This window comes from Verrucomicrobiia bacterium (assembly GCA_035765895.1).
Taxonomy (GTDB): Bacteria; Verrucomicrobiota; Verrucomicrobiia; order Limisphaerales; family DSYF01; genus DSYF01.
Genome location: DASTWL010000055.1, coordinates 1 through 50,886, shown reverse-complemented (window position 1 = coordinate 50,886; position 50,886 = coordinate 1). Strand labels below are relative to the sequence as shown.

Annotated in this window: 42 protein-coding genes, 1 tRNA gene and 1 pseudogene; 23 read left to right on the top strand and 21 right to left on the bottom strand. The window is 61.5% G+C overall.

Translation table 11 applies throughout. The features are described 5' to 3' along the window. Nucleotides 1-320: 320 nt before the first annotated feature. Nucleotides 321-1,097, bottom strand: a complete 777-nt coding sequence (locus tag VFV96_11570) for a TIGR00282 family metallophosphoesterase (GenBank protein HEU5071033.1) — start codon at nt 1,095-1,097, stop codon at nt 321-323. Between the two features lie 93 nt (nt 1,098-1,190). Here VFV96_11570 and VFV96_11565 point away from each other — a divergent pair, with 93 nt between their 5' ends. From VFV96_11565 to VFV96_11550, 4 genes are read left to right on the top strand one after another with little or no spacing between them, the layout of a single operon-like run. Beyond that, nucleotides 1,191-2,330, top strand: coding sequence for a class I SAM-dependent RNA methyltransferase (locus VFV96_11565; GenBank protein HEU5071032.1), 1,140 nt, complete (start codon nt 1,191-1,193; stop codon nt 2,328-2,330). 44 nt (nt 2,331-2,374) lie between these two features. Then, nucleotides 2,375-5,287, top strand: coding sequence for a tetratricopeptide repeat protein (locus tag VFV96_11560; protein ID HEU5071031.1), 2,913 nt, complete (start codon nt 2,375-2,377; stop codon nt 5,285-5,287). Nucleotides 5,288-5,298: 11 nt separating this feature from the next. After that, nucleotides 5,299-6,465 carry a glycosyltransferase family 4 protein gene (locus VFV96_11555; protein HEU5071030.1) on the top strand — a complete coding sequence of 389 codons (1,167 nt, stop codon included), beginning with the start codon at nt 5,299-5,301 and terminating at the stop codon, nt 6,463-6,465. Next, nucleotides 6,462-7,445 (top strand): MraY family glycosyltransferase, encoded by a 984-nt coding sequence (locus VFV96_11550; protein HEU5071029.1) that lies wholly within the window; start codon nt 6,462-6,464, stop codon nt 7,443-7,445. The genes VFV96_11555 and VFV96_11550 overlap by 4 nt, the downstream gene beginning before the upstream one ends. Here the strand turns inward: VFV96_11550 and VFV96_11545 are convergent. Beyond that, on the bottom strand, nt 7,435-9,306 hold the full coding sequence (locus VFV96_11545) for a ClcB-like voltage-gated chloride channel protein (GenBank protein ID HEU5071028.1): 1,872 nt from the start codon (nt 9,304-9,306) through the stop codon (nt 7,435-7,437). The two genes, VFV96_11550 and VFV96_11545, sit on opposite strands and share 11 nt — an antisense overlap. A gap of 196 nt (nt 9,307-9,502) precedes the next feature. Between VFV96_11545 and msrB the strand changes: the two genes are divergently transcribed. From msrB to VFV96_11525, 4 genes are all read left to right on the top strand, one after another. Continuing rightward, a complete protein-coding gene (gene msrB / locus VFV96_11540) occupies nt 9,503-10,129 on the top strand; it encodes a peptide-methionine (R)-S-oxide reductase MsrB (GenBank protein HEU5071027.1) in 627 nt (208 codons plus the stop codon). A 305-nt stretch (nt 10,130-10,434) separates the two neighbouring features. Beyond that, nucleotides 10,435-11,289: a mechanosensitive ion channel domain-containing protein gene (locus tag VFV96_11535; GenBank protein ID HEU5071026.1), complete on the top strand. Its 855-nt coding sequence runs from the start codon at nt 10,435-10,437 to the stop codon at nt 11,287-11,289. Nucleotides 11,290-11,422: 133 nt separating this feature from the next. Continuing rightward, nucleotides 11,423-11,728, top strand: coding sequence for a putative quinol monooxygenase (locus VFV96_11530; GenBank protein ID HEU5071025.1), 306 nt, complete (start codon nt 11,423-11,425; stop codon nt 11,726-11,728). A 1-nt stretch (nt 11,729) separates the two neighbouring features. After that, nucleotides 11,730-12,884: an iron-containing alcohol dehydrogenase gene (locus VFV96_11525; protein ID HEU5071024.1), complete on the top strand. Its 1,155-nt coding sequence runs from the start codon at nt 11,730-11,732 to the stop codon at nt 12,882-12,884. A 6-nt stretch (nt 12,885-12,890) separates the two neighbouring features. On the opposite strand, the gene recA is transcribed toward VFV96_11525, so the two are convergent. Beyond that, complete coding sequence (gene recA, locus VFV96_11520; protein HEU5071023.1) at nt 12,891-13,964, bottom strand: recombinase RecA; 1,074 nt, start codon at nt 13,962-13,964, stop codon at nt 12,891-12,893. A gap of 141 nt (nt 13,965-14,105) precedes the next feature. Here recA and VFV96_11515 point away from each other — a divergent pair. Next, nucleotides 14,106-14,195, top strand: a tRNA-Ser gene (locus tag VFV96_11515). Nucleotides 14,196-14,199: 4 nt separating this feature from the next. Here the strand turns inward: VFV96_11515 and VFV96_11510 are convergent. Together VFV96_11510 and VFV96_11505 are read right to left on the bottom strand one after the other, a co-directional pair. Continuing rightward, nucleotides 14,200-15,267 carry a winged helix DNA-binding domain-containing protein gene (locus tag VFV96_11510; protein ID HEU5071022.1) on the bottom strand — a complete coding sequence of 356 codons (1,068 nt, stop codon included), beginning with the start codon at nt 15,265-15,267 and terminating at the stop codon, nt 14,200-14,202. 116 nt (nt 15,268-15,383) lie between these two features. Continuing rightward, a complete protein-coding gene (locus VFV96_11505; GenBank protein HEU5071021.1) occupies nt 15,384-15,845 on the bottom strand; it encodes a DUF5069 domain-containing protein in 462 nt (153 codons plus the stop codon). A gap of 121 nt (nt 15,846-15,966) precedes the next feature. On the opposite strand from VFV96_11505, the gene VFV96_11500 reads away from it, so the two are divergent. Continuing rightward, nucleotides 15,967-16,428, top strand: coding sequence for an SRPBCC family protein (locus tag VFV96_11500; GenBank protein HEU5071020.1), 462 nt, complete (start codon nt 15,967-15,969; stop codon nt 16,426-16,428). A 636-nt stretch (nt 16,429-17,064) separates the two neighbouring features. On the opposite strand, the gene VFV96_11495 is transcribed toward VFV96_11500, so the two are convergent. Further along, entirely contained in the window at nt 17,065-17,634 is a 570-nt protein-coding gene (locus tag VFV96_11495; protein HEU5071019.1) for a hypothetical protein, read from the bottom strand. A gap of 147 nt (nt 17,635-17,781) precedes the next feature. On the opposite strand from VFV96_11495, the gene VFV96_11490 reads away from it, so the two are divergent. Both VFV96_11490 and VFV96_11485 read left to right on the top strand, forming a co-directional pair. Then, the gene (locus VFV96_11490) at nt 17,782-18,075 is read left to right on the top strand and encodes a hypothetical protein (GenBank protein ID HEU5071018.1); all 294 of its coding nucleotides are present in this window, start codon (nt 17,782-17,784) and stop codon (nt 18,073-18,075) included. Between the two features lie 36 nt (nt 18,076-18,111). Next, nucleotides 18,112-18,387, top strand: coding sequence for a hypothetical protein (locus tag VFV96_11485; GenBank protein ID HEU5071017.1), 276 nt, complete (start codon nt 18,112-18,114; stop codon nt 18,385-18,387). An 18-nt stretch (nt 18,388-18,405) separates the two neighbouring features. Here the strand turns inward: VFV96_11485 and VFV96_11480 are convergent, their stop codons facing one another. The 12 genes and pseudogenes from VFV96_11480 to VFV96_11425 form a co-directional block, all read right to left on the bottom strand. Beyond that, complete coding sequence (locus VFV96_11480; GenBank protein HEU5071016.1) at nt 18,406-19,365, bottom strand: GNAT family N-acetyltransferase; 960 nt, start codon at nt 19,363-19,365, stop codon at nt 18,406-18,408. A gap of 218 nt (nt 19,366-19,583) precedes the next feature. Then, nucleotides 19,584-20,402, bottom strand: a complete 819-nt coding sequence (locus VFV96_11475) for an isocitrate lyase/phosphoenolpyruvate mutase family protein (GenBank protein ID HEU5071015.1) — start codon at nt 20,400-20,402, stop codon at nt 19,584-19,586. A 3-nt stretch (nt 20,403-20,405) separates the two neighbouring features. After that, nucleotides 20,406-21,272: an RNA polymerase sigma-70 factor gene (locus VFV96_11470; protein HEU5071014.1), complete on the bottom strand. Its 867-nt coding sequence runs from the start codon at nt 21,270-21,272 to the stop codon at nt 20,406-20,408. Nucleotides 21,273-21,276: 4 nt separating this feature from the next. Continuing rightward, on the bottom strand, nt 21,277-21,747 hold the full coding sequence (locus VFV96_11465) for a carboxymuconolactone decarboxylase family protein (protein ID HEU5071013.1): 471 nt from the start codon (nt 21,745-21,747) through the stop codon (nt 21,277-21,279). 81 nt (nt 21,748-21,828) lie between these two features. Continuing rightward, a complete protein-coding gene (locus VFV96_11460) occupies nt 21,829-22,293 on the bottom strand; it encodes a cupin domain-containing protein (protein ID HEU5071012.1) in 465 nt (154 codons plus the stop codon). A gap of 89 nt (nt 22,294-22,382) precedes the next feature. Continuing rightward, nucleotides 22,383-22,580: pseudogene (locus VFV96_11455) on the bottom strand (integrase core domain-containing protein). Nucleotides 22,581-22,662: 82 nt separating this feature from the next. Continuing rightward, nucleotides 22,663-23,073, bottom strand: coding sequence for a YciI family protein (locus VFV96_11450; GenBank protein ID HEU5071011.1), 411 nt, complete (start codon nt 23,071-23,073; stop codon nt 22,663-22,665). Between the two features lie 38 nt (nt 23,074-23,111). Continuing rightward, nucleotides 23,112-23,555, bottom strand: a complete 444-nt coding sequence (locus VFV96_11445) for a YciI family protein (GenBank protein HEU5071010.1) — start codon at nt 23,553-23,555, stop codon at nt 23,112-23,114. 102 nt (nt 23,556-23,657) lie between these two features. After that, a complete protein-coding gene (locus VFV96_11440) occupies nt 23,658-24,917 on the bottom strand; it encodes an RNA polymerase sigma factor (protein ID HEU5071009.1) in 1,260 nt (419 codons plus the stop codon). A gap of 446 nt (nt 24,918-25,363) precedes the next feature. Then, nucleotides 25,364-27,838, bottom strand: a complete 2,475-nt coding sequence (locus VFV96_11435) for a TIM-barrel domain-containing protein (GenBank protein HEU5071008.1) — start codon at nt 27,836-27,838, stop codon at nt 25,364-25,366. Between the two features lie 23 nt (nt 27,839-27,861). Further along, nucleotides 27,862-28,818, bottom strand: coding sequence for a YncE family protein (locus VFV96_11430; GenBank protein HEU5071007.1), 957 nt, complete (start codon nt 28,816-28,818; stop codon nt 27,862-27,864). A 440-nt stretch (nt 28,819-29,258) separates the two neighbouring features. Continuing rightward, on the bottom strand, nt 29,259-30,647 hold the full coding sequence (locus VFV96_11425; protein HEU5071006.1) for a DEAD/DEAH box helicase: 1,389 nt from the start codon (nt 30,645-30,647) through the stop codon (nt 29,259-29,261). Between the two features lie 87 nt (nt 30,648-30,734). On the opposite strand from VFV96_11425, the gene VFV96_11420 reads away from it, so the two are divergent. Both VFV96_11420 and VFV96_11415 read left to right on the top strand, forming a co-directional pair. Further along, nucleotides 30,735-31,454: a DnaJ domain-containing protein gene (locus VFV96_11420; protein ID HEU5071005.1), complete on the top strand. Its 720-nt coding sequence runs from the start codon at nt 30,735-30,737 to the stop codon at nt 31,452-31,454. A gap of 383 nt (nt 31,455-31,837) precedes the next feature. Then, the gene (locus VFV96_11415; GenBank protein HEU5071004.1) at nt 31,838-33,508 is read left to right on the top strand and encodes a hypothetical protein; all 1,671 of its coding nucleotides are present in this window, start codon (nt 31,838-31,840) and stop codon (nt 33,506-33,508) included. A gap of 128 nt (nt 33,509-33,636) precedes the next feature. Here VFV96_11415 and purD read toward each other — a convergent pair whose 3' ends face one another. Next, the gene (purD, locus tag VFV96_11410; GenBank protein HEU5071003.1) at nt 33,637-34,926 is read right to left on the bottom strand and encodes a phosphoribosylamine--glycine ligase; all 1,290 of its coding nucleotides are present in this window, start codon (nt 34,924-34,926) and stop codon (nt 33,637-33,639) included. A 151-nt stretch (nt 34,927-35,077) separates the two neighbouring features. Between purD and VFV96_11405 the strand changes: the two genes are divergently transcribed. Beyond that, on the top strand, nt 35,078-35,926 hold the full coding sequence (locus VFV96_11405) for an FKBP-type peptidyl-prolyl cis-trans isomerase (GenBank protein ID HEU5071002.1): 849 nt from the start codon (nt 35,078-35,080) through the stop codon (nt 35,924-35,926). Between the two features lie 76 nt (nt 35,927-36,002). On the opposite strand, the gene VFV96_11400 is transcribed toward VFV96_11405, so the two are convergent. Both VFV96_11400 and VFV96_11395 read right to left on the bottom strand, forming a co-directional pair. Next, nucleotides 36,003-37,067, bottom strand: coding sequence for a methyltransferase (locus VFV96_11400; GenBank protein HEU5071001.1), 1,065 nt, complete (start codon nt 37,065-37,067; stop codon nt 36,003-36,005). Nucleotides 37,068-37,105: 38 nt separating this feature from the next. Then, on the bottom strand, nt 37,106-39,880 hold the full coding sequence (locus tag VFV96_11395) for a hypothetical protein (protein ID HEU5071000.1): 2,775 nt from the start codon (nt 39,878-39,880) through the stop codon (nt 37,106-37,108). Nucleotides 39,881-39,910: 30 nt separating this feature from the next. Here VFV96_11395 and VFV96_11390 point away from each other — a divergent pair, with 30 nt between their 5' ends. From VFV96_11390 to VFV96_11355, 8 genes are all read left to right on the top strand, one after another. Beyond that, a complete protein-coding gene (locus tag VFV96_11390; protein HEU5070999.1) occupies nt 39,911-43,213 on the top strand; it encodes a PAS domain S-box protein in 3,303 nt (1,100 codons plus the stop codon). Further along, nucleotides 43,210-43,854 carry a response regulator transcription factor gene (locus VFV96_11385; protein ID HEU5070998.1) on the top strand — a complete coding sequence of 215 codons (645 nt, stop codon included), beginning with the start codon at nt 43,210-43,212 and terminating at the stop codon, nt 43,852-43,854. The genes VFV96_11390 and VFV96_11385 overlap by 4 nt, the downstream gene beginning before the upstream one ends. Nucleotides 43,855-43,930: 76 nt before the next feature. Continuing rightward, nucleotides 43,931-45,217 carry a glutamate-1-semialdehyde 2,1-aminomutase gene (gene hemL, locus VFV96_11380; protein ID HEU5070997.1) on the top strand — a complete coding sequence of 429 codons (1,287 nt, stop codon included), beginning with the start codon at nt 43,931-43,933 and terminating at the stop codon, nt 45,215-45,217. Between the two features lie 4 nt (nt 45,218-45,221). Beyond that, complete coding sequence (gene ruvX / locus VFV96_11375) at nt 45,222-45,635, top strand: Holliday junction resolvase RuvX (protein ID HEU5070996.1); 414 nt, start codon at nt 45,222-45,224, stop codon at nt 45,633-45,635. A 41-nt stretch (nt 45,636-45,676) separates the two neighbouring features. Continuing rightward, a complete protein-coding gene (gene truA / locus VFV96_11370) occupies nt 45,677-46,456 on the top strand; it encodes a tRNA pseudouridine(38-40) synthase TruA (GenBank protein HEU5070995.1) in 780 nt (259 codons plus the stop codon). Nucleotides 46,457-46,511: 55 nt separating this feature from the next. Beyond that, complete coding sequence (locus VFV96_11365) at nt 46,512-46,976, top strand: tRNA (cytidine(34)-2'-O)-methyltransferase (GenBank protein ID HEU5070994.1); 465 nt, start codon at nt 46,512-46,514, stop codon at nt 46,974-46,976. Between the two features lie 110 nt (nt 46,977-47,086). Further along, nucleotides 47,087-50,080, top strand: a complete 2,994-nt coding sequence (locus tag VFV96_11360; protein ID HEU5070993.1) for an AsmA family protein — start codon at nt 47,087-47,089, stop codon at nt 50,078-50,080. A 73-nt stretch (nt 50,081-50,153) separates the two neighbouring features. Continuing rightward, nucleotides 50,154-50,886 (top strand): M20/M25/M40 family metallo-hydrolase (locus tag VFV96_11355; GenBank protein ID HEU5070992.1); only part of this gene is annotated, 733 nt, incomplete at its 3' end.

The following is a 50,886-nucleotide window of genomic DNA, read 5'->3' as shown; positions in this document are numbered from 1 at the left end:
GACGAACTCATTGCGGCCATTGACGATTACATCGCGGCCAACAACCAGAAGCCAAAGCCCTTTGTTTGGACCGCCACCGCCGAACTCATTCTCGATCGCGTCGCCACACTTTGTAAGCGAACTAATCGCTCACCACACTAGGGATTTAATTACATATGCACAATGTTTGTTATATTTACTTGCGTTAGTGGTTGAGGCGCTGCGGGATGCTTGGCCTTTTTGGCCCCCGGGGCGCGACGGCGCCCCGGGAACCCCATCCCGCTGCGCCAAGCATGACGCAAACCATCGAAGCGGAGGCCCGCCCACCTGGTTAAGTGAGTTTAAATTGGAACGCTCAGGCGTTGGATGCCGAGCGCTTTCCCGCTGGCTTCGGCTTCAATAATGGCGCCGTGCAGGATGATCCGATCCTTGGCCACGCCAAAGCGTTGCGGCATGCCGGTCAGGAAGCGTTTGATGATCGGATCGATTTCGCGCCCCAGGATGCTTTCCTGTGGGCCGGTGAAGCCGGCATCGCACAGGAAGGCGGTGCCACCGGGGAAAATTTGTTCGTCGGCAGTTTGCACGTGCGTATGCGTGCCGACGACCGCCGTCACCAAGCCGTCAAGCATGCGCGCGAGCGCTATTTTCTCCGACGTGGCCTCGGCATGCATATCCACAAAAATGACCGGCGCCAGCGACCGCAGCCGTTCGATCTCGGCCCGGACGGCCAGAAAGGGATTTTCGAGGTCGGGCATGAAGGTGCGTCCCTGGACGTTGATAACCGCCACGGTTGGCAGACCGTCGCGATGGAGCAGGGCGCTCCCCTGCCCTGGCGTGCCCGGCGGATAATTCAACGGCCGGACAAAACGCGGCTCGTTCGCGAGCAGTTCGGTGACTTCCTTCTGGTCCCACAAATGGTCTCCGCTCGTGATGATGTCCACGCCCGCCTCAAAGATTTCCCTGGCCGTGCCGACGGTGATGCCGGAACCGCCGGCTGAATTTTCTCCATTGGCAATCACCACGTCCAGCCCGTGACGTTCCCGCAACCCCGGCACCAGTTGTTTGACTGCGCGCCGGCCGGGTTCGCCCACGATGTCGCCAATGAAAAGGATTTTCACCGACCCAACCGTAAGCAGCCACCGCGGCGTTGTCGAGCCGGTCGCGGCAAAAATGGCTTTTTTAGGAGCATGACAACTGCCTAATTTGGCGCCGTGCAATTCAAAGTTGGAGACCAGCTTGCCCTGGACATTCAGGACATCGCGTTCGGCGGCGAAGGCGTCGGGCGCGTGGATGATTTCGTGGTGTTCGTGCCGTTTGTGGCCGTCGGTGAAACGGTGGCGGCGGAATTGACCGAGGTGAAAAAGAATTTTGCGCGAGGCCGGCTCCTCCGCGTGGTCACGCCTTCGCCGCACCGCGTGGAACCGGCGTGCGCCCATTTCGCGGCCTGCGGCGGTTGTCAGTATCAGCATCTGGCCTACACCGAACAGTTGCGCATCAAACACAAGCAGGTGGCGGACCTGTTCCAACGCATCGGCGGCATCAATCCGGACGTGGTGGCGCCGGTCGTCCCCTGCCCCCAGCCTTATGGCTACCGCAACCGCCTCATGATCCGGAGCCAGTGGAACAAGCCCGAGCAGCGCCTGAATATTGGCTTTGTCCGGCACGACTGCGGCCTGGTGGAGGATGTCTTCGAATGTAAAATCGCCGAGCCGGCGCTGAACCAGCAAATTGCGCAGGTGCGCCAGCATCCGCCGCCGAAGGGCGGCATCAAGATTGTGCTGCGCATTCCGCCCGAGAACTGGGAAGTGCCGCGCGATTCGTTTTTTCAAAACAATTTTTTCCTGTTGCCCAAAATGGTCGAGACGGTGCGGCAATGCCTGAAGGATTCCGGCTCGGCGCACCTGGTGGATGTCTATTGCGGCGTCGGCTTCTTTGCCATCGAACTGGCCGGCGATGTCACATCCTTCGCGGGCGTGGAATATGACCGGCTGGCCATTGCGGCGGCCAACCAGAATGCGGTGGCGCACGGGGTGAAGAACGGCGAATTCGTCTCGGGCACGGCCGAAGAGCAGTTGCCCGCATTGTTACGGCGCTTTTCGCCGGCGGCGACCACGGTGGTCCTTGATCCGCCGCGCAAGGGATGTCAGCTGCAAACAATCGAACTGCTGCGCCACATCCGGCCGGCGCAGGTCATTTACGTCTCCTGCCATCCGGCCACGATGGCGCGGGACTTGAACGCTTTCACCCACGACAGTGTCTTTGAACTGAAACGAGTGGTGCCGCTGGACATGTTTCCCCAAACCCAGCACGTCGAATGCGTGGCGGATCTCCGCGCACGGGCTGCAACTTGAAATCTTGCCAAGCCGGCACCCATCGGCTCAACTGGACTTACTGCATGACCTTTGAACAAAACTCGGCGCTGCCCAGACGCTTCGTGACGGCCGTGCTTCCCTGGTTGATTGGGCTGGGCGCGCTGCTGCTGTATCTGGCGACGCTGAACACCTGGGCCAATCTCGGCAGTGTGGGCGTGGTAACCCAGGCCGCGGGCTGGAACTGGCGGCCCGATTTCCAGCAACCCCTGCTGAAGCTGGTGCTCCTGCCGCTTCACGTGCTGCCCGCGTCGTGGCTGCCGCTGGCCCTGAACGTCTTCAACGCCGTGCTGGCCGCGCTGGTGCTCACGCTGCTGGCGCGCACGGTCGCGTTGCTGCCGCGCGACCGCACGCCCGCGCAGCGGGAGCTCGAGCAGGACGACCACGCGATTCTCTCGCTGCGGTCCGCCTGGTTGCCGCCCCTGCTGGCCGCCGCGGTGCTGGGCCTGCAAATTTCCTTCTGGGAGAATGCGACGGCCATCACCGGCGAAATGCTGGACACCTTCGTCGTTGCCTACGTGATCCGCTGCCTGCTCGAGTTCCGCATCGACGAACGGCAGTCATGGCTGACGCGCGCGGCCTTTCTTTACGCCCTGGGCATGACCAACAACTGGGCGCTCATCGGCCTGTTGCCCGCGTTTGTCATCGCCGTGCTCTGGATCAAGGGACTGGGCTTTTTCAATCTGGGCTTCCTGGGGCGCATGATGCTTTGGGGCTTTCTCGGGCTGCTGCTTTATCTGTTCCTGCCCATCGTCCACAGTCTGAGTGCGACCACCCCGGTGCCTTTCGGGTCCGGGTTGCTGGGTGAACTTAAGTCGCAATGGGCGACGTTGCGTGGCGTGTTTGCGTATCTGCGGGAGAATTACCGCATCCTCGTGCTGGCAGCCACTTCAATCCTGCCGCTGGCCTTTCTCGGGCTGCGCTGGAGTTCCTCCTTTGGCGACAACAGCCCGCTGGGCATCTTTATCGCGCGTTCGGTGTTTCACGTGGTGTATGCGGCCTTCTTCGCGATTTGCCTGCTCGTCATGCTCAGTCCGCCGTTCAGTCCGCGGGTGATGTTTCCAGGCGTGCCCTTCCTGACGCACTACTATCTGGCGGCCATCACCGTGGGATATTGCGCGGGTTATTTTTTGCTGATCTGCCGGCCCGCATTCCGGCACCGCACGCGCATGAATCCCCTGCTCCGTCTGGCCGGGCGCGCGACGTGGGTTGCCGTGGTTTTGATGCTCTTTATCGTGCCGGCCGCGTTGATCGGGCGCAACCTGGGGGCGATTCGCCTCACGAACCATCAACTCGTGGGCGGCTTCGTGGCCGCCGCGGAGCAAAGCCTGCCAGCCGGCCCGGCGTCCATTGTCAGCGACGATCCCACCCAACTGGCGTTGCTCCGCACACACTTGTTGAGCCAGGGCAAGGCCGGCAATTACCTGTTCTACGACACCCAGTCAGCGGACGTGAGCGATTACCATGCGTTTGAAAAGCGTGTTCAGGCGGCCTGGCCGGATACGTTTGCCCACCTGACGAACCACGCGAAGATTGCGCCGGTTGGGCTGATCTATTTTTTGAACGGTCTCGCCGCGAAAGGACCGGTGTGCTACCTGCAACCGAGCTTCGGCTATTACTTTGAACGCTTCGATCTAAATCCCGAGGGCGTTGTTTATCCCCTCAGCGCTTTCCCGACCAATGTCCTTTTCCCTGCGGCACTCGACGCGGCAACCGTGCAGAGCAACGAACAATTCTGGGCGACGTTCGACGACACCATGCTGCCGGCAATCAAGGAGTGCCTCGCTTCGGATGACAGCCCCCGCACGGTCACCTGGCTGACCAAGCTTTCGTCCAAGCTGCATCTGGCGCGCGAACACGTGCTGACCGCCGACTGGCTGGCGGTGTTCTACTCACGCGCGGCCACGTATTGGGCGGTGGAACTTCAGAAGCTCGATCGGTGGGACGAGGCCGCAAAGGGTTTCGAGCGGGCACTGGCCTTGAACCCCTACAACATCGTGGCCCGGATCAACTTGGACTTCAACAAGGCCCACCGTGCCGGCCAGCCCGCGCCGCCGGTGTCGGCCTCGATCGAAGAACGGCTGGCCAAATACGATGACTGGAATCAGCTGGCGCGCGAGTGCGGTCCGTTCGACGAACCGCGCTTCACATTTGAGCAGGGGCGCATCTTTTTGCGCGGCGGACTTTACCGTCAGGCCATCGAAGCCATCAGGCGGGTGACCGATTTGCAGCCCACCAACGTGATGGCGCAAATCTGGCTGGCCGACCTCTTCAATACGCTTGGACATCCGGCCGAGGCCCAAACCACCGTTCAATACCTGCGCGACCACGCCGCCAGCTTCAATTTGACCGCCACAAATCAACTGGATTTGGCGCGCATTGATGCCGCGGCGTGGCTGCGCCTGGGGGACAAGGAGAAAGCCAAGACGTTGCTTGCGGGCGCGCTGGAAAGTCCGGCGGCCAATGACCAGTTCCGTTCCATTGCGGCGCAAATCTATCTTCGCGCCGGACTCAACGCCGAGGCCCTGCCCGTGCTCAACCGGATTGTTACGGATCACCCGGCCGACGTGAATGCGCTGGCCAATCGGGGCTTTGCCTGCCTGCAACTGGGCCAGTATGACGAGGCGAACGAATCGTTGACCCGCGCCCTGGAACTCGCGCCCACCAACGGCGTCATTCGCCTCAATCGCGCAATTACACTTCTGCGGGCGAAGAAATACGCCGCGGCGGCGGAGGATTACCAGGTGCTCGCCAAGGAATTTCCGAATGCCTATCAGGTGGAATTCGGTTTTGCGGAACTGGCTGCGGCCAAAGGCGACACTAATTCGGCGGTGCAGCATCTCGAAGCCTGTCTGAAAATCGTCCCGCCGGGCAGCCCCGATTATCTTCAGGTCAGCAACCGGCTGGCGACGCTGCGACCAGGACCGGGCGGCCAGTAGTCCTCCAAGCAATGAGAGTCGCCCACGTCATCACGCGGCTCATCGTCGGCGGCGCACAGGAAAACACCATCGCGAGCGTCGTCGGCCTGCGGCTGCAAGCAGCGTGCGAGGCAACGCTCATTTCCGGCCCCAGCTGTGGTGCGGAAGGCAGCTTGGAATCCTCCGTGCGCGAACAGGGCGTGCCCTTGACCATTGTGCCCGATCTTGTTCGGCCCGTTCATCCACTTCGGGACGGGCAGGCGTTGCGCGCCCTCACCCGCCAGTTCACCGCACAGAAGCCGGACATCGTCCACACCCACAGCGGCAAGGCGGGCGTGCTCGGCCGGCTGGCCGCCGCGCGGGCCCAGGTGCCGGTCATCGTGCACACCATTCACGGTCCATCCTTCGGCTCGTGGCAAAATCCGCTGGCGAACTGGCTTTTTACCGTGGCCGAACGTCGCGCCGCCCGCGTGACCACGCATTTTGTTTCTGTGGCGGACGCAATGACCGCCCAATACCTGCGCGCCGGCATTGGCTCCCCTGCCCGTTTCACCACCATTCGCAGCGGGTTTGATCTGGAACCTTTCCTGCGCGCCGACAATGCGCCGGCGTTGCGTGCGGAACTCGGTTTGGCGTCGGACGACATCGTCGTGGGCAAGATCGCCCGGCTATTCAAACTCAAGGGGCATGCTGACCTGCTCGCCGTGGCGCCCGAATTGATTCGCCGGGAGCCGCGCATAAAGTTGCTGTTACTGGGCGATGGTCCATGGCGCAGCAAGTTTGAAGCGCAGGCTGCCGCCTTGGGAATCCGCGACCGCGTGATCTTCGCCGGACTGGTGCCGCCGCAACGCGTGGCTCAATATGTGGGCCTCATGGATTTGCTGGTGCACCTTTCCCGCCGCGAGGGGCTGCCACGTGCCCTGCCCCAGGCGCTGGCCGCGGCCAGGCCAGTGGTGGCCTTTGATGCCGATGGTGCCCGCGAAGTCTGTCGCGACGGCGAAACCGGCTTTCTGATTGCCGTGGGCGACCAAGCCCGCTTGCGCGAATCCATTTTGCGTCTGGCGGCTGACCCCGGATTGCGCGCACGGTTCGGTCACGCAGGACGGGCGCTCGTGCGAGAACAATTCTCCACGGTCCGCATGGTCGAGCAAATATTTGCACTCTACCAGCAGTTGCTCAAGCAGACGTCGAACCGATGAGTTTTCCCTTCAACGTGTATGTGGCCGCATTTGCGACGGCGTTTGTGACAACGTTCGCCAGCCTGCCGCTGTGGGCTCGCTGCTGCATCCGAATTGGTCTGATAGATGAACCGGGGCACCGCAAAATCCATGATCACACCATCCCGCTGGCCGGCGGACTGGCAGTCCTCACCGGGATCGCTCTCCCGTGCTTGGCGGGCGCGCTGGCGCTGCGCCTTGGCTGGCTGCCGTCCAACGCCGAAGCGGCCATGCATCACGGCATCATGCGCCGGGCGCCGCAGTTGTGGGCCATCCTGTTCGGTGCGTTTGGCATGACGACGCTGGGCATTTTGGACGACCGGCATGAATTGCGGCCGTTACCGAAGTTTGTGGGGCAATTGTTCGTGGCGTCGGTCGTCGCACTCGCGGGCGTGCGCATCACGTTGTTTGTGCCCAGCCCGGCTTTCAGCTTTGCGGTGACGGTGCTCTGGACCCTTGCCCTTATCAACGCGCTCAACTTCATGGACAACATGAATGGCCTCTGCGCGGGGCTGGGCGGCTTGGCGGCCTTTTTCTTCGCCCTGCTCGCCGCGTCGGACGGGCAATATCTGGTGGCAGCCCTGGGACTTTTGATTGCCGGAACGCTGACCGGATTTCTGCCGCATAATTTTCCGCGAGCCCGCGCCTTTCTTGGCGATGCCGGCAGCCATCTGGTCGGCTATCTGCTGGCCGTGCTGGCAATTTTGCCGCATTTCTACACCCAGCAAAAACCACGGCCGCTGGCGGTCCTGACTCCCCTGCTCGTGCTGGCCGTGCCGTTGGCGGACCTGGTGAACGTGGTGCTTATTCGGACGTGGCATCGGAAGCCCTTTTACGTGGGCGACAACAATCACCTGTCGCATCGTCTGGTGCGCCGCGGTTTGTCCAATACCTCGGCTGTGCTGGTGATCTGGTTGGTGGCGGCGCTTTGCGGCGCCCTCGCCTGCTGGATCAACCGCTGAGCTGGCTGGCGGGTTTGGTGTGAACGTCAATCGCCTGGGCCACCACTCCCAGCGCTTCGGCGCGGATCAGCGCCCCGACGAGCTTCATTTCGGCCAGGCTGTTGACGACCGGCACATTGCGCTGGTCGCTGGCCACCACCGTCGGCAGCGCTTCCAGCAGACGTTGAGACGGCGTCAGCACCACGGGCGGCGGACGCATGACGTCGAGGGCAATCACACCCTTCAAATCTTCGCCGCGCGTGAGATGTTCCTTGATGTCATGCAGTGCAATGACCCCGACGAGGCGCAGGTGCGAATCAATCACCGGCAGATAATTGTTGGAGCCCATCAGAAAGCGTTCGGCCACGTAGGAAATGGACGCCGCTTCGTGGACCGGGTTGACCGGCGGTTGCATCAGGTCGCCCACGGTGCATTCCAGGGATGCGCCGGGGTGTTCGCTTTCCCGGCCGGCGGTCACGTCGCGGTGGCGCAACACATCCGTGTAAACCGACTCGCGATGTATGCGCCGCGCCACCAGCACCGAGACCACCGTGGCCACCATCAATGGCGGCATCAGCGAATAATCCAGGGATAGTTCAAAAGTCAGGATGATGGCCAACAGCGGGGATCTGGTCGTAGCCGCGAGTGTTGCCCCCATGCCCACCGCGGTGAACAACGCCGTCGGCAATCCTTCAGCATACCCGGCCAGATGCAGGCAAACCCCAAGCACCGAGCCCAGGCCCGCGCCGACAAACATGGTCGGCGTCATGACTCCGCCGACTCCGCCAGAACCAACGGTGACGCACGTGGCGATGATTTTGGCGACGAGCAGGCCGACGAGAAACCACACTGGATTGGGGGCCCCTTCAAAGTCTCCGTGCAGCAACCGGTTTACCACCGCGTAACCGTTCCCGCATACGCCGGGAAAGCGCAGCGCAATCAGGCCAACCAGTGCGCCCCCCAGCCCCAGGCGCAGATACAACGGCAGCCCCAGCCTGCCGAACAGCCCTTCGGCCACGCGCAGCAAACGCAGAAAGACCGCGCCGAGCGCGCCACACGCCGCTCCCAAAACCAGAAACCAGGGAAGCTGCGTCAGGCTGGTGAAGTCCACCGCCGGCACGGAATACCACGGTCGGATGCCAAAAAAGCCGCGCGATACCAGCGTCGAGGCCACGGAAGCAAACACCAGCGGTGCGAACTGGTTCATGGAGAAATTCCCGAGCACGATCCATGCGGCGAACACGGCGCCGGCAATCGGGGCGTTGTAGGCAGCCGCGATGCCCGCAGCGGCCCCGCACCCGACCAGCAGGCGTAACCGGTAGGGCGGCCACCCTTGCCATTGGCCCCATTTCGACGCGACCGTCGCGGCGAGCTGCACAATGCCGCCCTCGCGCCCGATGGACGCACCCGAACCGATGCTCATCAGCGACGAAAGCGATTTCACCAAACCGCGGCGGGCCGGCAACCGGCCGTCGCCCGCCACCACAACCTCCAGCAAATTGGTCGAGCCCTGGCCGCGCGCGAGCTTGCCACCCCAGTGAAGCACGGCGCCGGCGGCCAGCCCGCCAAGGGTTGGCGTCAAAAGCCGGGCCGCCCAGCCCATCTCCTCCGCCACCACGACGGGGTCATCGAGCTTGTGAAGAAATATCCACTTGGCGGACTCGATGCCGTAATAGAAGACCAGATTGACGATGCCGCCGAGCACACCCACCGCGCCGGCCATCACCAGATGAAACGCCTCTTCACTCAACTGCAGGCGTTCGCGCAGGCGCACCATCCGGCGCCAGTTGCGGCGCAGCCACTCCCGTCCGTCATGTCGCCAGTCCCGCCGCCACCAACGACGCTTCGGTCCGCCCGGCCCGTTGTCCGCTGCCTGCTGCACGAAGCCAGTTTACACTGGACGTGTGTGATTGACGAGTGTCGGGTCCGGTCCGGCGCATTTTAACCGCGGTCGAAACCCTCCGGCCGTGCCACACAGGTTGTAAGGTTGCCCCACTTCCTGCGACCAACTGCCAGCAGCGCCCGACAATTGCGCCGGCTGCTTCGACAAAACGTCGTCCTGTGCTATGATTCGCAAAATGAAATCGCCCCTGATGATTGGGCAGTTGACTTTGGCCGTCGCGTTGAGCATCGCTTTCACCGGCTGTGCGCAGGAGAAAACGCCCGGCCCGACTGCACCACCGCCCATCTATACCAATTCAACCATGCAAAACTTCCAGAAGCCGTCCGTCGAGGAGTTGAAGAAGAAGCTCACGCCGATGCAGTTCAACGTGACGCAGAACGCCGCCACGGAGCCGCCGTTTCGCAACGAGTATGACCACAACTTCAAGCCGGGCCTCTATGTGGACGTCGTTTCCGGCGAACCACTGTTCAGTTCGCTCGACAAATTCGATTCCGGCTGCGGCTGGCCGGCGTTTTCCAAACCCGTGGACAAGACCGAAATCGTCCAAAAGACGGACACGTCGTTTGGCATGCTGCGCACCGAAGTGCGCTCCAAGCACGCCAACTCGCACTTGGGGCACGTCTTTAATGACGGGCCGGGGCCTTCCGGTCTTCGTTTCTGCATCAACTCCGCGTCGCTGCGTTTTGTGCCGCTGGCCGACATGGAAAAGGAAGGCTACGGCCAATACGTGGAGCCCTTCATCAAGGCCGGCCTCTATCCGGCAAAAGGCAGCCCGGCGACGAATTCGACCGCCCAAAAGTGACGTCACGCTTTGCCGCGTTCGCTGGCGCAGCAAAGCGATGATGCGGATTGAGGTCAGCCGGGCGCACCACGGAACGCGATTTGCGACCGTCAGCGCCCATTGGCGATGGCGTAGAACGGCCGAAGCGCTTGACGTCGCCGACACTTGACCGCAATGTGCTGGGCAAGAGGTTTTCACCAGCGGTTGGGCCCGCGCCTCGGAACGCGGCCTGCGGTGGGCACGAAAACTTCATTCATCCCGCGCGGCGCATACTCCACTCGTGCGTTACAGGGGCGATCCTAAACCTGTTAAAAGAAAGGAACTCCATGAATGAGACCAATTCGTTCACGCAAACGGCCCAGCAGGTCAAAGGCTGGCTGAGCCCGGAGAGCATCCAAGGCTACGTGCATGACTACGGGCTGCCGGTTCTCTTCGCGATCATCATACTGATCGTGGGCGCGTGGGCGGCGAAAATCTCCAAGGACGTGATTCACCGGCTTCTCTCCCGCCGGAAGCTCGATCCCATCATCGTCGGCTTCATCGCGAACTTCACCTACATTCTCTTCATGGTGTTTGTGGTGCTCGCCGCCCTTGAAAAGGTCGGGGTTAAAACCACGTCGTTCGTGGCGATTCTCGGTGCCGCCGGCCTGGCCATCGGCCTCGCCCTGCAAGGCTCGCTGGCCAATTTTGCTGCGGGCTTTCTCATGATCGTCTTCCGCCCCTTCAAGAAGGGCGATTACGTGGAGGCGGGCGGCACGGCCGGAATTGTCGATGAAATCCAGGTGTTCACAACGATTCTGAACACCCCTGACAATCGTCGCGTCATTGTGCCCAACGCCAAAATCATGAGTGACAACATCACAAATTATTCCGCGATGGACACCCGCCGGCTCGACCTCACGTTTGGGGTCAGCTACGGGGACGACATTCAAAAGGTGAAAGCCGTGCTGCAACGCATCGTTGCCGAGGATCCGCGGGTGCTCAAGGATCCGGCCGCGCAAATCTTGGTCGGCGAACTGGCGGCCAGCTCGGTCAATTTCATCATGCGGGTCTGGCTGAAATCCGGCGATTACTGGCCGTTCAAGTTTGACACGACAGAAAAGGTGAAAGTGGAATTCGACAAGGAAGGCATCACGATCCCCTTCCCGCAGCACGACGTGCATTTGTTCCAGGAAAAGTGACCGTCCCGCACTTGCGCTGCGTCAACGCGCCTCCGGTTGGCCGGAGGCGCGTTTTTTTGCCCGGATGGCTGAAACACACGGCGCGTGGCCGGATGAGTTGCACGGCGGCGAGCTTCGCGCTTAACTTGCCGCCATGCTTGTCGTGCATGTCCATGTTCACGTGAAACCCGAATACGTCGAGGCGTTCAAGGCGGCCACGCTGGAAAACGCCCGTCACAGTGTGCAGGAACCCGGCGTCGCCGGTTTTGACGTTGTGCAGCACCAGGATGACTCGACGCATTTCGTGCTGGTGGAGGCGTATCGCACATCCGCCGCGCCGACCGCCCACAAGGAGACGAAGCACTACCAAATCTGGCGTGACACGGTTGCGCCCATGATGGCCGAGCCGCGCACCAGTGTGAAATACGCCAACCTGTTTCCGGACGACGCAAACTGGTGACATGCGCTTTGAATTTGCCACCGCCGCCCGCATTGTTTTCGGCCCCGGCACATTGACGGAAGCCGGCCCCATGGCGCGTCAATTCGGCCGGCATGCGCTGGTCGTCACCGGTCGCACTCCCGCGCGGGCCGAACCGCTCGTGACCGGGCTTGCTCAACACGGTGTGCAGGTCACGCTTTTTTCCATTCCCGGCGAACCTTCGACCGAAATGGTGGACCACGGGGTCGCGGCAGCGCGCCAGACCGGCGCCGAACTGGTGATTGGCTTTGGCGGCGGCAGTGCGATTGATGCAGGTAAGGCAATCGCCGCCATGTTGACGAATCCCGGCGAATTGCTCGATTACCTGGAAGTGGTCGGGCGGGGACGCAGCCTGACCGCCGCGCCGGCCCCGTTCATCGCCGTTCCCACCACGGCGGGAACGGGTGCCGAAGTCACGCGCAACGCCGTGCTGACCGCTCTGGCACAGCAGGTCAAAGTCAGCCTGCGCAGCCCGCTGCTGTTGCCCCAAGCCGCCATCGTGGATCCGGAACTCACCTGTGAACTGCCGTGCCACATCACGGCCGCGTCCGGTCTTGATGCGCTGACGCAGTTGATTGAGCCCTTCGTTTCCTGCCGGGCCAACCCCATGACGGATGCGCTGTGCCGGGAAGGACTGCGCCGTGCGGCGTTGGCTTTGCCGCGTGTCTGCGCCCAAGGTGACAATCTGGCCGCCCGCACTGAGATGTCGCTGGTCAGCTTGTGGAGCGGCATGGCCCTGGCCAACGCGGGTCTGGGTGCCGTGCACGGCTTCGCAGGGCCGATTGGTGGCCGTTTTTCCGCGCCGCACGGAGCCATTTGCGCTGCCCTCCTGCCGTCGGTCATGGCCGCCAACCTCCGGGCGCTGCGGGAACGTGCGCCCACGGGCGAAACGCTGGCACGGTTTGACGAGGTGGCGAGGCTGCTGACCGGCAACGTGGAGGCCAGAGCGGAGGATGGCGTGCGTTGGGTGAGCGCGCTGGTGAAGGATTTGAAGATTCCGCGTTTGGGCGATTACGGCATCGCCGCGACGCACGTCCCGGAACTTGTTCAAAAAGCGACCGCCGCCAGCAGCATGAAGGGAAACCCGCTGCCGCTGACGGCGGCCGAAACGAGCGGCCTTTTGCTCGCCGCGCTTTGAACCCAGTCAGTTTGCCGGCACAGCCGCGGCGCGCTTCGCGAGAATGGCTTCCATGATGGTCTGCCTCAGCTCGGGCTTCTCAATCAGCGCCTTCTTGGCGGCATCCTTCCCCTGCCCGATCAGTTCGCCGTTAAACTGGAGCCACGCGCCCTTTTTATCGACCACACCGTTGTCGATACCGACTTCGAGGATGCTGCCTTCCTTGTCGATGCCGTGATTGTAAATGATGTCGAACTCCGCCTCGGCGAATGGTGGCGCCACCTTGTTCTTCACAATCTTCACCTTGACGTGATTGCCGATCGCGTTGCCCGAGGCGTCCTTGAGCGTATCTTTGCGGCGGATGTCCATGCGCACGCTGGCGTAAAACTTGAGCGCCTTGCCACCTGGCGTGGTTTCGGGATTGCCGAACATCACGCCGACCTTTTCGCGCAGCTGGTTGGTGAAGATGCAGGTGGTCTTCGATTTGTTGAGCAGCGCCGTCAGCTTGCGCAGGGCCTGGCTCATGAGCCGCGCCTGCATGCCCATCGTGGCCATGCCCATTTCGCCCTCCAGTTCGGCTTTCGGGACCAGGGCGGCAACCGAGTCCACGACGATCACATCCAGTGCGTTTGAGCGGGCAAGTGTTTCGCAGATGGTCAGGGCTTCCTCGCCGGAATCGGGTTGCGAAACCAGCAAATCGTCGAGGTTCACGCCCAGTTTCTTGGCGTAGGCCGGATCCAGGGCGTGCTCGGCATCGATGAACGCCGCCAACCCGCCGGCCTTTTGCGCATTGGCAATCACGTGCAACATCAACGTGGTTTTGCCGGACGACTCCGGGCCGAAGATTTCCACAACGCGCCCGCGCGGCACGCCGCCCACCCCCAGTGCGAGGTCAACCGCCAGCGCGCCGGTGGGAATCACTTCAATGGACTTCTGGGCGTGGGCCGAGCCGAGGCGCATGATGGCGCCTTCGCCATAGGACTTGGTAATCGTGGAAATGGCCGCTTCGAGGTCGCGCTGGCGGGTGGCGGAAATTTTGGCGGCTTCAGCGGCTTTGGCTTCCTTCGGTTCGACGTTCTTTTCGGTGTTTTTGGGCGGCATGGTAACTCCTGATGTTCGATTTTGAAAACGAGCGCCAGCGTAGTGAACGGGTCCGGGCGAGTCAAACGCTCCGACACGGAAGACCGGCAGAATAATTCGTTGCTGGGCGGGCATTGATGGATTACAAATGCCGGGCTGGCGGGAAGGGTGGCTGAGTGGTTGAAGGCACCTGACTCGAAATCAGGCGTAGGAGCAATCCTACCGGGGGTTCAAATCCCTCCCCTTCCGCCAAATATCACTCTTCCCACTTCACCGGCATTCCAAGAAAACGGGCGTAGCGCTCAACCGCAGGCGTCAGAGCCAGCCGGTGGGCTCGGGTCAGGCGTTGAAATGGCATAAGCTGGATGGTGACGGACTTTTTCAACGTGCGTTGCCACGTGCCGGCAATGCGCCCTGCCACGGCGATCGTCGGCATGAACATGCCGTTGTTGCCGGGAATGATTTTTGCCGCATGGCGTGCCTCAAGCACCGCCTCGCGGTCCTTGTAACCGAGCACGAATTCATCGAAGCCTGGCAGAAGGTGCCCCTGTGCCACTGCTGGCGTTGCCGGCGCTGTCCGGCGCGGCAGCCAGTAAACTTTGTTGTTCATTGCCACCCGTTCCAGCGCTGAAGCGGCGCCGTCCACCCCGTCCCTTGCGTCCGCCGCCCGCAATCCCGCCCAGCCGGCAAAATCCGCCAACGTTGCCGGACCATGGCTGGTAACGTAGCGGCGGGCCAGTTCAGCGAGCCCCACTTCGCGCTCCACCGGCTTTGCTGCCGGAAGCCATTCATCCAGCAATACAAACGTATGTTGCTTTGCCTCACGGGGGCCGAAGCAAATCACCCCCTGTTGCGCCAGACGCCAGAGAATATGGTAGCCGCGCGAACCGGCCGTGGAAATTTTGGCTTGTTCCAGCCGGGCCAGCAGGAGTTCGCGAGGCATGATGCGGCCGCCAGCGAGCGCCTGCACGACCAGCTTTTCACAGCGCGCCAGCGTTTTGGCGTCCAGTTCCAGGCGCACGGCCCGCCGCCTGGCGTTGGCGAGGATCCGGGGCGTCAACAGCGCCAGCATCCAGCGCACATCCGGCGCCGCCACGAAATGCAGTGTTCCCCGCATCGGCCAGGTGCGGACAATCTGTCGCTCCCGGATCGCGTGCTCGACGTCGGCTTCCGTGGCATTCGCGGTGCGCAGTCCAATCGACCATAGCGCCCCGGGATAATCTTGGGCCTGCATGGCGCCCAGCCGGGAGACAACCTGCGCGGGTGTGGCACCGTTGGCGGCGGCGATTCCCAAATTCGCCAGTCGTTCGAGTCCGATGTGCATGAAGGTCATTGAGGCTTGCCGCAGCCTGGCCAGAGTGATTCTGCCAGCGCCGCAAGATTTCGCGCGGCGTCACATGCGTTGAAGGTAAGGAGTGCGGAAACCGGCATGCCGTGGAATTAACGTTCGGGTTTCAGCCGCCCCTCGTCCAGATCGATAAATTCGAACATCGTCTGCACCGCGCCGGGCGGCAGTCCGATCTCCGCGAGCCGTTCGTTCAGCCGCTGGGTGCCGGCATCACGCCAGCCGCGCTTGGTCATGAAGGCATTCCAGATTTCCATCTCCTCCTCGCCGGGCCGGCGGCCGTGTTGAAAGGCCCACTCCAGCAATTGTTCGTCAGTCTTGTCGCCCTTGAGCGCTTCGGCCTCAAGCGCCGCGTAATCGATTTTCAGAAAGCGACAGCAGCGCGCATCGAAGCTGCCGCTCATGTTCGTGCCGCGCGCCGGCTGCCAGTCTTCGGGCAGTTTCCCTGCCGCGGCGAGCCGGATTTTGTCCAGCATGCGGCCAAACCAGACGAGGCCTTGGATTTGTTCAGACGGGCTGCGCAGACCCGGGATAATAGTTGGATACGGTTGTGGCATCCGCAGAATAGACCACCGGCGAATCCTGCGCGCAAGTGGTGCGGAAATTCTTTGCGATAATTGTCCTGACGCGACCGGGTGGTTCGTCGAAGATATGAAACGACAAACACATCCTCAAACCATGAACACCAGCAATACCAACACCGTGCGACTTCACCGGGTGCTCCGCGCAACGCCGGAGCGGATTTACCGTGCGTTTCTCGATGCAGACGCAATGACCAAGTGGCTTCCGCCAAACGGATTCACCGGGAAGGTGCATCATCTGGACGCCAGGATCGGTGGAACGTTCAAGATGTCGTTTACCAATTTTACGACCCGGAAGAGCCATTCTTTTGGCGGCACGTATCTTGAACTCAAACCGGACGAACTGCTCCGCTACACCGACCGGTTCGACGATCCCAATTTGCCGGGCGAAATGGTGACAACCGTTTCGCTCAAACAGGTCTTCTGCGGCACGGAAGTGAACATCACGCAGGAAGGCATCCCGCCAATGATTCCCGCCGAAGCCTGCTATCTCGGCTGGCAGGAATCATTGACGCTGTTGGCGAAACTGGTCGAGGCGGAAATTCCCGATCAGCCATAGCGACTACAAGCCGGCCCCGCACGTGGCGCATGGGGCGCAGCCCCTGAAAAGGCGGGCTGTGGAGCGCCGATCTAACGGCCGGCTTTGGCGAATCGCATTTCTGGCGCGCCCGTTCGCCCAAGCCAAGCCGACGATGACGGTGGCGCTCCCAAGACCGCCTCCCGTTTGGCCCACCGGCCTGCGCGTTTGGCGGTCTTGCGCCTTCAACAACCGGCGAAGACATTGACGCTCTGGCTGGTTTCAAGGAACGGTTTCAGGCTGCAAAGCACGCCTGGTCAGCCGCAGCTTCTCCCCCGCTTGGCGAACGTTGGCTGAAGCGGCTGCTGCAAATGCGCGGCCTGCGTCGGTTCACCCGAAGGCAATCAGCGAAGGCGCCTTTCCGCTTGTTTGGCCTCGCAGAATGAGAGAGGTTCCGCGCTGATGATCCCGCCGAAACTGACTGGCATGTGCCTGTGCAGCTACTTCTCGGCAGCAGATCCGCGTTTGTCTTTGGCGGGACACAATTTCTCGCCCGCTTCAGAAAGACATGCCGCCGCGTGCCGATGCTGACCTACACCAATCGCCCATGAATACACCAACCAAACAGGTCACTTCCCGCCGGGAGTTTTTGAAAAGCACGGGCGGTTCACGGCCGCCTCAGCGCTGGTGGGAGTTGTCATTCCCAGCGTTCATGCCGTCGAGGACAACACACTGCGCGTTGCCTTGATCGGTTGCGGCGGCCGTGGCACGGGTGCCGCCATCGACGCGCTGTCCGTTAAGAATGGCCCCCTGAAACTTGTGGCCATGGCGGATGTTTTTCGGAATCACCTCGACAGCTCCTACAATGCGTTGAAAGGCCATTCCGTCGCTGGCCGGGTGGATGTGCCGGAAGAACGCAAGTTCATCGGGTTTGATGCCTGCCAAAAGGCGATGGACTGCCTCCGACCGGGAGACATTGCCATCTTCACCACGCCGCTGGCCTTCCGTTGGGTTCACTTCGGCTACGCCATCCAAAAGGGGCTGCATGTCTTTATGGAAAAGCCATTGACGGCTGATGGGCCCACGTCGCGCCGCATGCTTGCTCTGGGCAAGGCGGCGGCGGGAAAGAATCTGAAGGTCGGCGTGGGATTGATGTCGCGGCACAACCGGCCCATGCAGGAACTCGCCCAGCGCATTGCCGACGGGGAGATCGGCGAGGTGACCCTGCTGCGCGGTTATCGCATGCACGGACCGGGGGCACGGCATTTTCGACCCTTTGGCCCGGCGCCCCCAGTGAGTTGCTCTGGCAGATTCAGCGCTTCCACAGTTTCATCTGGGCCAGCGGCGGATGTTTCAATGATTTTTTACATCCACCACCTTGACCACTGCTGCTGGATGAAAAACGCGTGGCCGGTCAAAGCGCAAGGCCTGGGCGCACGGAATTATCGCATCAGTCCCGAAGGCGCTCCTTACGTGGACCAGAATTTTGATGTTTACTCGGTGGAATACACCTTCGCCGATGGGGCCAGGCTGATCATGGATGACCGCTGCATCAATGGCTGCAAGCAGATCTACTCCAGCTACGCGCAGGGAACCAAGGGCAACGCGATCATTTCCAGTTCCGGCGACTGCGGACAGCCTTCCAGCCTGTTCAGCGGCCTGATGCCGGATCGCGCCAAGTTGATATGAGAATCCAAAACGCCGCCCGGAGAAGACAATCCGTATTTGAACGAATGGAATGACCTGGTTGACAGCATTCGGAACGACCGGCCTTACAACGAAGTCGAGCGTGGCGTTTATGCCAGTGCGGTCAGTTCCTTGGGACGCATAGCCGCGCACACGGGCCAGGAAACAACGTTGGAAAGCCTTCTCGCCTCGGACCGCGAATATGCCCCCTCGGTGGACAAGTTGCAGATGGATTATCCCGCACCACTGTTGGCCGACGCTGACGGCCGGTATCCTGCTCCTGAACCGGGCGTGAAGCGTGATGCTGAATACTAAACCAGCCCTCCGACATGCCTACCGCCAATCGTCCAGAACGAAAGCCTCTGGGCGACTATAGCCCGCTTCGTTGGGCCGGTGCATCGCCACACCAAGGACGTCTGTGCGAAAGCCCCGGGCCTGCATCCGACGATAGGCTTCCTCACGCGCCGTGCTTACGCCGGCCTCGATGCGCGTCAGGCCGCGACGGACCGCGAGCGCCTCACAGGCGGAAAGCAACTGCTCAAGTCCCTTAGCGTGGCGTGCGGCGCCAAACTTCACGTAACACGTCAGCTCGCCCGCTTCCGTTTCGGCGCCGCAATGGCAAATGGCAAACGCCATCAGCTGGGAACCGTTCCAGAGAAAGATGACTTCACCCAATTTTTGTTCCGCGACCGCACGAATTTCCCCTCGCAGGTCCAGCCCCTCATATATCGCATCCGACAATTCGAGGGATGCCTTCAGGCATTCGGACTGCCGGGCGGGCGTCAATCCGGAGTAGTAAAGCTCGCCATCCAAGGATGACGCCGGCGGCCGGACTGTCTTGGACATCACCGCCGTGAGAAAGCGTGGGGCGAATCCGAATTTCTGGTAGAGATGCACGTGCTTGGTGCTGTGCGGAAATGTAAACAAACCGGCGTGCCGCGTGTGCCATCTATCGAAGAGCTGCACCGTCGGTTCCAGCAACTTCCGGGCGACGCCACGATCCCAAAAATCCGGGTGGATGGCCAGCGGTCCCAAAAAACCGACGCTGCCCCAATGGCTCGCAATATTCGATCCGATCAGCATGCCATGTGCCTCCGCACCCAGGAACCCTTCTGGATTCGCAAAGTAGCGGCCACGGAAAAAGTCCCGCCCTGCGCAAAACCGCATCGGCTCCGAAAGCCCCAAAAATGTGCCGAACGCAAGATGGAAAATGAGCCTCGCCTCCGTCAGGTCCGCCTCGCGGAGTGGGCGCACCGCAACCGGCGCTGATTTGTCGTCCTTCAGGTTTTGCATGGCCGATTATTTTTGCCTGCCCGTTTGGCGGCCCGTGTGAATGACTCCGCCGACACCGGTGAAGCCATCCCAGTTCGGTGCCATTTGCTGTCCGCAGAGTGGATGATGCGGTGCTTGAACACAAGCCGCCTGCACCCCGTTCGGGGAATGAACGCCAGCGCCCAAAGCGGCGGCGGTTCACTGCCTCAATGGAGCCGGAACCGCTCTTGCCGGAATGACTAGGACCGCAAAAACTCGTTCAACTGCGGTGTGGTCAGCGTGTTTTCCAGGTAGCCAAACGTGCCGGTAGTTTTAATTTCCCGGGCCGCGTTCAACAAACCCGTCATCGCCGTTCGATACAACGAACTCGCGAAACTGATGCGCTTGACGCCTGCCGCTGTGAGTTCCGCGACCGTGAAAGATTTCCCCTTGATGCCCACCATGAAATTCACCGGCTTCCGCACGGCGGAACACAATTCGCGCACCGCCGCCAGATCCGGCAACGCCGGGGCGAACAGCACATCCGCGCCGGCCCGCTCGTAGGCTGTGAGCCGTTGGATGGTGTCGGACAAATCCGGTTTGCCGCGGAAGAAATTTTCCGCGCGCGCCGTGAGCGTGAATTTGAACGGCAACGCTTTCGCTGCCTCCACGGCGGCGACGATGCGTTCCACAGCCAGGCTCAAATCGTATTGCGGCTGGTTCTGGTCGCCGCTGGAATCTTCAATCGAACCGCCCACCAATCCCACTTCCGCCGCCAGCCGTATGGTTTCCGCCACGCTAGCCGGATCGTGCGCAAATCCATTTTCCAAATCCGCCGCGACCGGCAGATTCGTTGCCGCGACAATCTGCCGGCAGTGCGCCAGCGCTTCGGCACGGGAGATTTTTCCGTCGCGTCGGCCGAGCGTGGCCGCGCACGCGCCGCTGGACGTGGCGAGCGCCTGAAAGCCGAGTTGTTCCAGCATGCGCGCCGAACCACCGTCCCAAAGATTGGGAAATAACAGAACTTCCCCGCTTTGATGCAACGCTTGAAAGCGTGCCGCTTTTTCGTTCTGGTTCATAAATCAGTTGTTCGCCACGGGCGGCAGATGTTTCAACTTTTCCGGATTGCGCACGATGTAAATAGCGCGAACCCGTTCGTCGTCCAAGTCGAACGAAACCGCGTTGAAAATGTGTCCGCCGCTGCTCATCAACACGCCCGGCCGGCCATTGATGGCCACGAAGCGCAACGCCACATCCGCCGGCTGACGATCGCGAATGCCGACGAAAAACCGGCTGATGTGATCCGCGCTGTGAATCGGCCGACCCGCCGCAGAAACGCGTCCGCCGCCGTCGGAATACAGCGTCGCATCCGCGGTCAGCAAAGCCAGCAAGTCACGCACTTCGCCGCCCGCCGCGGCGGCCATGAATTTCTCCACCACGCGCCGCGCGCACTCGCTCGGAGCGGTCGCCACGGGCGGCGTGGCCAGTTGCAGTTTGGAGCGCCGCACGATCTGGCGGCAGTTCGCTTCGCTCTTGCCCACGATGGCGGCGATGTCCGCGTAATCGTAATCAAATGCCTCGCGTAGCACGAAGACCGCGCGTTCCACCGGGTCGAGCGTTTCGAGCAACAGCATGAACGCCATCGTCAACGACTCCGCAATCATCGCCGAATTTTCCGGCGACGCGGGCGCGTTTTCCACCAGCGGTTCCGGCAGCCAGACGCCGTAATATTCCTCGCGCTGGCGCCGCGCGGACCGCAGTTGATCAATGCACAGCCGCGTGATCGTGGCAATCAACCAAGCCTTGGGCGAAGACACTTTTTCTAAATCCTGCTTCTGCCAGCGCAGCCACGTCTCCTGCACCAGGTCGTCCGCCTCGGCCACGCTGCCCAGCATCCGATAGGCGATGCCGAACAACTGGCCGCGATGTGCGTTGAACGATTCGATCATGGCGTCACAAAGTAAACCCGGGCGGCACGCGGAAGCCCACACTAAAACGGTTCCAACTATTGATCGCCACCACGGCCAGCGTGAGGCTCACCAGTTCGGTTTCGGAAAATTCCGCGCGCACGGCTTCGTAAAGTTCCTCGCTGACACTATTCCCGGCCAGCTTGGTCAGCGCTTCCGTCCAGCGCAACGCCGCCCGTTCGCGCGGCGTGTAAACCGGCGCTTCCTCCCACGCATTCAACAGAAACAAGCGTTGTTCCGCCTCGCCGGCCTTGAGGGCATCGCGATAGTGCATATCAATGCAAAAGGCGCAGCCGTTGAGTTGCGACGCGCGCAGCTTGACCAGTTCCTGCAAGGAACTTTCCAGCCCGCTTTCGTTCACGGCCTTTTCCACGCCCCACAAGGCTTGCAACACGGTCGGCGACACTTTGCGATAGTTCAGACGCGGTTCGTTTAGATTGGCAATATTTGTTTTCATCACCAAGGAAGACGAACCAGCCGCCGCGGCTGTGACAAAACCGGATTCTTTTTGCGACGTTCGAAACGAACGCGGACAAACTCACGCCTTTGGCGGCCATGATACGCCGGCGAGTTCCTTGGGCAGTTGCGTTGGATCGGTCGGATAGATGAGTTTCAAATCCATGTCGGTGGACTTGGAGCCTTGCAGAAATTCCAGTTCTTCCGGCGCGCCAACGATGAGCCAGAGCACGTCCGCGTCGGTGTCGTTGAAAACCTGTCGCAACTGATCCGGGCCGACCAGCACGCCGCCGTGTTTGGGAACCGTCAACGTCTCCTCGCCCACGCGCATGCGGCCCGTGCCTTCGAGCACGAAATAAAATTCCTCCTGCCGGATGTGCTTGTGCAGCGTGTTGGCGCTTTTCGGCGGCAGCCGCCAAAGTCGCGCGCTGAGATTCTCGCTGCCCGTGCGCTCCAGAAAATCCGCGTTCGGGATGCGCATCAGGTTCGACGGCCGCCAGTGCAGGTCGTCGGGGGCGATGAGTTGGTAGCCCTGGAATGTTTTCATGATGGTTGTGCTTTCGTGCTTGATGAGACTGGCCTTGCCTCGATTCGGTGGACAGGTGGTGAATGCATGAGGCATTGGGTTGTTTGTTTTTAGTTTAGTTGGGTTTCAAAGTCCACAGGGGATTGGTAGCCGAGGGCGCTGTGGAGCCGCTCCCGGTTGTAAAAGATTTCAATCCATTCAAAGATCGCCGCCCGCGCCTGGGCGCGGGTGGCAAAGTGCGTGCGATGGACCAAGCCGCACTTGAGGGTGCTCCAGAAGCTTTCCATCAGCGCGTTGTCGTAGCACGATTCGATAACAGCGATATGCGGAAAAACGGCTTTCCAAACAGGGAGGTGCAGTCTGAGGCTCCGCCGCTGCGTATGTGATCCGTTACCTCCTTCCGAATCCCTGACTTGCGTTCACACGTCGCTGTTCACTTTCGCTGATCATGTCAGTCAGGTCCGCAGCGGGACGTATCTCGAACGGCCCGGCTTTCACACCGGGATGTTTTGACATCAACTGGATGGCGTGATTCAGGTCTCGAGCTTCAAGAATGAGAATGCCCCCGATTTGTTCCTTCGTCTCGGCATAGGGGCCGTCCGTAATGGACACTTTGCCGTTTTTCCAGCGCAAGGTTGTGGCCGTCTGCGGGGGCTGTAACGCCTCACCGCCAGCGAAGTGCCCGTTCCTCCGCAACTCGTTGTCGTAGGTGAAGCATTCATCCAACATCGTGTTGCGCTCACTTTCAGACATCGATTCAAACTTGTTCGGTTCGATATAACCAAGGCAGATGTATTTCATTTTATCAGGATTTTATGCAATGGGTTCGGCCAACCGGGTTAATGCTTCTTTCCCGCAACTTGGGCGCGCACCGCGGGACTGTCGGCGGCCTTTTGAACGTCTTGAGGAAAATCGGACATTTCAAAGATCTGGCGCAGTTCAATCACGTCTCCTGCCGCTGCCGGGACGCGCCGCGCCCACTCGACGGCCTCCTCTTTTGATTTCACTTGGATAATCCAGTAGCCACCGAGCACCTCCTTCGACTCGACAAATGGGCCATCGGTGACGATGGGCTTCCCTTCGCCGAATTTGACCCGGGCTCCTTTGGCAATGGGGTGCAACCCATCCAATGCGACCAGCGCGCCCGCTTGGGTCAGTTCCTCGTTATACTTCATCATCTTGGCAACGGCGTCGGCCGGAGGCGTAAAACCTTCGCCGGCCCTTTCCGCAGCAGGTGTATCCGGCTGGTAAACACGAGGAATCATCATCATGAGGAATTTCATGGTTTTGTGCTGTTGCTTTGTTTGTTCTGTTCGTTTTGTTGTTGCGGCCTGTGGCCATTCATCAACTTGTCGATTGGGTTTGGCGTAATTCGACAGTGCTCCTCACTTTTTTTCGTCCAATTCCTGAAGCCGGGTTTTGAGGAAACGTTGTTCCGATTCTTGTCGCGCGAGCGACAAGGCACGCTGGTAGGAAGAACGGGCCTCGTCATTTCTGTCCAATTGGCGGCACAAATCTGCCCGGGCCGAGTGTGCCAGGTGATATTCCATCAACTCACCACGCGCGAAAATGGCATCAATCAGCGCCAATCCCGCCTCCGGTCCGTCGCGCATCGCCACGGCCACGGCGCGATTCAGTTCGATAACCGGCGAGGGGTCAGCCCGTGCAAGGACGCTGTAAAGCGCTACGATTTGGGGCCAGTCTGTTGCCGCAGCTTCGGATGCTTCGGCATGCACCGCCGCGATCGCCGCCTGAAGCGTGTAAGGGCCAAACCGACGCGACAATAATGCCCGTTCAACCAGTTTCACCCCCTCCGCGATCTTTTCGCGATCCCATAACGAGCGGTCTTGATTCTCCAAAAGAACCAGTTCACCGGACGGCGAAGTTCTGGCTGCCCGCCGCGATTCCTGCAAGAGCATCAGCGCGAGCAATCCCCTCACCTCCGGTTCAGGCAATAACTCCAACAGCAATCGTCCGAGCCGGATGGCTTCCGCTGAAAGTTCTGCCCGCGTCAGCGATGTGCCCGACGATGCTGAATAACCCTCGTTGAAAACCAGATAGACCACTTGCAGCACCGCATCCAAGCGGTCGGGCAGTTCCTCCACCGATGGCACCTGATAAGGAATTCTGGCGTCACGAATCTTCGCCTTGGCCCGCACAATCCGTTGGGCAAGCGTAGGTGCCGCCGTGAGGAATGCGCGGGCGATTTCCTCGGTCGTCAGACCACAGACTTCCCGCAAGGTCAATGCCACGCGAGCCTCCGGCGCGAGTGCGGGATGGCAGCAGGTGAAGATGAGCCGCAACTGGTCGTCTTTAATGCCATCGTCCGTCTCAAGCGCTGCATCGCCCGTTCCCGGTTCCAGTTGTTCAGCAATCGCCTCCTGGGCTGCATCGAATCGTGCGCGCCGACGCAGCGCATCGATGGCTTTGAACCGTCCGGTGGAAATCAACCAGGCGCGGGGATTGGCCGGCACGCCATCGTGTGGCCACCGTTCCAAGGCCGCGGTAAAGGCATCTTGCACGGCGTCCTCGGCCAGATCGAAATCGCCAAGCAATCGGATGAGCGTGGCGAGAATGCGGCCGAACTCCGCGCGATACAGGGAATCCAGAATTCCCCGGACCTTTTCAATTGGGATTTCCGACACCAGTGCAATGTGGATAGAATTCTAACGGGATTCAATCATTCAACCCGGCGTTGGCGATGCAACCTTGTTGAGATTCAAACCCACATTCAGATCGGAACCCCTGTGCTCATGCGGTTCCCGGTCGGTCCAGCCCATTAATCCACCATCGCCCAATGATACGCGCGGATGCGAGCCTGATCATGAGGGAAAGACTTCCAGCTTTCCTGGTTGCCAGAGTAATCTTCAAGGGCGGTTCCCCACTGGTGTTCAGGAAGACAAGTGCCCCAGCGGCTCCAATTCTTCTCCCGCGCCTTGTTTTCTGCTAGACTTCGCTTTCCGATCCGACCGTCACTCCTTGTGCACGGAAAAGACAGGTTCACCCAAGAACCACGGGCCGACCGTGGATGCAGGATCGTGATTATTGAGATTTGGGGTGCGCCCTCAAATCTTCGCCACGAAATGCTGCTCTAAGGGACTGCAACTTGCAGTCGTTCTCCTGACCAAACAATCTCACGGGACGTTCCGTCGGGATGCAAGCAGACTCGGAATCTTCGATTGGCCGTTTGCTTGACGATGTCCGATGAATGGCCCTGCTCGAGCGTGAGGGTCGACGTTGAATCGTTCCAAGTGAATCTCGTCTGCTGCCCGCCATCACGCAGATACTTCTGGCTGATTCCGTCGTCTTCGTAGAGGGTGAAAGAACCGTTTGCGCCCCGGTAGATGTTGATGGTGGTCCGCTCGCTGACGGGCTGGGTGGTGTATTGACGGACCGGATCCGTTGGCACAATGGCTCCTGCGCGGACATAAATGGGCATCGTTGCTAGATCCACGGCGCGTGAGACAGTTCGCCCGCCCTTGATTTCTTGATTGGTCCACCAGTCATACCAGTCGCCGGCTGGTAAATATACATCGCGATTCGTTGCGCCTTTGGTGAACACCGGCGCAATCAGCAGGTCTCGCCCCCACAGGAATTCGGTTCCCATTCCTTGGGCGACTTTGTCCTTGGGGTAATAGACCCAGAGCGCACGCATCAGCGGCAGTCCACGTTCGCGCGCCTCCCACGCGAGGGTGTAGGTATAGGGCATCAGTTGATAACGAAGCTCGTCATACTTTTTCACCACGGGTTCAATCGTTGGATTGTTCAACTCGGAAATCAGGATGTTACGAGGGTCGTCTGGTGGAAGGGGCGCATTATTGTTTCCGTATTCCTGCGGCCCACGATCCTTGCCACCCCACGCCCAAGGCAGCCGCATCCACCACACCCGTCCGTGGGCACGAAACGAGGCGCAGAATGCCCCAAACTGAAACCAACGTGCATAAAGTTCACCCGTCAACTCCCGATTGGGATTGAATCCGCCTATGTCTGATCCCCAATACGGACCTATGCTAAGCGAGTAATTGAGGCCGACGGCGATCTGCGCTTCGAGCGTCTTCCAGGACGATTCTGTGTCGCCCGACCACACCCATCCGCCCCATTGAGCGATGCCCGGATAGCCATTTCGCTGCAGGCTCCAGGGCCGTTCATCCGGCTTCGCTTGTAGTCCACCCTGAAAATACATCTGAAACCGCTTGATCCGTTCGAACAGGTCGAACCAGTCCCCTTCATCCGGCCAGAAGGCATCCACCCCGGCGTTCACGAGCGACATATGCTCATTCCAGTAACTCTGAATATGCGAGGAATCCACGGTTTCCCCGGGCTTCGGCGGAATGGAACCGTGCAGCGTCGGCAGCCTGTCGCGATCCCAGGGCACCATGTGGAGAACGACCTTTACATGATTCGTGTGCATTTCAGCCAGCACTGCCTTTGGGGCGTGTTTGAACACTTCCGGATTGAAAGTGAATGACGGCTGCATGGTGTTCCAACCACGCGGACAAAAACCGGTGCCCAAGTAAATCACCGCATCAATCGGAATTTCCTTCTTCCGAAACGTGTCGATCACGTCGAGCATCTGGGTATCATTCTTCAACGTGCGGTGCGACTGCATGTAGCCCAGCGCCCACTTCGGAGGCATGGCAGACGGACCGGTGATCAATGAAAAGTCTCTCAACGCCGCAGTCGGATCTTTTGCATCGAACAGAAACAGGTCCACCAACCCGGGCACGACGCCATCCACCGGCGGTCGCCCCTTGGCCGCGGCCAAGCCTTGATTGCGCTCTGTTTGTGGCACTGAGTCCGCCGCGGTGGGTTGCCAGGGTATGAACATCCCCTGCTTCGGCTGCCGCAAGTCCACCTGCGCCCACGGTGTCGGCAGGAATAATCCCCAGCCGCCTGTGCCCCAGAGCATCGCCACCGGATTGCGGGAGCCATACATATCCCCCTGCCAGCGCGGTTCCATTTTGAAATACGCCCCGTTGCGGTTGAACTGCACGGGTTGCGAACGCCAATCCTGACCTCGCACCGGCTTTGGCCCGCCTTCACCCAAACCTAGTATGGGCTGGCCATCCAGCTTGAACGTCACTGTGCCATTTGGGTTGAACTGAAGAGATTGGACCAGCGAGCCATCCGCCCGCATCACGCTCACCCTGAGCGGGGCAGGCTTCACACTGACGTGCAACCCGGCGACAGTTGCAGCGACCGAATTTGAAGAAGGGTGCCATATCAACCCCGGCAACGGATAATCTCGCTCCGCAACGGCTGGATGAAATGGAAACTCGTTGGTGTATCCGGACGGTTTCACTGTGATACGGATTGAATGTTCACCCGCTTGTCTGATCGCAAGTGACGTCGGTGCTTGCCAGGCCGCATTCGATTCAGCTGCACTCCGTCCGGCCACCACGACGGCCGAGATGACCAATACGAAGTAAAATGGTGCGGCGGTCCGAAAATTTCGGAACGGGGATTGGCGCATTGCCCTTAGTGTTACCAATACATCTGCAGCCGGAAAGCTTTGAGATGGCGCCAAACCAGGCTGCGCGGCTTCAATCCAAACCTGGGGCACCATACTTTCCGATGTTGGCTGGGGAGTCATTGGGGTTGGTAAATGCGAATTCCCGCGCCGCCGGACAAAGTGCCAGCGCGCACGGCCAGGAACAACCGATCCAGCTCCGCTGCAAAGAAGCTCGTTCGTGCTCCGCCTGATGTCGGAATATGCTCGCGTAGCTGGTAAGTGTTCGCGTCGCGTTGCCCAATCACGTCAATGAAACCAGCCCCGCAGGAAACGTAAATCAGTTTGCGGTTTGCGTCATAAAACACATCGTCGGTGTCACCGGCAATTTCCACGTCGGCCACCCTGCTCCCGCTGGTCGTATCCAGAACCGCCAGCCTCGCGGGACGGCGGCAGCCGACAAACAAGCGGTGACTTGCCTCATCCAATGCCATGGGGAAATTGGAATGGAATTTCCCCATCGGCCAGGTGGCGATGACCGAACGCTTTTTCCGGTCAACCACCGCAATCTGGTTTGCATCCGGCACGTTGACGAAAATCCGGTTGCCATTCTTCTCCAGTTGAAATGATTCAGGATGACCGGCCAGATTGATGCGGGCGATAAGTTCGCCATTCGTGGCGCCAATAACAGCGAGCGCACCATCCCCATAGCCGACATAGATCAAACCCGCCTTTGCATCATAACGCACATTATCTGCATCGGGCAGATCGCCAACGTGTGCGAGGGGTTTGAAGTTCGCGCCCTCCAGCACGGTTACATTGCCATTACCGCCGTTGGCGATAAACAACCGGTTGGCGCGGGGCACGAACGCGACACCCTGCGGCGTAGAACAATCACCAATGCTGCGAAGCCTTTTGCCCCCGGCCAGATCGATCACTTCCACCGTGTCATTGCCGAGTGCAGCCATGAAGAGCCGCCGGCCTTGCGCATCCAAAGCAAAATGGTCAATGCGTCCGCGCACACCCGGCAGGGGGATGTTTTTGAGGAACGCAAGCGCGTTCGTATTTGCCGCTTGCAGATTCAGGGCCAGCAACATGAGGCAAAGTAGGAATGCTTTCATAACTTAAAACAATAGAAACGAACTTCCACGAGCTGAATTCGTTTCAAGCAGCGCAATTTATGTCTATTTCTTCAAGCCCTCAAGACGCGCGAAAGCCGCAGCCGACGTGATAGGAATCCACATCGTTGCAACCAATGAAGACGCGGCCGAAACTGCGACCATCCCAGAGCGCGCCGCCCTGTTTGCGAAAGTCCGCCGGGGCCGCGAGCCAGCTCGAGCGCTTGCATCGAAATCGCCCGGCTTCTGCACGCGAAGTATTTCTCCTCGAGCAGCAGTTCGATGCCCATCGCCGCAGCCTGGCGTCCAACCACGCCTGCACCTTGGTCCACGCCAATCCTTGGTGGCACGTCATGTTCTTTTCAAACTGCACCGCCAACGCCGCCCGCAACTTGCCGTTTGTTTGAGGGTCAGTTGGTTTAGGGGAATAGGCCCCCGCGATTGCCGCTCGCAGGACGCGATTGCGATTGGGCGTTCCCCGAGCGCGGCGGACGGTTGCCCGAAGCTGGCCGGCCGCTCTGCGTTCCACGATGCTGACCGCCGAAACTTTGAGGTCGCTGACCTTGACCCGGGCGCTGAGAGGGCCGGCGATCATCGCCTTGCGACCGTTGCGGATGTGAGCCGCGTTGGAATGGACGTCGCGGTTCCTCCGCTGAGTTAAATTGCGGCGCTGGTTGCGAGTAATTGAATCCTTCCGCCTTCTTGCGCACGATGCCGCGGCCGATGAAGCGCTCCAGTGCCCGCAGTTCCTGATGGTCTTCGCCGGTCACAAAGCTGATGGCATCGCCAATAGCGTTCGCGCGACCCGTGCGGCCGATGCGATGAATGTAATCCTCGACGTGCATCGGGAAATCGTAGTTCACCACGTGCGAAATGCCGTCCACATCAATGCCGCGTGCCGCGATGTCCGTCGCCACCAGCACGCGCACCGCGCCGTCCTTGAAATCTTTCAACGCCCGCAGCCGCTGGTTTTGCGAGCGGTTCGAATGCAGCGTTGCACAGCGAACCCCCTTTTGTTCCAGCTGCCGGGCAATGCGATCCGCGCCGTGTTTCATGCGCGAAAATACCAGCACCATGTTCATCTGCGGGTCCTGCAACAGGTGCAGCAGCAGCGCGGTTTTCAGGTGCTTCGGCACTTCATAGACAAATTGCGTGACGGTCTCCGCGGGATTGGATCGGCGACCGACCTGAATCGTCTTGGGCTGATGCTGAAACTGATGCGTGAGCGCTTCGATCTCCTTCGAGAGCGTCGCGGAAAACAGCAGCGTCTGCCGCTGCTTCGGCAATTGCTGGACGATCCGACGGATGGACGGCAGGAAACCCATGTCCAGCATCCGGTCGGCCTCGTCCAACACGAGAAATTGCAACGACGAGAAATCCGCCGCGCGTTGATTCATCAAATCCAGCAACCGCCCCGGACACGCGATGATGATGTCCGTGCCCGCGCGCAGCGCCCGGATCTGCGGCTGTTCGCCCACGCCGCCAAACACCGTTGCCACCGTGAGCGAAAGATGTTTCGCGTAGATGCGGACGTTTTCCTCGATCTGCACCGCCAGTTCGCGCGTCGGCGCAAGCACCAGCAATTTGGTGCCACGCCGTGCGTTGGCCGGCAGCGCCGCCAGCTTGGTGAGGATGGGCAGCGTGAACGCCGCCGTCTTGCCCGTGCCCGTCTGCGCGATGCCGATGAGATCGTGCCCCGCCAGAATCGGCGGGATGGCGGCGGACTGAATCGGCGTCGGCTCGGTGTAACCGGCTTCCTTGACCGCCCGCAAGATTTTGGGATCAAGCCCAAGAATGCTAAATGACATGAATCGTCATGATATCAGTTCTGAACCCAATAGCAGCAATTTACTTAACCGTGACAAAACAGCTCCAAACTCCTTAGCTTCGTCGCGTTGAAATCCGCCGTCCCAGATCATTACGCCACGCTCGGCCTGCATCGGAATTGCACCGACGCGCAGATTCGCGCCGCCTACCGGCTGCTGGCCAAACAACTGCATCCGGACTTGAACGGCGGTTCTCAAGCGGCCGTTGCGCAGACTCAGGCCCTCAATGCCGCGTATGAAATCTTAAGTGATCCAGTCCGCCGGCGCGAATATGACCACGAACTGGCCGCAACGCCGAAAACGGCCGCGCGCAATGGGAAATTTACGGCCAATATCACCAAAGAAGTGCATCTACGCCTCGACGAGTTTCTGCGCGGCTGCAAACTGGAAGTGCGCGTGGACGATCCCGGTCATTCCTCAGGCTTGGAAACTTACGAGCTCGTTGTGCCGCCGGAAACCGCCCCCGGCACGCGCTTCAAGCTCGCCCGGGACAGCGGCGGCTTTGTCACCGTGCGCGTCAAGGCGCGCCCGGATTTCCGTTTCAAAGTGCGCGGCTCGGATTTGCGCTGCGACCTGAAGATCCGTTCCCACCTTGTCCAGCAAGGCGGCACCGAAGCAGTGCGCGGTTTGACGGGAAATTTTCTGCGCGTCCAAATCCCTGCGAAAGTGCCTCGCGGCGAAATCATCCGCCTGCCCGGCGAAGGCCTGCCCAAACCACGCGGCGGCCGCGGCGATTTGTTGGTGCGCATCACCTACTCGCCAATGGTGCAAATCCGTCACAAAAAATGACCGGGAATTCAAATGCAAATGGAGCAAAGCAGCAGCTTTGCCCTGCCAAACAATTTGAGACAGCGCGGCCTGTTGCTCCGCCTCGTTGAATTTTGATGCTTGTCACCGCATGTCAGGATGATTCCAACAGCTGTGCCCAGTCGGCCTAGCGGATTCATTATCCTTTCGGTCGGCATTAAGACCGAACCAGCCTGCCGTCAAGCACCGCTTCGCCGCTGGATGAAATTCTCAATCGCCTGTTTGGGTGCTTTGTGGTCGAATCAGGGTGCCATGCAGACAAGAATCAGCCGTCGTCGGTGCAGGATTGATTTTGTCCCCAACAATAACTCCATCAAACGACGAACCGCCCAGAGTTCTTCGACCATGGAATGAAGGATCATTTTTTGAGGACTGTCTTGCTCATGATCTGGGGCGGCCTGGCAGTGGCCTTTGCCAGCAGCCTCGCCGCCGCGGAATCCCCGAGTGACAGGCCACCAAAGCCAATTCTGCCGGCCGAGAATTTTGGGCTGGCGGCCGATGGCGTGACCGATGACGGTCCCGCGATCGGACGATTGCTGCTCTGCGCCGCCACGAACCGCGGTCCCGTGACGATTCAGTTCCCCCACAATCAGACCATTTCCGTTCGCTCATCGGCATCGCGTTACGTGTTTTGGCTCGCCGGCCGGACCAACCTGACGATTGACGGCGGCGGCTGCACCTTCCGGCTCGGACCGGACGTGCGCTTTCTGCATCTCACGCAGAGCCGCAATGTCATTGTGCGCAACGCGAATATTGACTTCTCTCCCCTGCCCTATGTGGATGGCGAAGTCATCGCCCTGCATCCGCAAACCCGCTCCGTAGATGTGCGGTTGTTTGCACCCGAACGCGCCACCGAACTGGGCGGCCCCACGCACGCCGACGGTGAGCAGGACTTCTTTGGCATGCTCTGGAAGCCTGGCCCCTACGATCTCATCAGCCAGCATCTTTACGTGGCCTCGGTCGCGCCTCTGACCGAAACCAATCCGCCAGGCACCGTTCGCGTGGTTGTGCCGCCAGGACATCCGTTTCCCAACGCGAGTGAATTTCAGGCGCAGCCACACTGGAAAGTCAGCCTGCCGGTGCCGGGGATCGCCCATCGACGCGGCCCGGGCGCCAATGTGGTGATTGATCGCAATGACACCGTGACCTTGGAGAACCTCGAAACCTGGAGCGCGCCGTGGTTCGCTTTTTGGATTGGGCGCAACACCGGGGAATTGCAATTTCGTCACGTCAATATCCGCCCACAACCCGGCACCGGCCAATTGACTTCCTCGTGGCGCGACGGCTTCCATGTGAAAGGCAATCGGGCCTCGCTCCTGTTTGATCATTGCACGCTGATCGGCATGAACGACGACGCCTTCAATGTGTCCACGCATTGCTCCCGCGTGATCGCGACCAGTTCGCCGACCCGGCTGATCGTGCGGCAATTTTATCCGCTGAATTACATTCCATTTCAGGTCGGCGGCGTGCTCCGCGTGATGAATCCCAGCGGCAGTGAAGTGCTGGGCGAAGCACCCATCGTAGCCGTATCCGGCGGCGTGGAACCGGGCAAACACGAGCACGCCCGTCCGGTGGAACTCACCCTTGGCCGGCCGATTGCGGGGCTGGTGCCGCAGGCCATCGCGTGGGAAGTCACCAGCGCCAATCCGCACACCGTGTTGCGCGACTGCGTCATCCGCAACAGTTGCCGCTTTCAAACCCCGGTGACCATCGAGCATTGTGATTTTGCGGCGCTGGCGTGGTTCTATGGCGCGACCATCGAAGGCCCCGGGCCGGACACCGTGATCCTTCGCGATTCCATCCTGCGCCGCGGCCGGGGCGGTTCAAAAACCGCCGCGAGTTTTACCGGTTGGGCCGGGCCGCATTCGTCGCCTGCCGCCAGGGCCCGGCTGCCGTTGCAAAGCGTCCGACTGGAGCACAATCAATTCTACGGCCCAGCCATCATTCGCGACGCGCAGAAAGTCGTTTTGGAAAACAACACCTTTCACGAGGGCGCTCCCGAATTGACCGGCTGCCGCGAAGTGATACAGAAGTAACACACTGGCACCCGTTGCGGCACACCCTCCGGGAGCCCCTCGTGTGCCTGCCTTTCCTCTGATCCACTTTGTCTGTGATGACTGACTTGGGAGGATGGCGCAGCCCTGCCACCTGCAAGCGCCTGGGTTCAAAACGCCTTCGCCGCAATGTCCCGGCGGAAATGCGCACCTTCAAACTGGATGCATTCCACGGCGGCATAGGCGGCGGCTTGGGCGGCGCGCAAATCCTTGCCGAGCGCGGTCACGCCGAGGACGCGGCCGCCGTTGGTGACAATTTGACCATTCTTCAGCGCGGTGCCGGCGTGGAAGACCTTGGTGTTCGGCAATGCGTTCGCGGTGTCCAGGCCGGCGATGACTTTGCCCTTCGGGTAACTGCCGGGATAACCGCCGCTGGCCATGACCACGCAGACGCTCGCCATCGGATTCCACTTGAGCTCCAGCTTGTCCAGCGTTCCGCTGACGCTGGCGTCGAGGAGTTCGACCAGGTCGTTTTCCAGGCGCATCAAATAAACCTGTGTTTCCGGGTCACCAAAGCGGGCGTTGAATTCAAGCACCTTGGGACCGGTCCGGGTCAGCATGATGCCGGGATACAAAATACCGCGGTAATCGATGCCCTCCGCGGCGCAGCCGCGCATGAACGGATCAAGAATCGTTTTGGCCGCCTCAGCCAGTTGCGCGTCTGTCAAAAATGGTGTGGGCGAATAGGTGCCCATGCCGCCGGTGTTCAGCCCCTGGTCGCCATCGAGCGCACGCTTGTGATCCTGCGAAGTGGGAAACACTTTGGCCACCTTGCCGTCACACAAGGCGTGCAGGGATACCTCCACCCCTTCCAAAAATTCCTGGATGACCACCTGCGATCCGGCGGCACCGAAGGCTTTGCTGACCATGATTTCGTCCACGGCGCGTTCAGCCTCGGCAAGGTTCGCGCAGATCAAGACCCCTTTGCCCAGCGCCAGACCGTCGGCCTTGACCACGCACCGTCCGTCCAGCGAGGCCGCGAATTTTTTGGCGCCAAACGGATTGTCGAACGTGCCGGACCGGGCGGTCGGGATGCCGTGCTTTTCCATGAACGCCTGAGAAAACGCCTTGGAAGATTCGAAGCGCGCGGCGCGCTGGTTCGGCCCCCAAATGCGCAGCCCATTGTGTTGAAACAAATCCACAACGCCGAGGGCAAGCGGGTTGTCGGGGCCGACGACGGTGAGGTCCACCCGCATCTCCTGGGCAAACGTGAGCAGCTTGGGCAAGTCCTCCGCCCCAAGGCTGACGCATTCGACGGCGGCGCCGTTTTTGAGGAGGCGTTCCTGCGCGATGCCGGCGTTGCCCGGCGCGCACCACATCTGCGTGATGTGCGACGACCGGACGAGTTTCCAAACGAGGGCGTGTTCGCGGCCGCCGGAACCGATGACGAGCAGTTTCATGGGACGCGGATTGAAGGCCAAATCGCCGGGCGGGAAAAGGATTTTCACCGGCGCCCCGCCCCTTCACGCTGGACATTCAGCGGCGCTCCGGTAAAAAGGCGCATCCTGACTCGAGATTGAACGAAAACGACGGTTCACTGTTATTTCAACGATGAATACAAACAGACTCACCCAAACCACCCTCTTCGTCGGCACCGCGCTGTGCGCGGCCAGCTTGTGGGCTGCGGATGCGCCCAAGCTGGAAACCCCCAAGGACAAGCTGAGCTACGCCATCGGCATGAACATCGGGCATAATCTCAAGGCGCAGAATTTCGAGATCGATCCGGCCCTGATCGAAGCGGGGTTGCGGGACGCCTACACCGGCTCGAACACCGTCATCAGCGAGGAGGAAGCCCGCAGCGCCATCATGGCCTACCAGCAGGAAATGCGCACCAAGGCCGAGGAACAGCGCAAGGAACTGGCCGCGAAGAACCGCGCCGCCGGCGAGGCGTTCCTCGCCGAAAACGCCAAAAAGGACGGCGTGAAGATCAAGGAAATCACCCTGCCGGACGGCAAAAAGGCCGGGCTGCAATACAAGATTTTGACCGAAGGCCACGGCGAGATTCCCAAGGAGAACCACACGGTGACCGTCAAATACCGCGGCACGTTGGTTGACGGCACGGAATTCGACTCCTCGGAGAAGCACGGCGGCACCAGCCAGTTCCCGGTGACCGGCGTGATCAAAGGCTGGACGGAAGCCCTGCTCATGATGCCGGTAGGCTCCAAGTGGCAGTTGTTCATCCCGGCTGATCTGGCGTATGGCGACATGCAGCGTGGACCGCAAATCGCCCCCGGCTCGACGCTGGTCTTTGAAATGGAACTGCTCGCCACAAAGGGGCCGGAGCCCATCGTGAGTGACATCATCAAGGTGCCTTCCGCCGAGGAGATGAAGAAGGGCGCCAAGATTGAGACGATCAAGGCGGAAGACGTCGAGAAGCTGAAGGCCGAGCAAAAGAAGTAATTTCGTCCCCCGACACAACGAACCCGCAAATCGCGCGATTTGCGGGTTCGTTCGTTTTCAGCCGGGGACTTTCAGCTCACTTGAAGCCGATGACCATCGCATCCGGCCCGGCCAGCGGTTCGACGCAGGTTTCGCGGAAGCCGGCTTCGTGGAGCCAGCGCCGGCAGTCGGCCCCGGAAAAATCGAAGCCGCCGGCAGTTTCAATCAGCATGTTCAGACTCATCAACAAGCCGGTGGCATTTTCCCGGCGGTCGTCGTCAATCAATGTTTCATACACAATCAACGCCCCGCCCTCGGGCAGTGCGCGATAGGCCTTGTCAATCAACTGTCGTTTCTGCTCCAGGTTCCAGTCGTGGAGAATGTGGCCCATGACGAGCACTTCCGCCCGGGGCAGCTCGTCAGCAAAGAAATCGCCGGCCTGGAATTGAACGCGGTCCGCCGCCCCATGCGCCGTGGCATATTTTTCAAACACCGGGCGCACCACCGGCAGATCGTAACCGATGCCCTTGAGGTGCGGATGCGCCTTCGCCACGTGCACTGCCAGCGCGCCCTGCGCCGTGCCAATGTCAGCAAAGGTGCCGTAATCGCCCCACGGAAATTTCTGCGCGATGGCGCCGGCGGCCGGCAGGCTGATGCCGGTCATGCCCTTCAGGAACGTCTCCAGGCGCTCGGGCGTGCCGTAGATTTTGGCGAATGCGTCCCCACCGTCCTTCGCCTCATTCTGCGGCTTCCCGGTGCGCAACGCTTCCGTCAGATGATTCCAATGCGCGAACAGCCGCGCGTTGCACATTTCCAGAATCCCGCCCGCATAGGTTGGCTGGTTGCGATCCAGGAAGCGCGCCGTCTCAGCCGTGTTGGCGTAACGCCCGTCCGCGCGTTCCAACAGGCGCAGCGCCACCAGCGCGTCAAAAAAGTCCTGCGCCCCGCGCGGGTGAAGGCCCAGGCGGCGGCGCAGCGTTTCCGTGTCCAGCGAACCGGCGGCGAGTTCGGTAAACAGCCCGAGTTCAACGGCGCTCAGCAGCGTTTTGGACGCCCAGAAGCCGAGGCCGGTTTGCAGGATGTGATCGAGCGTCGGAGCCGGGGCCGCCGCGTTTGATGGTGGCGTTGCGTTGGTTTGGGAATGAGCAATGGTTGTGTTCATGGTTTTGTTTTGTTGGCTGTGATGGGAAAATTCGGACCTCAAAGTGGTTGATCGGCCGGGCGCGACAGGCGGAAGAACTGGACCGGCTGGTCGGCTGGCAAAACAACGAAGTTCGTGCTCGTTTGCAACAGCGACGTCCAGTTCGTCGGAGCGAGCTGGGACGCGCCCTGCAGCGTCCATTGCAAGCCATTGTCCGGCCAGCTCACCTTGACCGCATTGGTGCCGGCGAGCCGCTCGATGCTGAGTGGCGGCGTGAGCGCGTTGACGACCGTGAGGCTCATTCCCGTGGCGTCATACGTTGGAACGAGCCGCAAATGGCCCGGCAGGCTGGCACCCGTCACCTGCGCGAACGTCCCGCTGCGCGCGCCGCATTGCACGATGCGGAAGGAGTCGCCTTCGCGCGGCGCAAAGTCGGGGGCCGCATTGATGGCCAGCGTGCCAGCCAGGCTCGCCACGTTGGTCACCACGAGCGTGTCAAAATCGTTCGTGCCGCCCAATTCAATCAGCAGGGTTGCCGTGACGGCCTGCGTGCAATTGCCGGAGACCCGGATTTGTCCGAATCCGTTGGCCCAGCCCGGCGCCATCGTGCCGTCGTTGTAAAGTGAGCCGAGGACGTCGCCGCTCCCCGCGATCCAACCGGCGTTGATTGTGATGAGCTTGCTGGAAGCGACCGCTCCCCCGTTCAACGCCAGCAGGCCGTTGGTTTGCGCGTAACCGCCGTTGAACTGGAACACGCCGGCGTTGCAATAGACGTATCCGTTCTGGCTGACAAACGGCGGCTGCACCGAAGTGATGCCGTTCGAACTCTTGCTGATGGAGCCCTGATTCACCCACATCGTCGCCGTGCCGTAACTGCCGTTCAGCGTGGCGCTGCAATCCACGTAAATGTGGCCGCCCGGCGCGTTGCGCAGCATCAGCCCCACTCCGGCGGAAATGTTCCCGCCGGCCCAATCGAAGTCGCCGTAGTTCACCACTTCGCGTCCGCTCCAACTGGGTCCGCCCGTGATGATGGAAGAGCCGCGCAACTCCAGGCGGCCCGACCCGGCCAGATCGCCGCCGGCACAGATCCACGCGTTGGAAACCACCAGCGAATCACTGCCAGTCAGGGTGCCGTTGGTATGAATCAGCACGGGCACGCTCAACGCGTGGCCGCTGCTCAAATCGAGCGTGGCGGTGCCGTCGAACTCAATCTTCGCACCAAAATCGGGCCGGCTGGTTGTGTTGGTGAAACGGAGCAAGCCGCTCTTCAGCGTCAGGCCGCCAACCCGGAAGCTGCCGAAGTCGGTCAGCGCCCCGGAATTCAAGATCACCTCGCCGTCGCCATCCACCGAGCCGAGCGCGGAAAGTTGGGCGCTGGCCGTGGCAAACACCAGCGACGCGCCCGCGGCCATCGCAAGCCCGCCGGCGTTGGTCAGCGCCGCATTGAAGCGGAATGCGCCGCTGCTCGCGAACACCAGGCCTTCGTTGTAGAACGGAATCGTGAAACTGGTGGCGTTCGTGCCGCCCGTTTTTTCGATGGCACCGAAATTGTCGAAACGGGACGCGCCGCTGGTGTTGGCCCAGTTGCCATCAAAATCCGTTGTCACCGTCGCTCCGAACAGGTTCACGAACTGCGCGCCGTCGCCGGTGTAAACATCGCCGCTGAGCCACTGCACGCTGCCGTGGTTGTTCATGCGCCGCCCGCGCAACGTCTTGGCGCCGCCCGCAAATCCGCTGTTGTCGTTCAGGTCCAGCCGGCCGGACCCCTTGAGCAGGCCGCCGGCCCAATAGAAGCCGCCCACGCCAATCGCGCAGTCATCACTGCCGTCGAGCGTGCCGTTGGACATGGTCAGGGAATGCCACGACGCCGTTTCGCCGCTGTTCAAGTTCAGCGCGCCCGACTGGCCGAACGTCAGGTCTTCGCCGCACTGCTTGACCGTGGCGGAGGGCAGCACATTGACCGTGCCCAGGCCGACGACCACCGGCCCGGAGAGGTTGACTTCGCCGGCCAAATCCACCGTGCCATTGTCGAATTTCACCGTCCCCGCGCCACCCAGCATTGAATTGGCGTCGAACACCTGGTGCGGTCCGGTCAACTGAAGCGTTGCGCCGTTGGACACAACGACCTGACCGCCCGTGTTTGTGCAGTTGCCGTAAAACGCCAGTTCGCCTACGTCCACCTGCACGGTTCCGGAATTTTGGAATGGCACGTAAATTTTCGTTTGTGCGGGCGGAAGCCCGGCGGTCTTGCGAAACGTCCCGGCGTTCTCGAATTGCGCGGTGCCGCCCAGATCGTTGACAAGCTGGCTGTCGCAGCCGACCTGGAACACCGCGCCGGTGGCGTTGCGCAGGATGCCGCCGTTGCCGAGGTGGATGTCACCACCCAGCCACTCGCCGGCTCCGTGGTTTTCCAGCAGCCAACCTGAAAGGGTCTTGGTTGCACCAGTGATGCTCAGGCTGTTGGCCGGCAGTGTGCCGGCGCCGTCGAGTTTGTTGCCGCCCCACTGAAACTGCTGGTTCACGGTCAGCACCGGCGCATTCGAGGCCGTGAGTGTGCCGTGCGCGAGGGAAAAAACCTCGATGGTGACCGGGCAATCCAGCGTCACCACGTGCGTCACGGCATCCACCGTGGCGGAGAAGAGATTCGTGCCGTCATTGTTCGGGTAAGTTGGCGTGCTCCAGTTGGCGCTTTGCGCCCAGCGGCCGGTCTGGTTGGGGTTCCAGTAGGCGTTGGTTGCGGCGGCGCGGCGCAGCGGGATGACGGTGCAAGACAGCAGCAGCGCGGCGAGGTGAATCTTTGTCTGGGCGCGTGATTGCGTCCGCTTCAGGCTCAATGGTAAGTTTCGGGTCACGTTCACATCCGCATGATGAATCCGTCATCCGCCGAGGGTAAATGGACCGAAAGGTCCACCGCCAATGCTGCCGCGCTGGACGAGTCGGTGGCCATGTTCCGCCTGCTGTTCGAGCGCAGCGCGGACGCCATGACGTTGCAGGATCCGCTAACCGGCAGTTTTGTGGACGCAAACGCCGCGTCGGTGCGCATGACGGGCGCGCCCAACCGGGCCGCGCTCCTGGACAGCAATCCGGTGCTCATTTCGCCGGAGCGGCAGCCTGACGGCGCACTGTCCGCCGAGAAGGTCAAGGAAGTGCTGCGCGTCGCGGTGGAACGCGGCAGCCACCGCTTTGAATGGGTCATCAACCGCTTCGACGGCACGCAACTGCCCGTGGAGATCGTGCTCACGTTGATTCGCAGCGGCGAACGGCCCCTGCTCCTGTCGGTCTCGCGCGACATCACCGAGCGGCTGCGCACGGAAGCCGAACTGCGCGCGCACCAGCAGCTCCTCGTGTCGGTGACGGACAATCTCTCCGAAGCGATTTACCGGACCGGTCCGAATCACGAGTTGATTTTTACCAACAACGCCTATTTGCGTCTGGCTGGTTACGCCTCGTTCGAGGAACTGCGGGACTGCCCGCGGGAGCAGCTTTACGCGCATCCGGCGGACCGGCAGCGGCTGCTGGACCTGCTGACGCGTCACGGCGCCTTTCACAACGAGGAAATCCAGTATCGCCGCCGTGACGGCGCGCCCTGGTGGGGCCTGACGAACAGTGTCGCGATTCACGACGAGGCCACGGGCCGCGTGCTGTATCATGTCGGTTCGGTCGCCGACATCACGGAGCGCAAGCGGGCCGCAGATGAAGTCCGCGAACTCAACGCCACGCTGGAACGACGCATTGCCGAACGCACCGCGGCGCTCACGGCCAGTGAAGCGCGGCTGCGAACCATCCTGGAGCATGCCCCGGAGGCCATCGTGGTGTTCGATGGCGACACGGGAAAATTTCTCAACGCGAATCGTCATGCGCTGGAGCTTTACGGCTGCACGCCGGAGGAATTGCAGACCCTTACGCCGGCGGAGGTCAGCCCGGAGTTCCAGCCGGACGGCCGCCGGTCCGCGGAGGCGGCGCGGGACTGGATGAGCCAGGCCATCACCGGCAAGGTCCCGAGCTTCGAATGGGTGCATCAACATCGTTCCGGGCGCCTGGTTCCCACCGAGGTGCGACTCGTCCGGCTGCCGCACGAAGGCCGGACGCTGCTGCGCGCCAGCATCACCGACAACACGGAGCACAAACGCACCGAGGAAAAGCTGCGCCGGCGCGGCGAGCAGATTCAAAAGCACCGCGATGTGCTGCTGAAGCTCGCCCGGCTCGACAAATCCGACTTCGACCGCGCTCTGGCTGCCATCACGTCCTGCGCAGCGAGCACGCTCGAAGTGGCGCGCGTGAGCTACTGGTCGCTGGCGGCCCAGGACGCTGCACTGGTGTGCGAATTGTTGCACCTCGGTCCCGAAGACAGGGCGGTGCCGGAGTTCAAGGGCACGCGGCTCGGCGCCCAGGATGCGCCCGCCTACTTTTCCGCCCTCGCGCTCAAGCGTCCCATCGCGGCCAACGACGTCAGCGTTCATCCCGCCACCGAGGGGTTGCTGGCCAGCTATCTGCGGCCGCTGAACATCACTTCGATGCTCGATGTTCCCGTCTGGGTCCGCGGCGAAGTCATCGGGGTAATTTGTCACGAGCACACCGGACCTCAGCGCGAGTGGTCGCCCGAGGAGGTTGACTTTGCCTCGTCGCTCGCCGCCATGGTTTCGCTGGCGGTTGAGGAATCGCAGCGCGCCCGTTCCGAACGGCTGTTGCGCGAGTCGGAGGAAAAATTCAAGGCGCTCTTCGCCCTGTCGCCGCTCGGCATGGCGCGGGTGAGCTGGGATGGCCGTTTCCTGCAGGTGAACGATTCCTTTGCGCGCATTATCGGCCGCCTGCCCGCGGAGGTGCTGCAACTGAGTTACTGGGATGTCACCCCCCGCGAATACGAGGCGCAGGAGCTCATGGTGCTCGACACGATCCGCCGGACGGGCCGCTTCGGCCCGTTTGAAAAGGAGTATCTGCACCGCGACGGCCACCGCGTGCCGATTGTCATCTCGGGCATGCTGGTCAAAAACGCCGCGGGCGACAATGAAATCTGGGGCATCGTCCAGGACATCACCCAGCGCCGTCAGTCCGAACGGGCCCTGCGCGAATCGGAGGAGAAATTCCGCGCCCTGTTCATGGCCTCCAGCCAGGGCGTCATGCTGCATGACGAACGGCAATACCTTGAGGTGAATCCCGCCATCGTGCGCATGCTGGGATATGATTCCGCCGAGGAGCTGATCGGCCTGCATCCCGGCGTCACCTCGCCGCCGGTGCAGCCCAACGGCGGGGACAGCATGACCGAGGCGCAAAAGCACATCGACGCGTGCCTGACGCACGGCCACGTGCGTTTCGACTGGGTGGCACGGCGCAAGACCGGCGAGAACATTCCCGTGGAAGTTTTTCTCACGCGCATCCAGTGGGGCGGCAAACAAATCATCCAGGCGGCGGTCAACGACATCTCGCAACGCAAACAGGCGGAGGCGGAATTGCGCAAGGCGCTGGCGCACGAAAAGGAACTGGGCGAACTCAAGAGCAGTTTCGTCTCGATGGTTTCACACGAATTCCGCACGCCGCTGGGCATCATCCAGTCTTCGGCGGAAATCCTGGATGACTACCTCGACCGGCTGGAGCCCGCCGAACGGCGTGAGCAGTTGCAGTCCATCATCAAGAACACCCGTCGCATGGCGGGCCTGATGGAGGACGTGCTGCTCGTCGGGCGGCTGGATGCCGGCCGGATGCATTTCCATCCCGCCCCCCTGGACCTCGCGGCGCTCTGCCGACAGCTTGTGGACGAGGCGCGCGCCACGACGGACGCGCCCTGCCCAATCGAGTTTTTCACCTCCAGCCTGCCCGCCGAGGCCCGGGTTGACGAACGGTTGCTGCGGCACATCCTGCTGAACCTGCTGACCAACGCCTTGAAATACTCCGAGCCGGGCCAGCGCGTTTCGTTCCACGCGCAAGGGCACGGCGGCAACCTGGAATTCATCGTCGCAGACCGCGGCATCGGCATTCCCGAGGCGCAGCAGGAACGCCTGTTCGAGGCATTTCAGCGCGGCTCAAACGTGGGCAACCGTCACGGCAGCGGCCTCGGTCTGCTCATTGTGAAGCGCTGCGTGGATTTGCACGGCGGCGAAATTCACGTGAGCAGCAAGCCCGGCGAAGGCACCACGGTGCGGGTCATCATTCCTTCCAGTCCAGCAGCATGAAGCGCATCCTCATCATCGAAGACGAACCCGAAATGCGGCGCAACCTCGCCACGATTCTGCGCCTCGAACGCTTTCAACCGCTCACGGCCGAGCATGGCCGCGCCGGACTGGAACTCGCCTTGCGGGAAAAGCCCGACCTCATCCTGTGCGACGTGATGATGCCCGAGCTCGATGGTTACGGCGTGTTGAAGGCCCTGCGCGAAAACGCGGCGACCCGCGCAACGCCGTTCATTTTTCTGACCGCCCGAGGCGAAAAGCCCGACGTGCGCGCCGGCATGAATCTCGGAGCCGATGATTACCTCACCAAGCCCGTGGCGAAAGGTGACCTGCTGAACGCCATTTCGTCCCGCCTGAAACGCGCCGATGAAACGGCCGTGCCGGAATTCAAACCCAACTTTGCCTCGGCCCGGCCATTGGAGCAGGCGCTGGGGTTGACGCCGCGCGTCGCCGAAACGTTGCTCTGGATTGCGCAGGGCAAAACGAACGGAGACATCGCCACCATCCTGGGCATCAGCGAGAGCACGGTGAAAAAGCACGTGCTGGAAATCTTCGCCCGGCTGGGCGTCGAAACCCGCAGTGCTGCCAGCTTGCGCGCCCTCGAAGTGCTCAGTTCCCCGGACCACCGGCCGTTGGAGCATTGATGCGCCCCCTCATCACGCTCGTTGCCGAGCGCCCGAATGCGCGTGATTTCCTCGTCGCCTCCGCTATGCTTCGGGCATGATTTCGTGGTCCAAATCCGAAACGCTTTTCGCCGAGGCCCTGAATTACATCCCCGGCGGCGTCAATTCGCCGGTGCGCGCCTTTCGGGCGGTTGGCGGGCAGCCATTTTTCGTCAACCACGCCCAGGGCTGCCGCGTGACGACCGTGGACGGCGACGAGCTGATTGATTACGTCGGCACATGGGGGCCGGCGATTCTCGGGCACGCGCATCCCCGCATCATCCAGGCGGTGCAGGACGCCGCGGCGCACGGCACCAGCTTCGGCATTCCCAACCCGCTGGAGGTCACCATGGCGAAGCTCATTTGCGCCGCCGTGCCCAGCGTGGAGAAAGTCCGCATGACCAACTCGGGCACCGAAGCCTGCATGAGTGCAATCCGCCTGGCACGCGGCTTCACGAAACGCGACAAGATCATCAAGTTCGACGGTTGTTATCACGGCCACGTCGATTCGTTGCTGGTGAAGGCCGGCTCTGGCGCGTTGACCTTTGGCCATCCGGACAGCGCCGGCGTTCCCGCCGCGTTCACGCAACACACCATCGTGGTGCCTTACAACGACGCCGATGCCGTGCGCGCCGTGTTTGCGGCCAATCCGGGTCAGATTGCCGGCGTCATTGTGGAACCCGTGCCCGGCAACGCCGGCTTGTATCTGCCCCGGCCGGGTTACCTGGAATTCCTTCGCCAAATCACGCAGGAACACGGCGCGTTGCTCATCTTCGACGAAGTGATGACCGGTTTCCGCCTGGCGCTCGGCGGCGCGCAACAGCGTTTCGGCATCACGCCCGACCTGAGCTGCTTTGGCAAAATCATCGGCGGCGGCCTGCCGGTGGGCGCATTTGGCGGGCGCACGGACATCATGGACTGCCTGGCGCCGCTCGGCCCCGTCTATCAGGCCGGCACGCTCAGCGGCAATCCGCTCGCGATGGCGGCGGGGATTGCGAATTTGGAGGAACTGCAAATGGGCGGCGCGTATTGCCAGTTGGAGGAACTCGGACAGCAGCTTGAAGAAGGCATGAAGTCTGCCGCGAAGTCTGCCGGGCTTGATTTCACTGTGAACAACTGCGGCTCGATGTTCTGCGGTTACTTCACCCGCGGCCCCGTCTGGAATCTTGCCAACGCGATGAAGTCGGACCGCGAGCGTTTCAAGAAGTTTTTCCACGGCATGCTCAACGAACGCATTTACCTTGCGCCGTCGCAATTCGAGGCCGGCTTCATTTCCGTGGCCCACACGCCCGCGGACATCGATGCCACGGTCAAGGCGGCGGCGAAGGTGATGAAAGCACTTTAAGCCCATGCGCATCCTTGCCCTTGACCACGGAACGGTTCGCATCGGCGTCGCGCTGAGCGACGAATTGCAGATGATCGCCTCGCCGCAGGAGTTCATTCCCGCGGAGCCCTTCGCCAACGTGCTGGGCCGCATCCGCCAGCTCATTCGGGAACGCGAGGTGGAACTCATCCTGATCGGCATGCCGCGCAACATGGATGGCAGCTACGGTCCGGCGGCGGACAAGGTGCGGGAGTTCGCCACTGCGTTGAAGGATGCCATCGCCATTCCCATCAAGACCTGGGACGAGCGGCTGACCTCGGCGCAAGCAAATCGCGCGCTCGTCGCCGGCGGCGTGCGCCGCGAAAAGCGGAAGGAAAAGGTGGATGGCATGGCGGCGGCCATTCTGTTGCAAAGCTACCTCGATGCCATCAGCCGGTGATCGCCCGGCCGGCATCCGCGCGCAGCGCGGCGGATCCATTCATGAACCCGCTCAAATTCAAACTCACGATCGCCTACGACGGCGCCGCCTACGAAGGCTGGCAGGTGCAGAAGACCGGGACGGGCGTGCAGCAGAAGGTGGAGGAGGCGCTGGCCCGGCTGTTCCCGAGCGCGCCGCGCGTTCATGGTTCCAGCCGCACCGACACGGGTGTGCACGCCCTGGGACTGGTGGCGCATTTCGAAGTGCCCCGCGCGGAGTTCAAGATGCCGGTCGTCAAGCTGCTGCTGGCCATCAATGCGTGGCTGCCCGAGGACATTCGCGTGCTGGCAGCGAAGCGGTGTCCCGCGGATTTTCACGCGCGCTTCGACGCCCGGGGCAAGCAATACCGCTACTTCGTCTGGAATCATCCCGCGCACAATCCCCTGCTCCGCCGCAACGCGTGGCACGTGAAACCGAAGCTCAATGTTGCCGCGATGCGCGCCGCCGCCCGGCACTTTGTCGGCAAGCACGACTTCCGCTCGTTTCGCGCCAATCCTGATTACGACACCGAATCCACCGTGCGCACGCTCACCCGCTGCGACGTGCGGCGCAGCGGTGCGCTGCTGACCTTCACCATCGCCGGCGACGGCTTTCTCTACAAAATGTGCCGTGGCATCGTGGGCACGCTGGTTCAGGTGGGTTCGGGACGGATTGCGCCCGGCGACATGCCGCGCATCCTCGCGCATCGCGACCGCCGCGTGGCCGGGATGACGGCCCCGGCACATGGACTGGTCCTGTGGCAGGTGTTTTACGGGAGGAAAGTCAAATCCTCAAACAAGTGAACCGTTGCCCGGGAATCCATTCACGCGTTTAACCTCTCACTCATTCACCGGCCCCATGCACGTCGTCCTGCTCGAACCCGAAATCCCGCCCAACACCGGCAACGTCGCCCGGCTTTGCGCGGCGACACGGACCACGCTCCATTTGATCGAGCCATTCGGGTTCAAACTCGATGACGCGGCGTTGAAGCGGGCGGGCATGGATTACTGGCAGCACGTGACGTGGCGCCGCTGGCCCGATTGGAACGCGTTCGCGGCGAGCGTCGCGCCGGACGCCCCTCTGTGGTTCATCGAACAGGGCGGCGCACAGCTTTATTCTGAAGCCCGCTTTGGTCCGGAGGATTACCTTGTGTTCGGCCGTGAAACCGCCGGGGTGCCTGCCGCCCTGCTGGACGCCAATCCGGACACCTGGCTGCGAATTCCAATGTTCAATCCGGATGCGCGCTCCCTCAATCTTTCCAACTGCGTCGCCCTCGTGCTGTTCGAGGCGCTGCGGCAACAGGGCTTCGCGGGCGGAAGATAGTTTGAGCCGTTTTCCACCGGCACTGTCTGAATGTGCGGGCCGGACAATTCGTCCAGACGGGCGGACCGTTTTGGAGTAGATTGGCAGACAAGGGAGAATTTGCATTGACCATGAAAACTGAAACGACTGGAAATGCGCCGACAAAACGTCGCTGGCTGAAACGCCTGGCGTTCCTGGCGGTGGGGCTGGTGGTTTTGCTTGTCATCGGCTGGTTAGTTGTCACCAGCGAAGCCTTTTTCAAGGGCGTGGTGCTGCCGCGTGTTGGCAAGGCGATTAACGCGAGCATCACTGCGGAAGGCGCGAGTCTGAGCCCGTTTTCGCAGGTGGATTTGCGCGGACTGAAGGTAACCACCACGGGCAGCACGCCCTTGCTGGCCGTCAACGAGGTGCGGGCGCGTTACCATCTGACGGCCATGCTGGGCGGCACGATCAAGGTTGATGAAGTGCTGATTGATTCCCCGGTCGTCACCGTCGAGGTGGCGGCGGACGGAAAAAGCAATGTCGACCCGCTGATGCAAGGCTCGAAGGAAAAAACTCCGGCGCAAAGTGCGGGCAAGGCGCCTCAAATCGACCTGAAATCCTTTCAACTCAAAAACGCCATCGTGCACTTCATCCGCCACCACGCGGACGGCACACGGGACGAGGTAAACCTCACCGGCATAAACATCACATTGGACGATCTGAAGAACGGCGCCGCAGGCAGGCTGGGCTTTGCGCTGAACGCGGACGCGGCCTTGAACCCGCCCGTCGCCGCCCAACGCGGCACGATGCAGTTGAAGCATGCCGGCAATTACACCTTCACGCTCGGCGCCGACCTCGTGCCCACGCAAATCAGCGGCAGCGACCAGACAGATGTCACGGGCGCCACGGGCGCGTTTGAGGGCTTTGCTGGCGCGGGCATGGATTTGCAGGTGGAGACCACCGCCAGCGAAGTCAAATCGCTGGCCCTGAAGTTTCGCAAGGCGGGCGCGACGCTCGGTGCCCTCCAGGTCGCGGGCCCCTTTGATGCCGCGCGGCGGACGGGCAAACTCAACGTAGCGCTCACCGGCGTCGACCAGCAGCTCCTGAACCTCGCCGGCAGCCTGTTTGGCGTGGACTTCGGCACGACGCGCATCAGTTCCTCCAACGTCGTGGAAATCGCCAAAGGCGGCACGAGCATCACCGTGAATGGCCAGCTGCTGGTTGCCGATGCCCGCATTATGCGGCAGAGCCAGACCACGCCGACGCTTCAGGTGAACGCGAATTACGGACTCGCCGTGGACACGGACAAAAAATCCGCCGTGCTGCAGGCGCTGAACCTCGCCGGTTCGCAGGACGGCCGTCCGTTGGTGACATCCGAATTGTCCAAGCCGATGACCATTGCCTGGGGCCAGGCTGCGGCGGATGTTGGCGACGCCACGCTGGCCTTGCATTTGACGGGCTTGAATCTCGCGGACTGGCGTCCGTTCCTGGGCGGCAGTGTGTCCGGCGGCACCATTGATGCCACCGTCAAGGTGCTTTCCCAAGCGGCGGGCAAGCGGTTGAGCATCGAACTGGTGTCCGATGTTCAAAATGTGACTACTGTTTCCACCACGGGTGAGACCACGGCCATTTCTACGAAGCCAAGCCTGACGGCCAACATAGCGTTGAATAACGGCACCACGGCGGTGAATGGCCAGCTGACTGTGGCGGCGCTGCGCACGCGCTCAGGCGGCCACGAATTACGGCTTCCCGACACGAGCGCGACGTTTGACATGACGCTGACCAATCAGCTGCTTGAGTTGAAGCAACTGGTGGCCCGGCTGGCACCATCGTCCCGCGCAACCAACGAATTGAGCCTGACCGGGCGCGTGGACATGAGCGCGCCCGAGGCCATCACCGGCCAGTTGAAGCTGGCGGCGGATTCGCTCGATCTCACGCCCTACTACGATTTGTTTACCAACGCTCCGGCGGCGGCCCCGGCCCAGCCCAACGCGCCCGCCCCGGCGGAAACGGAGCCGGCGGCCATGACGCTGCCGTTCCGCGATTTCACGGTGGAGGCGAATATTGGCCGGCTGTATTTGCGCGAGGTTGAAATCACCAACTGCCAGGCAACGGTGCGTTTGAATGGCGGCCAAGTCACCATCAAGCCGGTGCAACTTGTCCTGAACGGCGCACCGGTGACGGCCTCCGCGGATCTGGATCTGGGCGTGGCCGGTTTCAAATACGCCGTGGACTTCAACGCGCCCGGCGTGCCGTTGGCCCCGTTGGTGAATTCGTTCCAGCCCGAGCGGAAGGGCCAGATCGGAGGCACCGTGACCGCCACCGGACAACTGCAAGGCGCAGGCGTGACCGGCGCCAACTTGAAAAAGAACCTGGCCGGTCAGTTCAGCATGCTCTCCACGAATCTGAATCTCTCGTTGAACAATGCCCGGATGCCGGTCATCAAGTCGCTCATCAACGTCATCGTGGCGATCCCGGACGCTATTCGTAATCCGACGGCGGCGGTGGGCAGTTTGCTGAGTGGGCTCGTGGGCGCGAAAAAAGGCACCGGCAGCGGCGTGGTGGACGAGTTTCTCCAGTCGCCCATCAACGCCATCGTGGCGCAGGGCAAGGCAGGTGGTGGCAAGATCGAGTTGCAGCAGGCGGTCATCGAAAGCGCGGCTTTTCGCGGCGGCGCGACGGGCACGATTGACATCGCGAATGTGCTGAGCAATTCCATCATGCAGTTCCCGGTGTCGGTCGAACTGGGCCGCAGCCTGTCCGACAAGCTTGGTTTGACACCGGCTGGCACCCCTACCAATGCCGCGTATGTCGCGCTGCCGGAATTTGTGAGGATGAAAGGGTCGCTGGGCGTGCCCAAGCCGGATGTAAACTATCTCGTGCTCGCGCAACTCGCCTTGAAAACGGGCGGCGGCATTTTGGGCAAGAGCGGCGGCGCCGCCACCAGCAAGGCGGAGGGTGCGCTGGGCGTGATTGGCGGTTTGTTGGGCGAGAAGACCACGGCTGGAACGAACACCACTACGACAGCGACCAACGCCCCAGCCGGCTCGCCGGCGGCCGAAATCATCCGGGGACTCGGCGATCTGCTCGGCGGAGGCAAGAAGTCGGACTCCAATCAGACGCCCGCCACGCCAAAGCAGTGAAGCCGGCCGCGGCCGCCGGGCGGCACATCCTTCGGCTTGAAATGCCGTCGGATTCCATCGACGATGCGTCTGCATGAAGGCCGTCCTTGAGCATCTCAAAACCAATCAACCCCGTCATCTCCAGGAGCTTTGCGACTACCTCCGCTTCCCCAGCGTTTCGGCGCAACCCCGACACGCCTCCGACATGCGCGCCTGCGCCGCGTGGCTCGTCGCGCATTGCAGCCAGATTGGACTTGAGGCGGAGGTGGTGCCGACCAAAGGCCATCCCATCGTCGTGGCGCGCACCCCGCGGCCGAAGGCCGCGCAACGCGGGCGCAAGCACTTCGTCGTTTACGGGCATTACGACGTGCAGCCACCGGAGCCGTTCGAATTGTGGAACTCGCCGCCGTTTGAGCCGCGCATCGCCAACGGAAAACTTTTCGCACGCGGCGCCTGCGACAACAAGGGCCAGAACTTCGCGCATCTGAAGGCGGTTGAGGCGTATCTGAAAACCAACACGCCCCTGCCCTGCGACCTCACATTTGTCATCGAGGGCGAAGAGGAAGTCGGCAGCAAGAGCCTGCCCGCGTTTCTCAAGGCGCACAAGCGGGAGCTGGCGTGCGACGCGGTCGTGGTTTCCGACACGGGCATGCCCGCCAGGGGATTGCCAGCCTTGACCTACGGGCTGCGCGGCATTTGTGCGATCGAGGTCACGCTGCACGGGCCGGCGCGTGATTTGCACTCCGGCATTTTTGGCGGCTCGGTGGAAAACCCGGCCATGGCGCTCTGTCAGCTGGTCGCCCAATTGCGCGACCAGCACGGCCGCA

What these genes read in the sequence shown, in the direction of transcription:
- VFV96_11560 (HEU5071031.1), top strand. Translation starts at nt 2,375, where the DNA reads ATGACCTTTGAACAAAACTCGGCGCTGCCCAGACGCTTCGTGACGGCC.
- VFV96_11555 (HEU5071030.1), top strand. Translation starts at nt 5,299, where the DNA reads ATGAGAGTCGCCCACGTCATCACGCGGCTCATCGTCGGCGGCGCACAG.
- VFV96_11550 (HEU5071029.1), top strand. Translation starts at nt 6,462, where the DNA reads ATGAGTTTTCCCTTCAACGTGTATGTGGCCGCATTTGCGACGGCGTTT.
- msrB (HEU5071027.1), top strand. Translation starts at nt 9,503, where the DNA reads ATGAAATCGCCCCTGATGATTGGGCAGTTGACTTTGGCCGTCGCGTTG.
- VFV96_11535 (HEU5071026.1), top strand. Translation starts at nt 10,435, where the DNA reads ATGAATGAGACCAATTCGTTCACGCAAACGGCCCAGCAGGTCAAAGGC.
- VFV96_11530 (HEU5071025.1), top strand. Translation starts at nt 11,423, where the DNA reads ATGCTTGTCGTGCATGTCCATGTTCACGTGAAACCCGAATACGTCGAG.
- VFV96_11525 (HEU5071024.1), top strand. Translation starts at nt 11,730, where the DNA reads ATGCGCTTTGAATTTGCCACCGCCGCCCGCATTGTTTTCGGCCCCGGC.
- recA (HEU5071023.1), bottom strand. Translation starts at nt 13,964, where the DNA reads ATGCCGCCCAAAAACACCGAAAAGAACGTCGAACCGAAGGAAGCCAAA.
- VFV96_11510 (HEU5071022.1), bottom strand. Translation starts at nt 15,267, where the DNA reads ATGCACATCGGACTCGAACGACTGGCGAATTTGGGAATCGCCGCCGCC.
- VFV96_11505 (HEU5071021.1), bottom strand. Translation starts at nt 15,845, where the DNA reads ATGCCACAACCGTATCCAACTATTATCCCGGGTCTGCGCAGCCCGTCT.
- VFV96_11500 (HEU5071020.1), top strand. Translation starts at nt 15,967, where the DNA reads ATGAACACCAGCAATACCAACACCGTGCGACTTCACCGGGTGCTCCGC.
- VFV96_11490 (HEU5071018.1), top strand. Translation starts at nt 17,782, where the DNA reads ATGAAAAACGCGTGGCCGGTCAAAGCGCAAGGCCTGGGCGCACGGAAT.
- VFV96_11480 (HEU5071016.1), bottom strand. Translation starts at nt 19,365, where the DNA reads ATGCAAAACCTGAAGGACGACAAATCAGCGCCGGTTGCGGTGCGCCCA.
- VFV96_11475 (HEU5071015.1), bottom strand. Translation starts at nt 20,402, where the DNA reads ATGAACCAGAACGAAAAAGCGGCACGCTTTCAAGCGTTGCATCAAAGC.
- VFV96_11470 (HEU5071014.1), bottom strand. Translation starts at nt 21,272, where the DNA reads ATGATCGAATCGTTCAACGCACATCGCGGCCAGTTGTTCGGCATCGCC.
- VFV96_11465 (HEU5071013.1), bottom strand. Translation starts at nt 21,747, where the DNA reads ATGAAAACAAATATTGCCAATCTAAACGAACCGCGTCTGAACTATCGC.
- VFV96_11460 (HEU5071012.1), bottom strand. Translation starts at nt 22,293, where the DNA reads ATGAAAACATTCCAGGGCTACCAACTCATCGCCCCCGACGACCTGCAC.
- VFV96_11450 (HEU5071011.1), bottom strand. Translation starts at nt 23,073, where the DNA reads ATGAAATACATCTGCCTTGGTTATATCGAACCGAACAAGTTTGAATCG.
- VFV96_11445 (HEU5071010.1), bottom strand. Translation starts at nt 23,555, where the DNA reads ATGAAATTCCTCATGATGATGATTCCTCGTGTTTACCAGCCGGATACA.
- VFV96_11435 (HEU5071008.1), bottom strand. Translation starts at nt 27,838, where the DNA reads ATGGTGCCCCAGGTTTGGATTGAAGCCGCGCAGCCTGGTTTGGCGCCA.
- VFV96_11430 (HEU5071007.1), bottom strand. Translation starts at nt 28,818, where the DNA reads ATGTTGCTGGCCCTGAATCTGCAAGCGGCAAATACGAACGCGCTTGCG.
- VFV96_11425 (HEU5071006.1), bottom strand. Translation starts at nt 30,647, where the DNA reads ATGTCATTTAGCATTCTTGGGCTTGATCCCAAAATCTTGCGGGCGGTC.
- purD (HEU5071003.1), bottom strand. Translation starts at nt 34,926, where the DNA reads ATGAAACTGCTCGTCATCGGTTCCGGCGGCCGCGAACACGCCCTCGTT.
- VFV96_11405 (HEU5071002.1), top strand. Translation starts at nt 35,078, where the DNA reads ATGAATACAAACAGACTCACCCAAACCACCCTCTTCGTCGGCACCGCG.
- VFV96_11400 (HEU5071001.1), bottom strand. Translation starts at nt 37,067, where the DNA reads ATGAACACAACCATTGCTCATTCCCAAACCAACGCAACGCCACCATCA.
- VFV96_11390 (HEU5070999.1), top strand. Translation starts at nt 39,911, where the DNA reads ATGATGAATCCGTCATCCGCCGAGGGTAAATGGACCGAAAGGTCCACC.
- VFV96_11385 (HEU5070998.1), top strand. Translation starts at nt 43,210, where the DNA reads ATGAAGCGCATCCTCATCATCGAAGACGAACCCGAAATGCGGCGCAAC.
- hemL (HEU5070997.1), top strand. Translation starts at nt 43,931, where the DNA reads ATGATTTCGTGGTCCAAATCCGAAACGCTTTTCGCCGAGGCCCTGAAT.
- ruvX (HEU5070996.1), top strand. Translation starts at nt 45,222, where the DNA reads ATGCGCATCCTTGCCCTTGACCACGGAACGGTTCGCATCGGCGTCGCG.
- truA (HEU5070995.1), top strand. Translation starts at nt 45,677, where the DNA reads ATGAACCCGCTCAAATTCAAACTCACGATCGCCTACGACGGCGCCGCC.
- VFV96_11365 (HEU5070994.1), top strand. Translation starts at nt 46,512, where the DNA reads ATGCACGTCGTCCTGCTCGAACCCGAAATCCCGCCCAACACCGGCAAC.
- VFV96_11360 (HEU5070993.1), top strand. Translation starts at nt 47,087, where the DNA reads ATGAAAACTGAAACGACTGGAAATGCGCCGACAAAACGTCGCTGGCTG.